The 54,099-nt window shown below is 59.2% G+C and carries 63 protein-coding genes (2 of these 63 only partly in view); 23 read left to right on the top strand and 40 right to left on the bottom strand.

The genetic code is table 11. From position 1 onward, the window contains the following. On the bottom strand, positions 1-421 hold the 5' portion of the coding sequence (locus ACR0AI_RS19045; protein WP_480676376.1) for an RNA pyrophosphohydrolase. It extends 65 nt beyond the left edge of the window; only the first 421 of its 486 coding nucleotides appear in the window; the start codon lies at positions 419-421; its stop codon lies beyond the left edge, outside the window. A gap of 137 nt (positions 422-558) precedes the next feature. On the opposite strand from ACR0AI_RS19045, the gene ACR0AI_RS19040 reads away from it, so the two are divergent. After that, complete coding sequence (locus tag ACR0AI_RS19040; protein WP_480676374.1) at positions 559-2,586, top strand: 2,4-dienoyl-CoA reductase FMN-binding domain-containing protein; 2,028 nt, start codon at positions 559-561, stop codon at positions 2,584-2,586. 12 nt (positions 2,587-2,598) lie between these two features. On the opposite strand, the gene ACR0AI_RS19035 is transcribed toward ACR0AI_RS19040, so the two are convergent. Beyond that, positions 2,599-3,594, bottom strand: coding sequence for a glycosyltransferase family 8 protein (locus tag ACR0AI_RS19035; protein WP_480701437.1), 996 nt, complete (start codon positions 3,592-3,594; stop codon positions 2,599-2,601). A 50-nt stretch (positions 3,595-3,644) separates the two neighbouring features. Next, the gene (locus ACR0AI_RS19030; RefSeq protein ID WP_480676370.1) at positions 3,645-4,085 is read right to left on the bottom strand and encodes a DUF4399 domain-containing protein; all 441 of its coding nucleotides are present in this window, start codon (positions 4,083-4,085) and stop codon (positions 3,645-3,647) included. 227 nt (positions 4,086-4,312) lie between these two features. Here ACR0AI_RS19030 and ACR0AI_RS19025 point away from each other — a divergent pair, with 227 nt between their 5' ends. After that, a complete protein-coding gene (locus ACR0AI_RS19025; protein ID WP_480676368.1) occupies positions 4,313-5,218 on the top strand; it encodes a LysR family transcriptional regulator in 906 nt (301 codons plus the stop codon). 63 nt (positions 5,219-5,281) lie between these two features. Here the strand turns inward: ACR0AI_RS19025 and ACR0AI_RS19020 are convergent, their stop codons facing one another. Genes ACR0AI_RS19020 through ACR0AI_RS19005 form a run of 4 tightly spaced genes read right to left on the bottom strand, consistent with a single transcriptional unit; the run spans position 5,282 to position 8,199 of the window. Next, positions 5,282-6,184 (bottom strand): OmpA family protein, encoded by a 903-nt coding sequence (locus tag ACR0AI_RS19020; RefSeq protein WP_480676366.1) that lies wholly within the window; start codon positions 6,182-6,184, stop codon positions 5,282-5,284. Next, entirely contained in the window at positions 6,181-6,753 is a 573-nt protein-coding gene (locus ACR0AI_RS19015; protein ID WP_480676364.1) for a peroxidase-related enzyme, read from the bottom strand. Before ACR0AI_RS19015 ends, ACR0AI_RS19020 begins: the two co-directional genes overlap by 4 nt. Positions 6,754-6,769: 16 nt before the next feature. Beyond that, positions 6,770-7,480, bottom strand: coding sequence for a GNAT family N-acetyltransferase (locus tag ACR0AI_RS19010; protein ID WP_480676362.1), 711 nt, complete (start codon positions 7,478-7,480; stop codon positions 6,770-6,772). Then, entirely contained in the window at positions 7,477-8,199 is a 723-nt protein-coding gene (locus ACR0AI_RS19005; RefSeq protein WP_480676360.1) for a competence/damage-inducible protein A, read from the bottom strand. The genes ACR0AI_RS19010 and ACR0AI_RS19005 overlap by 4 nt, the downstream gene beginning before the upstream one ends. Positions 8,200-8,250: 51 nt before the next feature. On the opposite strand from ACR0AI_RS19005, the gene sfsA reads away from it, so the two are divergent. Then, complete coding sequence (gene sfsA / locus ACR0AI_RS19000) at positions 8,251-8,958, top strand: DNA/RNA nuclease SfsA (RefSeq protein ID WP_480676358.1); 708 nt, start codon at positions 8,251-8,253, stop codon at positions 8,956-8,958. On the opposite strand, the gene ACR0AI_RS18995 is transcribed toward sfsA, so the two are convergent. Both ACR0AI_RS18995 and ACR0AI_RS18990 read right to left on the bottom strand, forming a co-directional pair. After that, the gene (locus ACR0AI_RS18995; RefSeq protein ID WP_480676356.1) at positions 8,955-9,320 is read right to left on the bottom strand and encodes a hypothetical protein; all 366 of its coding nucleotides are present in this window, start codon (positions 9,318-9,320) and stop codon (positions 8,955-8,957) included. The genes sfsA and ACR0AI_RS18995 overlap by 4 nt on opposite strands. 111 nt (positions 9,321-9,431) lie before the next feature. Beyond that, positions 9,432-11,096 (bottom strand): tetratricopeptide repeat-containing sulfotransferase family protein, encoded by a 1,665-nt coding sequence (locus ACR0AI_RS18990; RefSeq protein WP_480676354.1) that lies wholly within the window; start codon positions 11,094-11,096, stop codon positions 9,432-9,434. Positions 11,097-11,286: 190 nt separating this feature from the next. On the opposite strand from ACR0AI_RS18990, the gene map reads away from it, so the two are divergent. Then, positions 11,287-12,099: a type I methionyl aminopeptidase gene (gene map / locus ACR0AI_RS18985; RefSeq protein WP_480676352.1), complete on the top strand. Its 813-nt coding sequence runs from the start codon at positions 11,287-11,289 to the stop codon at positions 12,097-12,099. On the opposite strand, the gene ACR0AI_RS18980 is transcribed toward map, so the two are convergent. The 4 genes from ACR0AI_RS18980 to ACR0AI_RS18965 all read right to left on the bottom strand — a co-directional run bounded on the left by ACR0AI_RS18980 (position 12,087) and on the right by ACR0AI_RS18965 (position 14,561). Continuing rightward, positions 12,087-12,266: a hypothetical protein gene (locus tag ACR0AI_RS18980; protein WP_170379405.1), complete on the bottom strand. Its 180-nt coding sequence runs from the start codon at positions 12,264-12,266 to the stop codon at positions 12,087-12,089. The genes map and ACR0AI_RS18980 overlap by 13 nt on opposite strands. Positions 12,267-12,308: 42 nt before the next feature. Further along, entirely contained in the window at positions 12,309-12,656 is a 348-nt protein-coding gene (locus ACR0AI_RS18975) for a hypothetical protein (RefSeq protein ID WP_480676350.1), read from the bottom strand. Between the two features lie 130 nt (positions 12,657-12,786). After that, the gene (gene rsmD / locus ACR0AI_RS18970; RefSeq protein ID WP_480676348.1) at positions 12,787-13,353 is read right to left on the bottom strand and encodes a 16S rRNA (guanine(966)-N(2))-methyltransferase RsmD; all 567 of its coding nucleotides are present in this window, start codon (positions 13,351-13,353) and stop codon (positions 12,787-12,789) included. Further along, positions 13,350-14,561: an NAD(P)/FAD-dependent oxidoreductase gene (locus tag ACR0AI_RS18965; protein ID WP_480676464.1), complete on the bottom strand. Its 1,212-nt coding sequence runs from the start codon at positions 14,559-14,561 to the stop codon at positions 13,350-13,352. The genes rsmD and ACR0AI_RS18965 overlap by 4 nt, the downstream gene beginning before the upstream one ends. Before the next feature lie 99 nt (positions 14,562-14,660). Here ACR0AI_RS18965 and ACR0AI_RS18960 point away from each other — a divergent pair, with 99 nt between their 5' ends. From ACR0AI_RS18960 to ACR0AI_RS18945, 4 genes are all read left to right on the top strand, one after another. Next, the gene (locus ACR0AI_RS18960; protein WP_480676346.1) at positions 14,661-15,146 is read left to right on the top strand and encodes a redoxin family protein; all 486 of its coding nucleotides are present in this window, start codon (positions 14,661-14,663) and stop codon (positions 15,144-15,146) included. A gap of 103 nt (positions 15,147-15,249) precedes the next feature. After that, a complete protein-coding gene (locus tag ACR0AI_RS18955; RefSeq protein ID WP_170379414.1) occupies positions 15,250-15,495 on the top strand; it encodes a hypothetical protein in 246 nt (81 codons plus the stop codon). Positions 15,496-15,506: 11 nt separating this feature from the next. After that, complete coding sequence (locus ACR0AI_RS18950) at positions 15,507-15,851, top strand: EF-hand domain-containing protein (protein ID WP_480676344.1); 345 nt, start codon at positions 15,507-15,509, stop codon at positions 15,849-15,851. A 14-nt stretch (positions 15,852-15,865) separates the two neighbouring features. Continuing rightward, positions 15,866-16,177 (top strand): hypothetical protein, encoded by a 312-nt coding sequence (locus tag ACR0AI_RS18945; protein ID WP_170379420.1) that lies wholly within the window; start codon positions 15,866-15,868, stop codon positions 16,175-16,177. Here the strand turns inward: ACR0AI_RS18945 and ACR0AI_RS18940 are convergent. From ACR0AI_RS18940 to ACR0AI_RS18925, 4 genes are read right to left on the bottom strand one after another with little or no spacing between them, the layout of a single operon-like run. Next, on the bottom strand, positions 16,174-16,467 hold the full coding sequence (locus ACR0AI_RS18940) for a 4a-hydroxytetrahydrobiopterin dehydratase (protein WP_170379422.1): 294 nt from the start codon (positions 16,465-16,467) through the stop codon (positions 16,174-16,176). The genes ACR0AI_RS18945 and ACR0AI_RS18940 overlap by 4 nt on opposite strands. Then, a complete protein-coding gene (locus ACR0AI_RS18935) occupies positions 16,464-17,651 on the bottom strand; it encodes a GNAT family N-acetyltransferase (RefSeq protein ID WP_480676342.1) in 1,188 nt (395 codons plus the stop codon). The genes ACR0AI_RS18940 and ACR0AI_RS18935 overlap by 4 nt, the downstream gene beginning before the upstream one ends. Positions 17,652-17,696: 45 nt before the next feature. Further along, positions 17,697-18,464, bottom strand: coding sequence for a glycerophosphodiester phosphodiesterase family protein (locus ACR0AI_RS18930; protein WP_480676340.1), 768 nt, complete (start codon positions 18,462-18,464; stop codon positions 17,697-17,699). Then, on the bottom strand, positions 18,461-18,916 hold the full coding sequence (locus ACR0AI_RS18925; RefSeq protein ID WP_170555394.1) for a RidA family protein: 456 nt from the start codon (positions 18,914-18,916) through the stop codon (positions 18,461-18,463). The genes ACR0AI_RS18930 and ACR0AI_RS18925 overlap by 4 nt, the downstream gene beginning before the upstream one ends. Positions 18,917-19,249: 333 nt before the next feature. On the opposite strand from ACR0AI_RS18925, the gene ACR0AI_RS18920 reads away from it, so the two are divergent. Beyond that, entirely contained in the window at positions 19,250-20,020 is a 771-nt protein-coding gene (locus ACR0AI_RS18920) for an MlaA family lipoprotein (protein ID WP_170473255.1), read from the top strand. After that, positions 20,010-20,618 (top strand): MlaC/ttg2D family ABC transporter substrate-binding protein, encoded by a 609-nt coding sequence (locus ACR0AI_RS18915; RefSeq protein ID WP_480676338.1) that lies wholly within the window; start codon positions 20,010-20,012, stop codon positions 20,616-20,618. Before ACR0AI_RS18920 ends, ACR0AI_RS18915 begins: the two co-directional genes overlap by 11 nt. Positions 20,619-20,801: 183 nt before the next feature. Here ACR0AI_RS18915 and fliP read toward each other — a convergent pair whose 3' ends face one another. Genes fliP through fliF form a run of 4 tightly spaced genes read right to left on the bottom strand, consistent with a single transcriptional unit; the run spans position 20,802 to position 23,992 of the window. Beyond that, positions 20,802-21,533, bottom strand: a complete 732-nt coding sequence (fliP, locus tag ACR0AI_RS18910; RefSeq protein WP_480676336.1) for a flagellar type III secretion system pore protein FliP — start codon at positions 21,531-21,533, stop codon at positions 20,802-20,804. Next, complete coding sequence (locus ACR0AI_RS18905) at positions 21,533-21,811, bottom strand: FliM/FliN family flagellar motor switch protein (protein WP_480676334.1); 279 nt, start codon at positions 21,809-21,811, stop codon at positions 21,533-21,535. The genes fliP and ACR0AI_RS18905 overlap by 1 nt, the downstream gene beginning before the upstream one ends. Further along, complete coding sequence (locus ACR0AI_RS18900) at positions 21,804-22,400, bottom strand: FliH/SctL family protein (protein WP_480676332.1); 597 nt, start codon at positions 22,398-22,400, stop codon at positions 21,804-21,806. Before ACR0AI_RS18900 ends, ACR0AI_RS18905 begins: the two co-directional genes overlap by 8 nt. Continuing rightward, on the bottom strand, positions 22,400-23,992 hold the full coding sequence (gene fliF / locus ACR0AI_RS18895) for a flagellar basal-body MS-ring/collar protein FliF (RefSeq protein ID WP_480676330.1): 1,593 nt from the start codon (positions 23,990-23,992) through the stop codon (positions 22,400-22,402). The genes ACR0AI_RS18900 and fliF overlap by 1 nt, the downstream gene beginning before the upstream one ends. Positions 23,993-24,111: 119 nt before the next feature. On the opposite strand from fliF, the gene ACR0AI_RS18890 reads away from it, so the two are divergent. From ACR0AI_RS18890 to ACR0AI_RS18870, 5 genes are read left to right on the top strand one after another with little or no spacing between them, the layout of a single operon-like run. Then, entirely contained in the window at positions 24,112-24,609 is a 498-nt protein-coding gene (locus tag ACR0AI_RS18890; protein ID WP_480676328.1) for a flagellar basal body-associated FliL family protein, read from the top strand. 9 nt (positions 24,610-24,618) lie between these two features. Beyond that, a complete protein-coding gene (locus ACR0AI_RS18885) occupies positions 24,619-25,122 on the top strand; it encodes a hypothetical protein (RefSeq protein ID WP_480676326.1) in 504 nt (167 codons plus the stop codon). Beyond that, entirely contained in the window at positions 25,119-25,703 is a 585-nt protein-coding gene (locus tag ACR0AI_RS18880; protein ID WP_480676324.1) for a MotE family protein, read from the top strand. Before ACR0AI_RS18885 ends, ACR0AI_RS18880 begins: the two co-directional genes overlap by 4 nt. Positions 25,704-25,748: 45 nt before the next feature. After that, a complete protein-coding gene (gene motA, locus ACR0AI_RS18875) occupies positions 25,749-26,618 on the top strand; it encodes a flagellar motor stator protein MotA (protein ID WP_480676322.1) in 870 nt (289 codons plus the stop codon). Then, complete coding sequence (locus tag ACR0AI_RS18870) at positions 26,615-28,765, top strand: hypothetical protein (RefSeq protein ID WP_480676320.1); 2,151 nt, start codon at positions 26,615-26,617, stop codon at positions 28,763-28,765. Before motA ends, ACR0AI_RS18870 begins: the two co-directional genes overlap by 4 nt. A 565-nt stretch (positions 28,766-29,330) precedes the next feature. Here the strand turns inward: ACR0AI_RS18870 and betB are convergent. Further along, on the bottom strand, positions 29,331-30,785 hold the full coding sequence (gene betB, locus ACR0AI_RS18865; protein WP_480676318.1) for a betaine-aldehyde dehydrogenase: 1,455 nt from the start codon (positions 30,783-30,785) through the stop codon (positions 29,331-29,333). A gap of 164 nt (positions 30,786-30,949) precedes the next feature. On the opposite strand from betB, the gene ACR0AI_RS18860 reads away from it, so the two are divergent. After that, positions 30,950-31,279: a hypothetical protein gene (locus tag ACR0AI_RS18860; RefSeq protein ID WP_170555375.1), complete on the top strand. Its 330-nt coding sequence runs from the start codon at positions 30,950-30,952 to the stop codon at positions 31,277-31,279. Between the two features lie 3 nt (positions 31,280-31,282). On the opposite strand, the gene ACR0AI_RS18855 is transcribed toward ACR0AI_RS18860, so the two are convergent. Both ACR0AI_RS18855 and trhO read right to left on the bottom strand, forming a co-directional pair. Beyond that, positions 31,283-31,783 (bottom strand): potassium channel family protein, encoded by a 501-nt coding sequence (locus tag ACR0AI_RS18855; protein ID WP_170379453.1) that lies wholly within the window; start codon positions 31,781-31,783, stop codon positions 31,283-31,285. A 64-nt stretch (positions 31,784-31,847) separates the two neighbouring features. Next, positions 31,848-32,753, bottom strand: a complete 906-nt coding sequence (gene trhO, locus ACR0AI_RS18850) for an oxygen-dependent tRNA uridine(34) hydroxylase TrhO (RefSeq protein WP_480676316.1) — start codon at positions 32,751-32,753, stop codon at positions 31,848-31,850. A gap of 94 nt (positions 32,754-32,847) precedes the next feature. Between trhO and pncA the strand changes: the two genes are divergently transcribed. Beyond that, positions 32,848-33,444, top strand: coding sequence for a bifunctional nicotinamidase/pyrazinamidase (gene pncA, locus ACR0AI_RS18845; protein WP_480676314.1), 597 nt, complete (start codon positions 32,848-32,850; stop codon positions 33,442-33,444). Here the strand turns inward: pncA and ACR0AI_RS18840 are convergent. Then, positions 33,441-33,938, bottom strand: a complete 498-nt coding sequence (locus ACR0AI_RS18840) for a hypothetical protein (RefSeq protein ID WP_480676312.1) — start codon at positions 33,936-33,938, stop codon at positions 33,441-33,443. The two genes, pncA and ACR0AI_RS18840, sit on opposite strands and share 4 nt — an antisense overlap. A gap of 165 nt (positions 33,939-34,103) precedes the next feature. Between ACR0AI_RS18840 and pncB the strand changes: the two genes are divergently transcribed. Next, positions 34,104-35,396 carry a nicotinate phosphoribosyltransferase gene (gene pncB, locus ACR0AI_RS18835; protein WP_480676310.1) on the top strand — a complete coding sequence of 431 codons (1,293 nt, stop codon included), beginning with the start codon at positions 34,104-34,106 and terminating at the stop codon, positions 35,394-35,396. Here the strand turns inward: pncB and ACR0AI_RS18830 are convergent. The 4 genes from ACR0AI_RS18830 to ACR0AI_RS18815 are packed head-to-tail and all read right to left on the bottom strand — an operon-like array spanning position 35,393 to position 40,236. Further along, complete coding sequence (locus ACR0AI_RS18830) at positions 35,393-36,844, bottom strand: aldehyde dehydrogenase family protein (RefSeq protein WP_480676308.1); 1,452 nt, start codon at positions 36,842-36,844, stop codon at positions 35,393-35,395. The genes pncB and ACR0AI_RS18830 overlap by 4 nt on opposite strands. Positions 36,845-36,881: 37 nt before the next feature. Beyond that, positions 36,882-38,480 (bottom strand): ABC transporter ATP-binding protein, encoded by a 1,599-nt coding sequence (locus ACR0AI_RS18825; RefSeq protein ID WP_480676306.1) that lies wholly within the window; start codon positions 38,478-38,480, stop codon positions 36,882-36,884. Next, the gene (locus ACR0AI_RS18820) at positions 38,477-39,292 is read right to left on the bottom strand and encodes an ABC transporter permease (RefSeq protein WP_170643699.1); all 816 of its coding nucleotides are present in this window, start codon (positions 39,290-39,292) and stop codon (positions 38,477-38,479) included. Before ACR0AI_RS18820 ends, ACR0AI_RS18825 begins: the two co-directional genes overlap by 4 nt. Then, positions 39,289-40,236: an ABC transporter permease gene (locus ACR0AI_RS18815; protein ID WP_170679490.1), complete on the bottom strand. Its 948-nt coding sequence runs from the start codon at positions 40,234-40,236 to the stop codon at positions 39,289-39,291. The genes ACR0AI_RS18820 and ACR0AI_RS18815 overlap by 4 nt, the downstream gene beginning before the upstream one ends. Before the next feature lie 105 nt (positions 40,237-40,341). On the opposite strand from ACR0AI_RS18815, the gene ACR0AI_RS18810 reads away from it, so the two are divergent. Then, positions 40,342-40,668 (top strand): SH3 domain-containing protein, encoded by a 327-nt coding sequence (locus ACR0AI_RS18810; RefSeq protein ID WP_170767906.1) that lies wholly within the window; start codon positions 40,342-40,344, stop codon positions 40,666-40,668. Positions 40,669-40,677: 9 nt separating this feature from the next. On the opposite strand, the gene ACR0AI_RS18805 is transcribed toward ACR0AI_RS18810, so the two are convergent. Next, positions 40,678-42,165, bottom strand: a complete 1,488-nt coding sequence (locus ACR0AI_RS18805; protein WP_480676303.1) for an ABC transporter substrate-binding protein — start codon at positions 42,163-42,165, stop codon at positions 40,678-40,680. Positions 42,166-42,336: 171 nt separating this feature from the next. On the opposite strand from ACR0AI_RS18805, the gene panB reads away from it, so the two are divergent. From panB to glpK, 3 genes are all read left to right on the top strand, one after another. Next, positions 42,337-43,173 carry a 3-methyl-2-oxobutanoate hydroxymethyltransferase gene (gene panB, locus ACR0AI_RS18800; RefSeq protein ID WP_480676301.1) on the top strand — a complete coding sequence of 279 codons (837 nt, stop codon included), beginning with the start codon at positions 42,337-42,339 and terminating at the stop codon, positions 43,171-43,173. Continuing rightward, entirely contained in the window at positions 43,170-44,021 is an 852-nt protein-coding gene (panC, locus tag ACR0AI_RS18795) for a pantoate--beta-alanine ligase (protein ID WP_480676299.1), read from the top strand. The genes panB and panC overlap by 4 nt, the downstream gene beginning before the upstream one ends. Positions 44,022-44,093: 72 nt before the next feature. Next, complete coding sequence (gene glpK, locus ACR0AI_RS18790) at positions 44,094-45,572, top strand: glycerol kinase GlpK (RefSeq protein WP_480676297.1); 1,479 nt, start codon at positions 44,094-44,096, stop codon at positions 45,570-45,572. Between the two features lie 63 nt (positions 45,573-45,635). Here the strand turns inward: glpK and smpB are convergent, their stop codons facing one another. The 10 genes from smpB to ACR0AI_RS18740 all read right to left on the bottom strand — a co-directional run bounded on the left by smpB (position 45,636) and on the right by ACR0AI_RS18740 (position 53,838). Next, entirely contained in the window at positions 45,636-46,112 is a 477-nt protein-coding gene (smpB, locus tag ACR0AI_RS18785; RefSeq protein ID WP_170481925.1) for an SsrA-binding protein SmpB, read from the bottom strand. A 47-nt stretch (positions 46,113-46,159) separates the two neighbouring features. Further along, complete coding sequence (idi, locus tag ACR0AI_RS18780) at positions 46,160-46,702, bottom strand: isopentenyl-diphosphate Delta-isomerase (RefSeq protein ID WP_170459547.1); 543 nt, start codon at positions 46,700-46,702, stop codon at positions 46,160-46,162. Between the two features lie 204 nt (positions 46,703-46,906). Beyond that, positions 46,907-47,320 (bottom strand): c-type cytochrome, encoded by a 414-nt coding sequence (locus ACR0AI_RS18775; RefSeq protein ID WP_480566426.1) that lies wholly within the window; start codon positions 47,318-47,320, stop codon positions 46,907-46,909. Positions 47,321-47,429: 109 nt separating this feature from the next. After that, entirely contained in the window at positions 47,430-48,443 is a 1,014-nt protein-coding gene (locus ACR0AI_RS18770; protein WP_480676294.1) for a P1 family peptidase, read from the bottom strand. An 81-nt stretch (positions 48,444-48,524) separates the two neighbouring features. Then, positions 48,525-49,271, bottom strand: a complete 747-nt coding sequence (locus ACR0AI_RS18765) for an SDR family oxidoreductase (protein WP_480676292.1) — start codon at positions 49,269-49,271, stop codon at positions 48,525-48,527. A gap of 60 nt (positions 49,272-49,331) precedes the next feature. Beyond that, complete coding sequence (arfB, locus tag ACR0AI_RS18760) at positions 49,332-49,751, bottom strand: alternative ribosome rescue aminoacyl-tRNA hydrolase ArfB (protein ID WP_480676290.1); 420 nt, start codon at positions 49,749-49,751, stop codon at positions 49,332-49,334. Between the two features lie 263 nt (positions 49,752-50,014). Continuing rightward, complete coding sequence (locus ACR0AI_RS18755; RefSeq protein WP_170555338.1) at positions 50,015-50,662, bottom strand: queuosine precursor transporter; 648 nt, start codon at positions 50,660-50,662, stop codon at positions 50,015-50,017. A gap of 91 nt (positions 50,663-50,753) precedes the next feature. Then, entirely contained in the window at positions 50,754-51,638 is an 885-nt protein-coding gene (locus ACR0AI_RS18750; protein WP_480676288.1) for an esterase-like activity of phytase family protein, read from the bottom strand. Then, the gene (mepA, locus tag ACR0AI_RS18745; protein ID WP_480676286.1) at positions 51,611-52,474 is read right to left on the bottom strand and encodes a penicillin-insensitive murein endopeptidase; all 864 of its coding nucleotides are present in this window, start codon (positions 52,472-52,474) and stop codon (positions 51,611-51,613) included. The genes ACR0AI_RS18750 and mepA overlap by 28 nt, the downstream gene beginning before the upstream one ends. Beyond that, positions 52,471-53,838: an MFS transporter gene (locus ACR0AI_RS18740; protein WP_480676284.1), complete on the bottom strand. Its 1,368-nt coding sequence runs from the start codon at positions 53,836-53,838 to the stop codon at positions 52,471-52,473. The genes mepA and ACR0AI_RS18740 overlap by 4 nt, the downstream gene beginning before the upstream one ends. A gap of 129 nt (positions 53,839-53,967) precedes the next feature. Between ACR0AI_RS18740 and ACR0AI_RS18735 the strand changes: the two genes are divergently transcribed. Beyond that, on the top strand, positions 53,968-54,099 hold the start of the coding sequence (locus ACR0AI_RS18735) for a YggT family protein (protein ID WP_170472916.1). Its footprint extends 156 nt past the window's final position; only the first 132 of its 288 coding nucleotides appear in the window; the start codon lies at positions 53,968-53,970; its stop codon lies off the right edge, out of view.

The raw sequence follows: 54,099 nt of genomic DNA, 5'->3' as shown, positions 1-54,099 counted from the left end.
TTTCTTCAACCAGTTGATCCGGGGCCTGCCATTTCCAGCTGGTGAATTCGGGATGGTCCGTTGCAATATTGATCTGGTCGTCATGGCCGGTGAAGCGCAGCAGAAACCACTTCTGCTCTTGCCCGCGATAACGGCCTTTCCAGATTTTTGGAACGATGTCGTGGGGCAGATCATAGGGCAGCCAGCCGTCAGTCTCGGCCACAACCTCGACCAGATCAGCCGTCACACCAGTTTCTTCCCACAGCTCGCGCAGCGCTGCGTCGCGGGGGTCCTCGCCCTTGTCCACCCCGCCCTGAGGCATCTGCCACGCGTCCTTGTGGCGGTCATTGCGCTGGCCGACAAAGATCTTGCCCTCGGCATTCATCAGCATCAGCCCGACACAGGGGCGATAGGGCAGTTTGGCGATCTCTTCCGGGGTCATGCGAGGCCTCTTGGATAGGGTTCGCGACCTCTCTATCAAGCCGCGCGACAGGCGCAAAGGGGATGACGTTAGGTTTCGCGTGACAATGTTTACGCGAACGTCAATCTATTCCTCAACTTCGGAAGGGAGAGTTCGCCATGACTGCGTACCCAAACATGTTGGCCCCGCTGGACCTGGGCTTTACCACGTTGAAGAACCGCGTGCTGATGGGCTCGATGCATACCGGGTTGGAAGAGACCGGCGACTGGAACCGCGTGGCCGAGTTCTATGCGGATCGTGCCCGCGGGGGCGTGGCGCTGATGGTGACGGGTGGGATTGGCCCGAACCTCGAAGGGTCTGTCCTGCCGGGCGCGGCGATGATGACCACCGACAAGGACGTGGCGAACCACTCGGTCGTGACCGACCGCGTGCATGAGGCGGGTGGCAAGATCGCGATGCAGATTCTGCATGCGGGACGCTATGCCTATGGCCCCAAATGCGTGGCGCCTAGCCCGGTGAAATCCCCGATTTCTCCGTTCCCGCCCAGTGAGCTGGACGAAGACGGAATCGAGAAGCAGATCAGCGACATCGTGAATGCGGCGGTCCACGCCCAGAAGGCGGGCTATGACGGGGTAGAGATCATGGGTTCCGAGGGGTATTTCCTGAACCAGTTCCTCGTGACCCACACCAACAAACGTGAGGATCGCTGGGGCGGTTCCTATGAAAACCGTATGCGCCTGCCGATCGAGGTCGTGCGGCGCACGCGTGAGGCCGTGGGTACTGATTTCATCATCATCTACCGCCTGTCGATGATCGATCTGGTCCCAAATGGCTCGACCCATGAAGAGGTGGTCGAACTTGCACAGCGGATCGAACAAGCCGGCGCCACGATCATCAACACCGGCATCGGCTGGCACGAGGCTCGGATTCCCACCATCGCAACCAGCGTTCCGCGTGCCGCCTTTGCCTGGGTGACCAAAAAGCTGATGGGTAAGGTTGGCATCCCGGTGATCACCTCGAACCGGATCAATACGCCCGAGGTCGCCGAAGAGGTTCTGTCGACCGGCTGCGCCGACATGGTTTCGCTGGCGCGTCCGATGCTGGCGGACGCGGATTTCGTCAACAAGGCGATTGCCGGTCAGTCCGCGCAGATCGCGCCGTGTATCGCCTGTAACCAGGCCTGCCTGGACCATACGTTCGGCGGAAAGCTAACTTCTTGCCTGGTCAACCCACGTGCCTGCCATGAGACCGAACTGGTCATTGGCAAGGCCGAGACGCGCAAGACCGTTGCCATTGTGGGCGCTGGGCCGGCCGGCCTGTCTACCGCCATGACCGCCGCCCAGCGCGGCCATGACGTCACGCTGTTCGATCGCGCCTCGGAGATCGGCGGACAGTTGAACATGGCGAAACAGGTGCCGGGGAAAGAGGAATTCTGGGGGCTGGTCGATTGGTACCGGACCATGATGGATGATCTGGGCGTGAAGGTGGAACTGAACCGCGAGGTCAGCGCCGACGACCTGACCGGCTTTGACGAGGTTGTCATTGCCACCGGCGTTATCCCACGTGATCCGGAAATCCCCGGTCAGGACCGCGACAACGTCATCAGCTATATCGACGTGCTGCGCGAGAAAGCAGAGGTCGGCAAATCCGTCGCCGTGATCGGTGCTGGCGGAATCGGCTTTGACGTGTCCGAGTTCCTGCTGGAGGACGGCCACAGCGCCACCACCGACCTGCCAGCCTGGATGAAGGAATGGGGCGTAACTGATCCGGAGCAGCACCGCTCGGGTCTGGCACCGGAAGGCCCTCAGCCTGCAGCCCCGGCACGTCAGGTGACTCTGCTGCAGCGCAAGAAACAGGCGCATGGCAAAGGCTTGGGCAAGACCACCGGCTGGATTCACCGCGCGACGTTGAAGATGAAAAACGTCAATTTCGTGGGCGGCGTGAACTACGAGCATATCGACGAAGACGGCCTGCATATCAGCTTTGGTGAAGAGCGCGCCGACCCGACGGTGATTGCTGCGGACACCATCGTCCTGTGTTCCGGTCAACTGTCCGAACGCAGCCTTGCGGACGCCCTGATCGAACGCGGGATGACGCCGCATGTGATCGGTGGTGCGGATGTCGCTGCTGAGTTGGACGCGAAACGGGCCATCAATCAGGGCACCCGTCTAGCCGCAGCCATGTAGAGGCACTGAGGCCTACATGGTGAAGGTTAGGCCTGTCTCTTTCTCGAACCGGGCCATGTAGGTTTCGTAGTCGCGATAGGCGCGATGGAACAGCAACCGCGCCATTCGCGTCGCCCGCCACGGCTTTTTGCCACCGACATAGTGCCAGATTTTCGGAGTCCTGCTTGCATCACTCAGATGCTGGCGGAACGCCTTGGACATATTGCGGTATTTCGGGCTGTGCGCGTCAAACCAGATCTGAGGCCGCGTGTTCCACTGAATAGGCAGGCGAAACCAGCGACCGTGAAACAGTTGGTTCATTCTGTCCTGCTCGGGCAGGTAGGGAATGTGCGGCACCAGCTTCTCGAAATCGCTAATCTCGCGCAATTCGCGATCGCCGTGAATGGCTGAACAGTCCATGACCATGATGCCGGCGTTGAAATACCCTTCGCCGGGTATGAACCCCAACCGAATGCTCTTGCTCACACGACTGAGCGATTTTTTATGCTCGCGCCCCGGTCTGAAAATCTGCTGCAGGGAAGGGCGCAGAAAATCCCCTCCGCCAAGCGTCACCAACCCCATATCCACACAAGCGGCAAAGGGCTGCCCTCCAAGGTCCATGTCCAGCAATTCCCAAACATCCGAAACAACCAGAGTGTCCGCATCAACAAAAACGCAGCGCTTTTCGCAAAGCTGGGGCAGAAACAAAGGCAGCATCGTGATCGCAGGGAACTTTGATTTGTACTCGGAAAAGCCTGGCAGGTGATCGAGGTCGAATTTCCGGTACGAAATCGTCCCCCCCGCAAGGGATTGGTTGGCCTGTTCAATGATCGCGATGTCTTCGTCTGTGAAATCCTGCCCGAAGATCGTCACATCCAAAGGCTTGCTGGCATTTTTGACAGCGGAATATGCGGAAAGCAGAGCGGGGAACAGAAAAGACCTGTTCACGCCATAAACCACCTGCATCGCGCCCCCCTCGATCACGTCAATGTGATGAGAAGGAATAGCAGCGAAGAGCAGGAACTTCAAACCCTTAGCCGAACTCAAAATCCTTGGGATGCAGTGTTACGCGGTGCCCCTTATTCAACCGAAATCGTAATCACCTCGGATACAATGGGCGGGTTGTGCGGCACGTGTCCAGCATCGCCCAGAACCAGTTGCAGCGTGTGCTGACCAGCGGGCAGATCCAGAGTGACCTCGGTCTGACCTCCGCCAAAATGCATGTGGTTGTCATCTGCGGGCAACCCATAGAGCAGCTCATCCGCGCCGTCTTCACCCTGACCAAGTGGTGGGCGGTTGATCAGCAGGTGGTGGTGGCCGGTATTGTCCGCTTCGGTCCCTGCAGGCGCAACGCCCATGCCGCTGAGGCCAAAGATCACCGTGACAGGCGATTGCACCGTGTCGCCATCGGCAAGGTTCGCGAAATAGACCTGCGCACCCGGCGCGGATGGCGTTTGTTCCTGCGCTCCCGCGGCTGTGGCAAACAGAGCAACTGAAATGGCTGTAAAAAAGGCTTTCATGATCTCCTCCCTCGTCACAAAAATGCCATTCTCAACGTAGCACATCTGAAAGATTTTCCAGAAAACGCGCTTTTGTGGGGTGATCACCACCTCGCGAAACAACTGTTTCCGCGTTTCTGATACGCAAACGATCCGATTCAAAACCCTGATATTATCCCATGTCTGCCCCGATTCCGCCCAGATTGAGGGTCAAAGTCGCTGCAAGTACCAATACCTGGGGAACGAGAATGGATCGACTGACGGAAATGGAAGCCTTTGCCAATGTGGTGGACCAAGGTGGCTTCACCGATGCGGCCAAGAAGATGGGTATCTCCAAATCAGCCGTTTCCAAGCACGTGTCCAGCCTCGAGTCGCGGCTGGGGGCACGATTGCTCAACCGGACCACACGCCGCGTTTCTCCGACCGAGATTGGGTTGGCCTATTACGACCGCGCCCGCCGGGTGTTGAACGACGCGGGTGAGGCGGATTCGCTGGTCACTGCGATGCAATCGGCCCCTTCTGGCCTGCTGCGGATCAGCGTGGCGACGGATTTCGGGGTCAATCACCTGTCGCCTGTGCTGTCCGATTTTCTGGCCACCTACCCCGACATCACCGTGAACATGGTGCTAAACAACCGCTACGTGGAACTGATTTCCGAGGGCTTTGACGTCGCTGTTCGCATCGGAGAGCTGGAAGACAGCACTCTGCGCGCCCGTAAGCTGACCGAGACCGTCAAGCGCATGGTCGCGGCCCCCAGCTATATTGAGAAATACGGACGGCCGCAGAAGATCGACGATCTCAACGAACACAAGCTGCTGCACTATTCCAGCCAATCCTCAGGCAATGTCTGGCGCCTGACGGCCCCGTCGGGCGAGAAACGTCAGGTGCGTACGGCCGGTTGGCTCAGCGTAAATGACGGCCAATCGCTGCTGAATGCTGCGGTCTCCGGCCTCGGGATCGCCTATCTGCCCAGCTACCTCTACGCCGATGCTCTAAAAACCGGTGAGGTTGTGGATGCAATGCCATCTCTGCCGGATGAGGTGCAAGGCGTCTACGCGGTCTATCCTCCAGGCCGCTTCACTCAGCCCAAAGTGCGGGCCTTCATTGACTTCCTCGTTGACGCTTTTGCCGAAAAAGGCGCGATGGACTGGTAATTCTCCCGGTGAACTGGATCGGCCCGTATGTTCTTCGTGCGGGTCTTTTTTTGTTTAGACGCGTCAGTTGACCAGCAAGACAGCCTCAACCCTGCGATTCAGGTCGCGCCCTTCCGGTGTCGCGTTCGAGGTCAGCGGCGCAAGATATCCCACACCCTGTGACTCGATCCGATCCGCCGCGACGCCATGCGTGTCGATCAAACGGGCACGCACGGCCTGCGCCCGTTCGGTGCTGACCTTTGTATTGGCCTGCAACGTGCCGGTATCATCAGTATGACCAACCAACGCAAGCCGGGTTGACGGATTGTCGGCCAGGAACTGCGCCAGCAACGACAATGAAGCGAACGGGCCGTCGCCCAGGGCCACCTCGCCGGTGCGGAAATGCAAATCGTCCAGAATCACATGGCCCGACTGCTGCAACGCGTCCAAAAGGTCCTCCGTTCCGCTGGCGGATTGCTCAACGTCAACAGGCGTTGGAGCCGGAGCATCAATGGGCGCAACGCGGATCAGTTGCACATAGCCGTCCGGCGGGTTGCGGCTGACCAGCAGGCTGAGCGCCTCGTCACCTTTGGTGGCAGATAGAAAACGATAGTCGCGAATAGCGACATACATATCCGGTGTTGGCACCACCTCGGTCCCGAAGCGGAAATCGAACCCGCCACAGGTCCGGGCCTCACATTCAAATAGGATATCAAAGCCCTGCGCCACGAGCTGATCCCGTAGCGGAGCCAGCAATTGCAGCGTTGTGCTAGAGCCCGCCTGCAAGCGCCATGTCAGCCGCTCGACCCGACCCTCGACGGTGCGGGACGGGACTTTGCCATTTGCAACCGGCCCTGTGGGCAGCTCATAGCTGTCAAGCGGCGAGGTCCTCTCGCTGATCTGACGGGCGCTGGCAGGCAGGGTCAGATCTTGAGCCAGAACCGGCCCGGCCATCAGACAAAAGACAAGGGCGAGACGTCGGATCATCGGGCTTGCGCGTGATATTCGGGGTTGGGCGCCATTGTGGTGGCACTGGCCACCCGGTTGGACATGTTGAAGAACCCGGTGACATTGGCGATGTCCCAGATATCCCGGTCGCTGAAACCCTGATCGCGCAGGTGCTGGCGGTCGGCCTCTTCAATCTCGGCGCTTGCGGTGGTCATCTTCGCCGCAAAATCCAACATCGCACGCTGCCGCGCATCCAGAGGGGCGGTGCGGTAGTTCATCACCAGCATCTCGCCCAATTGTGGATCACCGGACACCTGCCGCACTGCTGCTCCATGAGCAACAAGGCAGTAGAAGCACTTGTTGATCGAGGACACGACCACCGCGATCATCTCACGTTCGAGCTTGGACAGCCCGCTATCTGCCAGCATCAGGTCGTTATACATAGCCGTGAAGGCGTTCAGCTTGTCGATATCGAAAGCGTAGGCTTTCAGCACATTCGGCACCATGCCCAGCTTTTCGAGGCAGACATCAAAGTATTTCTGCGTCTCGGGCGGCAAAGGGTCAGCCATGGGCAGGTTCAGCGCGGTGGGTAGATCAGTCTGGGTCACGGGCTTTCTTAACTCCTTAGACACGTTGACGATAATGGTATTCCCCGACAATCTCCATCCCGAGCGCGCGGTAGAGGCCATTGGCCCCGTCGTTGGCCTTTGTACAGATCACGCTGAGCGTTTTCGCCCCGTTGTCCCGCGCCCAAAAGGCTGCTGCCCGCATGGCCCATTGGCCCAGACCCTGGCGGCGGTGATCGGGCAAGATTTCAAGCGCATGTACCATGGCCACATCGCCTTTCATGGCCATGAACACAGTTCCCGCCGGGCGATCGGAATGCCGTAACAGGAACGCGGTCTTGGGGGTCGCAGCACGCGCCATCACGGCCAGACGTTCAGGGCCGATACCGCCCTTGGCCCAGATCTCCTCCATGACTGCAAGCGGTGGCCAGATGCCGAACGCGGTCACGCGGGGCAGAGGCTGATCGGTCAGCTGTTCCGGCGGGCAGGCGTAGATGTTGACCGGGTCCAGAACTTCATAGTCACGTGCATCCAGTTGAGCGTCGAGCTTGTGGTCATCGGGCCACAGACAAAAGATGCGTTTCTGGCCCATGACCCGCATGGCAACCTCGGCCGCGAGAATATCGGCCTCGGTCGCGTCACCCAGCGCATTGGCGGCAGACACGCGCGAACCACCCCCCTGCCCTTCGCGCAGGCGGAAGGGGCCAAGGGCCTCATAGCGCGCAGCGGGCCATGTTCCGTCAACGATGTCGGGCCAGTTGATGCTCACAACTCGAGCTCTTTTGCCAATTGGGTCATGGCCGCGTCGATGCGCGCACCCTCGGTGCCTCGGATCACCACGTTGGCTCCGAAGACCCCGTTGATCTGAAACGGATAGCAGCCGATGGACAGGTCCGAGAACGTCTCGGCCAGTGCAGACAGCGTCGCAGCGATGTCGCCTTCGCCCCGATCCACCCGCAAGGTCTGAGACAACAGCGGGCTACCGCCCGTCAGACCCGGCAAAACACTGGCCACCATGGCTTGGAAGACCGAGGGCACCCCGGCCATCACATGCACGTTTTCGATGGTAAATCCGGGCGCGGTTGAGACTGGATTGTCGATCAATGAAGCGCCGTCAGGAATGCGGGCCATACGCAGGCGGGCCTCATTCAACTCCAGCCCTGACTTGTCGTAATGCGCCTGCAACAGCGCGCGCGCATCGTCGCGCACGTCAATTGGGGTGTCAAAAGCGCGGGCGATGCAATCGGCGGTGATATCGTCATGTGTCGGCCCGATGCCGCCGCTGGTGAAGACATGGTCGTGGGACCCCGACAGCGCCTTGACCGCCGCCTCGATCGCCGGGGCGTCATCGCTGACAATACGCACTTCTTTCAGGTCGATGCCATGCTTGGTCAGTTCCCCCGCAAGGTAATGCATATTCGCATCGCGCGTCCGGCCCGAGAGGATCTCATCCCCGATGACAAGCATTGCAGCGGTTGGATTGGCCATGGCGCGCGCCCCCTCTTGATCGGCTGTTGGGGCAGGTATAGGCCGTGGGGCATGAGATTTGAAACCCCCCTTGTCCCCGCCCGCTTGATCCGCCGCTATAAACGCTTTCTGGCCGATTGCACGCTGGAGGATGGGCGTAAGGTGACAGCCCATTGCGCCAACCCGGGCTCGATGATGGGGTTGGCTGAACCGGGCGAGAAAATCTGGTTGGAGCCCAATGACGATCCGAAGAAAAAGTTGAAACATGGGTGGCGGCTGGTCGATCACGAGAATGGCCATTTCACCGGCGTTGATACTTCGGTCCCTAACCGGGCACTGCGCGCGGCATTGGAGCGTGGCGAGATCCCCGAACTGGCCGTCTATGAAACCCTCCGGGCCGAGGTGAAATACGGCCAGAACAGCCGCATTGATTTCCTGCTGACCCAACCCGGCCTGCCGGATGCCTATGTCGAGGTCAAAAGCGTCACCCTCTCCCGCCAGCCCGGTCTTGCCGAGTTCCCCGACAGCGTCACCGCTCGCGGCACCAAACATCTGCATGAACTGGCCGCCATGGCCGAGCAGGGCCACCGCGCGATCATGCTGTATCTGGTGCAACGCACCGATTGCGACCGCTTCACGCTGGCGGCCGATATCGACCCCGCCTATGCGGCGGCCTTTGAGGCAGCGCAAACGCATGGGGTTGAGCGGTTGGTCGTCGGTACCACCGTCTCGCCACAGGGGATCGAGGTCGATGCGGCAAAGCGGTGGACTATCGGCTAAGGCAGGATCGTGAACTCTCCCAGATAAGCGCCCGACCCGGGTGTATAGCCGCGATAGGTGCCATCCTCTACCTGCCCCACCACAGCGCAGAGGTCCTGATCTTTGCGGAACGTCTCCCAGCGGCTGCAGATCCTGTCACTTTCCAACCACCAGACGCCAGTGTCCCGGCCAAGCCGAGGGATCTCGACTTCAAAACTCTGGTCGGCGTTCACGCGTGCCGTGCCGGTGACGCCCGCGCGGTTCAGTGCAATCTTGCGATCCAGTACCAAAAGCGCCGCAAGCTGATCCTGCGTCAGCATCGTTACCTCTTCGCGGCAACCGCAGGTCAGAACGACCAGAAGAGCAGCAATCGCTCTGACCATCTCAGCCCCAGTTTCCACCGAAAAAATTTCAGGGGCACAGTGGCGCAAACCGGCGCGTATGACCACGTGCACGCGGGATGATCAACGGAATTTGAACCCTACGCGTTTCGTTTAGGCCTGATCATTGAAGACTTCAGGCCAAAGATCGGCGTCCAACCCTTTCACAAACGGTGCGAAGTGATCGGCCACAGCCTGCCACCCCCCGACCGAAGCGGTGTTGACGGGTTTACGAGCCTGAAGGTTGCTGGCCGTTCTGATCGCATCCGAGGATTTGTCGGGCGATAGCATCGCCTTTTCAAAAGGCACGTCGCAAAGCTGGGCCAGCTCCTTGGCGCCGTCCTCCAGATTATTCACCAGATGTTCGTAGCTTATGTCATGGACCCGCCCCGGAAGCACGGCATGCCAGTGCTGAATATAACGGCGATAGCGGTTTGCCTCGGCTGCCATCCAGCTCAGATCATGCGTGTAGTACAGGCCACCCGCTCCGAAATGCGTGCGCCACATCGACAGCGCCACATCGCGCGGATCGCGCATGACATTCAGGATCACAGCGTTCGGAAAGGCCTGCGCAATCGGCCCCAGAAACGCGTAGTTACCCGGAGCCTTGTCGACAAAGGCGCGCGTTCCTTCCGCCGTCTGGGGCAAATTATCCGCGTAGTAATCGGCCAGCTCCTGTGCGTCACTTCCAGCACCCGACTGGCTTTCGGCCTTGCGGGCCCAGTGATGCACGCCTGCCAGCTCTCCCAGCCCCTGAACGGCGGAGTGTGAGGCCAGAATCCTCTCGATCAGAGTTGTGCCGGAGCGTGGTAAGCCGACCACAAACACTGGCCGCGGGATATCGGTGCGCGGCGCTGATGCAGGGGCGGGCAGAGGCGTGCTCAGACGCTGGCGGCAGGCTTTCTCGGCCCGGGTTTCCCAGCTTTTGAACCCATGCTGCAACTGATCATGCGCCTTGCGCAGCTGAAGCATCTCGGTCGCGGTATCGCCATCCTGTTTCGCAAGGCTCGCGGCGGCGAAATGCACAGTGGCTGCGGCTTCCCGATTGGCGTTGCCCGCCTCAAGCAGTTTAGAGGTCAGAGCCTGCAATTCCGCCCTATCCTCAGCCGACAGGTTCGGCAGAGTTGCAGCGAACTCCAGCGTTTCGGGATCCTCGGGCGCCAGCGCAAAGGCGGCGCGGCCATGGGTTAGAGCCTCAGACATACGCCCCAAACCGACGAGACCCTTGGCCAGTCGCAGCTGACCGTAGTGGAATTTCGGGTGCTTCTCGGCCACGGCCAACAGGACGTCGATGGCCTGATCCCACTGGTGCATCTCATCCAGAATATCGGCCTTCAGGCAATGGGCCTGCAGATTGCCGTTTTGATGGCGCAGAACCTCATCAACATCTACCAACGCCTCGCTCAGTTGACGCTCCTGCAACAGGGCCATGGCGCGCACATAACGTTGCGGTGGGGTCAGAGGGGCCTTGGCCCCAACTTTATTCATCAGGGTTAGCGCCTTGCCGGCATCGCCGCCCTGAACAAGGCTCAGCCCGAAATTCTGGATCAGGTCGGGGTTCTCCGGCTCCATCTTCCAAGCGCGCTCCAGATGGGTCTGTGCCTGTTTGAATTCCCCCTGGTGAATGCATGCAAGACCAGCCATCTGCGGAAACGCGGGCATTTTGGGCCATTTCTTCCCGGCCTTGACTGCACGCTTCAGCGCCCTGTCCGCGCGCCCGGTCTTGAGCATTTCACTAATGGTGGCAATCTCGGCCCTCAGCTGGTCGGCTTTCTGCATCTGACTGCCCTTCTTCTATTTTAACGCCCGAGAACTATCTTACCCGTGCTAGTTTATATCGCTGTACGCGTCCACCTGTGATCGGATCGTCAACCATCCTAGATACAGGCTGCGACGCTGCACCCTCTGGAACTTTCTGCACAAGCAGCGTAAATAGAGCACTGCGCGAAACATTTGGAGCCTCGCATCCATGAAAGAACACCGTGGCCGCCTGACCAAGGACGGTATCCGCATTTACGAACAAGCTGACTTTGCCGGCATGCATGCGGCAGGGGCTTTGGCTGCGCGGATACTGGATGACATCGCGCAACATGTCTTCCCCGGCCAAACCACCGGTGCGATCGACGGGATCATCACCCAGATAGTCGAGGACGCAGGAGCGACTTCGGCGACGATTGGCTACAAAGGCTACCAGCACGCCAGCTGTATCAGCGTGAACCACGTGGTTTGCCACGGCATTCCCGGTGAGAAAAAGCTAAAGGACGGGGATATCCTGAACATCGACGTCACCGTCATCGTGGACGGCTGGTTCGGCGACACCTCGCGGATGTATGTCGCAGGCAAACTGCCACGTAAGGCGGAGCGTCTGATTCAGGTCACCCATGATGCCCTGTTCAAAGGCATCGAGATGGTCAAACCGGGCAACACGTTCGGCGATATCGGCCATGCGATCCAATCCTATGTCGAAGCGCACCGCATGAGCGTTGTCCGCGATTTCTGTGGCCACGGGCTTGGCCGGGTGTTCCACGCGCCGCCAAACGTGCTGCACTATGGCCGCCCCGGCACCGGTTCCGTTCTGGAAGAGGGAATGTTCTTCACCATCGAACCGATGGTCAACCTGGGCCGCCCTGAGACCAAGACTCTCGCCGATGACTGGACAGCTGTGACCCGCGACAAGTCGCTCTCGGCACAGTTCGAACATTCGGTCGGTGTAACCGCAGATGGGGTCGAAATCTTTACCCTGTCACCCGGCGGCACCTTCCATCCGACCTATTCTTCGTGATCGGCAGCCTGATCCCGTAGCACTTTCAGCAGCATCGTCTCAGCCCCCCACGGCGTGATCGCGTCGTGGATGAACACCGGCGCGCGTGCAGGTTTGCGCGGCGGGCCGGTTTCTGTGTCAGTGTCCTGAGCTAAACCCCAGAACAAGGGCGGTAGGGCGCGGTCCATGCCAGAAGCCTAGCACAAACCGGCCCGCGCCTCAAAACCGGATCACGATGGCGTACAGCTGCCTCTGTCAAAACGCTGCGAAGTGCCTTTGATCATCATGTCATATTCGAGACTTACAAGATCAACGGCAAAGTTGACGACCTGACCATCCTGAATCAGCAAAAACGTCAGGTTGTCCAAACCCGGCAGGATGTCCGCCTCACCCTGCAGATCTCCGACAGTGATGTGCCCTTTGTTGGACCCGCCCGAACGGGCCAACGTCACGCTTGATTGATCCACAGACGAGGTGCAATTGGCCGTAAATTCATTCGCATCGAGTTTTGTTTGCCCTGCAACAACAGGGGAGGAGCCCAGCACGATGGCCGAGGTCAGGGCAGCTCTGAGAAGCATAGAGAGTCCTTTAAGGGTTGTTCCGCGTTTCCACGGCGCGTAGATGCGAAATTGGCCGCAATTTTGGCGGAGATGCGTCAAATTGCTGGCCGCCCGCATTCAATTTTAAAACGAATTAGGACGGTCAGGATCAACCCACATGATCAATTGATTGAAGCATCAGTGAGATATGCGTGTCGCCGTATTTTCGACTGTCCAACAACTGGAATCCATCCGGTGTCTGCATCGGGGCGTTTTCTTCCCACACGATAAACGCCCCCTCAGCGATCCATCCTGCCTCGGACGCCTTGGCCAGCGCTTTTTGGCCCAGAGACTTGCCGTAAGGCGGGTCCAGAAAGATCAGGTCGTACGGCGCATTGGGGTTTTCACCCAAACGCGTCGCATCCCGGCGGATCAGATCGGCCCGATCTGTGCTGCGGGTCAGGTCGATATTCTTGCGGATCAGGCCCTGCGCGACACGCCCGTCATCCACAAAGGTGACGTAGTCAGCCCCGCGCGACAGCGCCTCAAGCCCCAGCGCGCCAGTGCCTGCGAACAGGTCCAATACACGCAGACCGTCAAAATCGATCTGATGGCTCAGGACGTTGAACAGGCTTTCACGCACTCGGTCGGTGGTGGGACGCAAATGGGCACCCGCATCCCCTTTGCCGACCGAGGCCAAGGCACGACCCCGGAACTCTCCGGCGATGATCCTCACGCTTTGAGCAACGGTTTCAGATCCGCAGCCGGATCGGCCACCACGGCAGGATCAGCGGTTTTGCCCGCGTCGATCAGGCGCTTGCCAACCATATAGGCGCGCGGGTCGTTCATCGCGTCGACTGCAATCAGCTGGTCACCCTTGTAGTACCAGAACGACACGGTCTGACCTTCGCCCTGACGGGTGACAACCCGATCATAACCCGTATTCAGACCTGCGATCTGCAGTTTCACGTCATACTGATCCGACCAGAACCAGGGCGTTGCTGTATAGTCCTTGGCCGCCCCCAGCATGTTCTGAGCCACGATCTCAGCCTGATCGATTGCGTTGGGCACGCTTTCCAGACGAATGCGCCCCTCGCCATGTGGGAAAGAGGCGCAATCCCCCGCCGCCCAGATCGACGGATCAGAGGTGCGGCCATGGGTGTCGGTTTTGATGCCGTTGTCCAGTTCAAGACCAGCCATCTCGGCCAGTTGGCTGGACGGCGCGATGCCAACGCCGACGACCACAAAATCAACCTCGATTTCGGTTCCATCCGTCAGAACTGCGCCGACGACCTTGCCGTTTTCACCGATCAGACGATCAAGGCCCACGCCCTCGCGGATGTCCGCGCCGTGACCCGTATGTAGCGCGCGGAAATAGTCGCTGGTTTCCTTGGCGGCGACGCGTTGCAGGATACGCTCGGCCATTTCTACCAGTGTCACCTTGACCCCGCGCTTGGCACACACGGCTGCGGCCTCAAGCCCGATATAGCCACCGCCTACGATCAGTGCCCGCGCGCCCTCGGTGACCCGAGGCTCCATCTCGTCGATATGAGCCAGATCACGTACCACATGAACGCCCTGAAGATCACCGCCGATAGAGGCAGGCAGATAGCGCGGGTCCGACCCGGTGGTCAGCGCCAATTCATCATATGAGATGACTGCATCCCCCAGGGTCACAGTCTTGGCCTTGGGGTCAATTGCACTAACGCGCTGCCCCAAACGCAGGGTGATGTTGTTGTCGGCATAGAAGCTCTCGGGGCGCAGAAACAGGCGCTCCAGCTCCATCTCGCCCAACAGATAAGCCTTGGACAAAGGCGGGCGCTGGTAGGGCAGGTGCGGCTCGGCCCCGATCAGGGTGATATCCCCTTCAAACCCATCCTTGCGCAGTTTCGCAACAAGCGACGATCCGGCTTGCCCAGCGCCGATCACGACAATATGGCTCATGTTCATCACACCCTGTCGAATTCTCATGGTTACTTTTGTCCGACCACCTATATTGCGGCATAGCCCGACTCTGCAAATCCAAACGACAGGAGCTGATAAATGATTACAACAGGTGAGATGCTGCCCGACGCCACACTGACCCAAATGGGTGCGGAAGGCCCCGAAGAGGTTCGGATTTCCGACAAAACCGCGGGCCGCAAAGTGGTGATCTTTGCTGTTCCCGGCGCGTTCACACCGACCTGTCATTCGGCACATGTGCCCAGCTTTATGCGCACCAAGGATCAGTTCGCAGCCAAGGGCGTGGATGAGATCATCTGCATCTCCGTCAACGACCCCTTCGTGATGAAAGCCTGGGGCGAAGCGACCGGCGCAACCGAGGCCGGCCTGACCCTGCTGGGCGACGCCGCGTCTGAGTTCACAAAGGCCATCGGTATGGATTTCGACGCCCCACCAGCCGGGCTGCTGGCGCGTTCGCAGCGTTACGCGATGCTGGTCGAAGATGGCAAGGTCACTGCGCTAAACCTGGAAGAAAGCCCCGGCGCTTGCGAGATTTCAGCCGGTGAAGGCTTGCTCGAAGTAATCTGACCTTGTTTGGCCCCGGCTAAACCGGGGCCGTCCTAACCCTATTTAACTTGATACAACGCCCCAGTGTGCGATTATCAAAGGCACATAGCTGGGGAGTATGTTTATGTATCTCAAAGCCATTTCACTCATTCTGGGCGGCGCAGGCCTTCTTGCAGCTTGCGGCCCGGCCCCAACACCACAGCAACAAGCGGCACGGCAACATGAAATCGCCTGCCTGAGCGGTACCTTGGGTGGCGCGCTGATCGGAGGCGCAATCGGCAATCAGTTCGGAGGCGGTTCAGGCAAGTCCATTCTGACGGGTGCAGGTGCGGCTACCGGAAGTATCAGTGGCGCAAGATTCGCATGTTGAGGGGGACAGCTATGAAAAGAATAATCTGTATCGCCGCGCTTGTGATAGCCAGTGCCGCAGCTGCGGACGACGTGGCAGAGTTGAATGAAAAAGAGCTGACAGCCATCGACTCGAACAACGATGGCTTTCTGTCCAAGGACGAGTTCAATGCCTTTTCAGACTACGCCTTTCAGGCGATGGACGAAGACAAGAACGGCACACTCGGCCTGTCCGAGGCCAAACCCTTCCTGGACATAAAGCAATTTCAGGACGTTGACCGGAACGGCGACAGCCTTATCTCAAGAGCGGAATACGATGCGCAGATGAGCGACGATTTCGACTCTGCGGACAAGGATGGAAACGGCCGGTTGGACTAACCCCGGAGGGTGAGATGAACAGATGGATCTGGATCGGCGCGCTGGCCGTATTGGCGGCTTGTGACGTACCGCAGGCCCCGGTTGTGACCGGTCCCGACGGGCAGGCCCGGATTCAGATCAACACCAGCGGGCTGACCTGCTATGAGAGGCGGTGTCTGGACATCAACCCAGCGGCGCGCAGTGTCCGGTCTATCGGAAACAAAACGACCCGCATTCCTGGCAATATCGACGTCAGTAGTGGCACGGTCACGCCGGATGAATTCCGCCAGATGGCGATCACGGCATCCTTGGCTGGCGGCATCGGGTCCGGACAGGATCGCGACTAGACCAGTCCGTCCATCTTGCGCGCCAGTTTCGCATCCAGCGAAGACAACCCGCCGACGTCATGGGTGGACAGCACGACCTCGACCGTGCGGTAAACGTTGGACCATTCTGGGTGGTGGTTCCATTTTTCGGCCCAGATCGCCACTTGAGTCATCCATCCAAAGGCGGCGACGAAATTGTCAAAGATGAACGTTTTGGTGATCGCATCCCGGCCCTCAACCATCGTCCAGCCATTGTTGAACAGCGGATCAAGAAGGGGGCCACGGGTCTCGGTCGACAAAAGCTCGGTCATTGCTGTTCCTCCGGGTTCGATTTTCTGAACGGACCGTAATCCGTCAGAATCTCAATCTCTTCTCCCACCGCGCGGCCTTCAGCGTCCAGATATTTTTTGACGGCATCGGCGAATCCCGGATCGGCAATCCAATGAAGGCTATGCGTGCGTGTTGGCAGGTAGCCACGTGCGAGCTTGTGTTCGCCTTGCGCTCCGGCTTCGACCCTTTGCATGCCATGCGCGATGGCAAAGTCGATGGCCCTATAATAGCACAGCTCGAAATGCAGGCAGGCATGATGTTCCACGCAACCCCAGTAGCGACCATAGAGCGTCTCACGCCCGATGAAATTCAGCGCCCCCGCGATGGGATACCCATCGCGTTCTGCCAGCACCAAAGCCATATCAGCGGTCATCGTCTCCTGCGCGATATCGAAGAACTGGCGCGTCAGGTAAGGTGATCCCCACTTGCGCGCGCCGGTGTCCTGATAGAACCGCCAGAAGGCATCCCAATGCTCGGGCCGGAGGTCATCGCCGGTCAGGGTGCGGATCTCACCACCGAATGCGTTGGCCTGAGCACGCTCCTTGCGGATGTTCTTGCGCTTGCGTGAGGACAGCGCGGCTAGAAAGCCGTCGAAATCCGCGTAGTCGTCATTCAGCCAATGAAACTGCTGAGAACTGCGCAGCATAAGGCCCATCTGCTCACCCGCCAGCGCCTCGTCTTCGGTACAGAAGGTCGCGTGAAGCGACGAGACCTGATTGTCTGCCGCCAGTTGCACAGCGCCTTGCACCAGCGCGGACATCCCAATCCCTTCATATCCTGGACGCACCAGAAAGCGCCGCCCGGTGGCGGGCGTGAAAGGGGCCGCAATCTGTAGTTTGGGATAGTACCGCCCGCCCGCGTTTTCGTACGCATGGGCCCAGCTGTGGTCGAAGATATACTCACCCTGACTGTGCGATTTGGCATACATCGGCGCCGACGCGATCAACATCCCATCCAGATAGGCCGTCAGATATTGAGGCTGCCACCCGGTGCCCCGCCCAACCGAGCCGCTATTTTCCAGGGCCAGCAAAAACCGGTGCGTGGTAAAGGGATCCAGCGGACGCCCGCCATCCGCCGCCTCAGGGCAGGCGCAGGCATCCCACTCGGCCGCAGAGATTTGCGAGAGTGATCCAAGTACCTGAATTTCGATCTGCGCCTGATCCATGTGCCCTCCGCGTCTGGTCTTTATCTGTGACGAGGTGCGACAGGTTCAACCCGGATGCTTGGCCAGATACCCCTCAAAGGTCACATTGTCGGCAACGGCGCGGGCCTCTGCCTCTTGTTCAGGCGACTTTACCGTCCAACACAGGATCGGCACACCACGCGCTTTCAACTCGGCCACGCGCGGACGGTCCAGATCATGAACCTCATGGCTGATGAAACTGGCCCCAACCCGGTCGAAATCGGGAATGTCGCGCAGGTGATCACACACCGATTGCGGCAGCAGCTCGACACTTGGCTTATAGGAACAAGTCACGATCCCGCGCGGCAGATGCGGGGCCAGGCGGGCAACCTCGGCCACGCTGTTGGGGTTGAATGACATCAACGCCACTGAACCGTCGTAGCCTTCTAGCGCCCGCACAGCGTCCGCCTCAAGCGGGCCGACATTGGTGCCCATGGCTCCATCCTGATCCTTGAGCTCAATCAGGAGCGGGACTTTGCCCGCGACCATCTCAAGCACATCGTCGAGGGTGGGAATGCCATCCTCGGCATGCAGCAGCTGCGTGGCCTGCGCGCGCGCGGCCGAGATCTGCTGGATCGGGCCGGACTGCCCGGTCAGACGCGCCATGTCGTAGTCATGAAACACCATCGCACGGTTGTCCGAGGTCCGCTGCAGGTCAATCTCGATCCCGTAGCCGGCTTCGATCGCGGCGCGAATGGCCGCCCGGCTGTTTTCCGGGCGGTTATTTGTTTTGTCATGCAGCGCCCGGTGCGAGATCGGGGCCTCAAGGAACGCGGGCGGCAGAGCAGGTGTCATTGGACTTCGAAAATACCTTCGATTTCGACAGCAACACCCAGCGGCAGTGATGCAGCACTAACCGCCGAGCGGGAATGACGACCCGCCTCGCCCAGCGCCTCAACCAGGAAATCAGAAGCACCGTTGATCACCTGCGGCTGCGCGGTGAAATCAGCAGTCGAGTTCACAAAACCGGTCAGCTTGATCACCCGCACCAGTTTCTCGATATCCCCGTCACAGGCTGCTTTGACCTGAGCCAGCAAGTTGATCGCACAGACCTTTGCTGCCGCCGCACCCGCGTCGACGTCCATGTCATCGCCCAATTTGCCGGTGATCAGGTCGTCCGCTTTGGATATCTGACCCGAGACATAGATAATGTTGCCCACGCGCACGAAAGGCACATAGTTTGCGGCCGGGGCCGGTGCGTCTGGCAGCGATACGCCCAGGCTTTGCAGTTTTTCCGAGATGCTCATGTGATTGTCCTCACCCAAAATCGACTCGGGCGGACGCTAACCGGGATGATGCGGCTGGGAAAGCCGGAATCCGATTTTTCTGGCCGTCCCGCTCAGTGGGCATATCCTGTCCTATTTCGAACTGTTGAAGTCGTGTCACTTTACCTTCGTTGAATTACCGGGTTTAACGCTATGTGTTTCATTCAAGCTCTGAAACCTCTATGTGACAACAACTTGTGTCGGTTGGACACTCAGGTATTGATTGATCGCCCAAGCGTCGTGCCGGGCCGTATTGGAGTAGCTAAGACCGTGTTGAGCAAATTTGGCTTCAAACATCTTGTTGTTCTGTCACTTATGGCTGTGTTGTCGGCCTGTGCGACGCAACCCCCGGAACAGGCTGCTCGGGGAGAGATTTTCGACCCCTATGAAAACGCCAACAGGGGCATTCACAAGTTCAACCTTGGCGTCGACAGGTTTCTGTTTCGCCCGGCCTCGAAAGGCTATGTGAAGATCGTCCCTGATCCGATGGTGACGAGCTTCAGTACCTTTGCGGAAAACATCTCTCTGCCCGGTCAGGCGGTGGATTACCTACTGCAGGGTAACCCCAAACAGATGGGCAACGCGCTGCTGCGGTTTGTGATCAACATGACTGTGGGTGGCTTTGGCCTGTCGGCTCCGGCAGATGAGCTGAACCTGCCCCCCGTAGATACTGATTTCGGCGAAACCCTCCACGTCTGGGGTGTCGGGGAAGGCGCCTATGTCGAGCTGCCGTTCTATGGCCCATCGACTACCCGTGACGCTGTAGGTGTCGTTATCAATCTATTCTCGAACCCGATCAACTTCACACCGGTACGCCCTGCGGACAATCTGGGGGTTTATGCCGAAGTCGTACGTCGGATGGGGGATAGGGGTCGTTTTTCTGATACAGTGGACTCGATTCTCTACGAAAGTGCCGACAGCTATGCGCAGGCCCGACTGATCTACCTGCAAAACCGCCGCTTCGAATTGGCACGCGACGACGAGGACGCCTTCCTGGATCTCTATAACGATCCATATGCCGACGCCGGAACCGACCCTGTTAGTGATCCCCTTCTCGACCCCTACGAGGACCCTTATGCTGAGTAACGCTTTGAACCGAAGACATTTCCTAAAAACCTCTGTGGTCGGAGCAGCTATTGTTGCCCTGCCTTTGCCCGCTCTGGCCCTGACCGAGGCGGGTGCCAAACAACTGGTCAACAGTGTTGTCGCGGATATAAACCGCGTGATCGCCTCGGGTAAATCCGAAAAGGCAATGCTGCGCGATTTCGAGAAGATTTTTGTGCAATACGCTGATGTTCCGATCATGGCGCGCTATGCGCTTGGGGCGGACGCCCGTTCTGCCTCTCCGGCGCAGTTGAGACAATTCACCAAGGCGTTCCAAGGCTATATCTCGCGCAAATACGGACGCCGGTTCCGCGAATTCATTGGCGGCCAGGTGGATGTGCGAAATGCGCGTAGAATCAAAGCCGGTTATGAAGTGCGCACCTCGGTCAAGCTGCGGGGATCGTCGCCCTTTGACGTAACCTTCCTGGTTTCTGACAAATCCGGTCGCGACAAGTTCTACAACATGTTCATTGAGGGCGTGAACTTGCTGCTGACCGAGCGTACCGAAATCGGGGCGATGCTGGATGCGCGTAAAGGCAACCTGAACCAGCTTATCAAAGACCTCAACAGAACCGGGTAGCACCGCCTTTTTGTGTGCCTAAACGCCTCCGCGCTCTGTGCGTCGGAGGCGTCTTCGTTTCTATACCCACAAGAAAGTCATTTTACGTTGTGACCTAACACGCGCCGAAGTTGATGCGCCGCTTTCCAAAGCTCTCACTAAAACTAAGCTTGTACCCCGCTCCACGCCCAGCCCGCGGACCCTCTAGGGCATGTAACTTCGGACCAAAGCGCTGGCGATCAAAGCCCATCCATCTGCGATCACGAAAAACGCCAGCTTGAACGGCAGCGAGACGATTGCAGGCGGCACCATCATCATGCCCATCGACATCAAGACGGCGGCCACAACCAGGTCAATGATCAGAAAAGGCAGGAAAATCAGGAACCCGATCTGAAACGCCCGAGCGATTTCAGACAACATGAAGGATGGCATCAGAATTGAAAGTGGAGCATCTGGAGACAGGACCATCCCCTCGCCTCCGGGGCGCAGAGCGGCCATGGATTGAAACGTCTCAACATCCAGTCGCGCGGCCATGAACTCTCGGAACGGGTTCAGGGCGTGTTCCAGAGCCGTTTCAACCTCAAGCGTTTCATGGATCAAAGGCTCAATACCAATAGTCCAGGCTTCGGTAAAAACCGGCTCCATGATGAAATAGGTCAGGAACAGCGCAAGGCTGACGATCAGCATATTCGGCGGAGATTGCTGCAACCCGATACCCTGTCGAAGGATCGCGAGAACCGTGATCAGGAAGGGAAAACAGGTGATCATGATCGCCAGCCCGGGCGCAAGGCTGAGAACGGTAATCAGCAAAATCAACTGGATCGTCCGGGCCGAGATGGACCCGCCCTCCCCAAGCGACAGGGTCACGTCTTGAGCCGCAGCCAGCGAGGGCAGCATTGCCACCACCGCAACAATCAGCCAAAGCCACAGGCGCATCAGCCGATCCCGTTCTGTAAATCCGCGATTTCCGTCAGACGTACGGCCAGTTGACCAGCCTGATCGCCCTCCATCTCCTCCAGAAGGCCACGGGCAACCAGTTGGTCACCGACATAGAGGTCCACGGGGTCTTCGATCCGTTTGTCCAGCGTCAGCACCGCATTTTCGCCCATATTCAGCAGGTCCCGGATCAACGGGCGGGCGCGGCCGACAGAAACTGTGACTTCGATCGGGACCGCACCAAAGGGGTTGGTTTTCTGGGGTTGGGTATCAGTCATGGGTCAAAGCCTCTTTCGCCTCAAACATGTAGGAGTCAAATGCCTGCTGCACCGAGTTCAGCAGATCCACGCAATCCACCTCGCGCCGCGAGATACCGACCTGCAGCCGCGCTTGTCCGGATTGCAGCGAGGAATCCTCGATTACGCGCGGAGGCTGAGGCATATCCGATGACAGCAAGCTTTCGACCTCGGCTGCGCGCCCTTCGGGCACAAGTACCTGGATGGGTTGGTCGATCTGGGTTCGTGCCATGTCTTGCAACTGTTCCGACAGGCGGTGAGCAAAGCTGCGGTCGATACAATCCGGCAGCACCAGATTCACTAGGCTTTGGAACATCGGCTCCAGCGACAGGATCATGCGGGTCAGCGCTTCGTGATAGGTAAAGGACATATCTTCCAACGCCTTGGCCAGTTCCGCCGAGACCTGTCCCCGGTTCTGCTCCTGCGCTTGAACGGCGTCTTCCCATCCGGCCCCGTAACCTTGTTCGAAGGCAGCCAGGCGCTGTTCCTCTAGCGCGTCTTCGTCCAGAAGATGCAGCTTGCCGCCTTCGACCTGCCCTGTGAAATCCTCAAGAAGGTGCGCAATCGACATCAGACCCGCTCCTCGCCTTCTTCAAGCCAACTGCGCAGGATCTCGACCGTTTCTTCCTGCTTGTCACCGATCATCGCCCGCAACCGATCCACAGGGTCTGCGTTGCTGTCCGACCCAAGCGCCGGCACGCCGGCCGACTGCGCTTGTCCTGGCAGAGCCGTGAACTCGGCCGACTCATCTGGCGCGATCTCACCGACCAGAACCTGCGCATCCTGTGCGTCACCACCACCCGCAGGCAACAACGCGGGGGCTGTCGCTGGTTTCATCAGGATGGGGCGAATGACGAACAAGGCCAGAACCAGCGAAACAAGTGCAAGCACCGCCATCTGGATCAGAGACATCGCGTCCAGATGAATATTCTGCCACAGGGAGGACGAAACCAGCGTTCCCTGCGGCTCTACCACCGGCAGATCAAGCGATTTCAACGTGATCACATCGCCCCGAGCTGCATCGAAGCCAACGGCTGAGGCCACCAGCTCCTCAAGCGCGTCAAGCTCGGTCTGAGGGAGGGGTTCAAAGCTCTCAGCCCCGTTTTCATCTACCGACCGGAGGCCATTGACCAACACCGCGACTGTCAGGCGCTTGATGGCTCCGGGTGCGTTGTGAACCTCAAGCTCCGTTTCTGAGACCTCATAGTTCACGCGCTCGCGGGTCTGCGTCGCGTTTGAGTTCGATTCGTCCCCGCCCGCGCCGTCACCATCCGGCAGGTTGGAGGCAACCGTCACATCGCCGGACTGATTGCGCGCACTGTCTGAGCGTTCCTCGACATCTGTACTGATCGCGACTCGCCCTTTGGGATCAAAGCGGCGTTCGCGGATGGATTCGGTTTTGGTTACCGTGTCTACACTGACCTCAACCACTGCGTTTCCGGTGCCCACACGCGCCTCGACAAGACGCAGCACGCGTTCGCGCAACTGACGGGATTTGTCATCTGCCGTGTCAGCCGCAACCGCCGTGTCATGACCGCCAATCACGGCGCCGCTTGAATCCACAACCGTCACGTTTTCCGGCGCAAGCCCGCTGACCGCAGAGGCGACCAGAAAGCGAATCGCCTTGGCCTGATCGCCCGTTATCTGCGCGCCCGATGGAACCAGATACACCGAGGCCGTGGGCGCAACGCTACGCTGAAACGGGTTGGCCGAGCCATTTGCGATATGCACCCGCGCCTGACTGACATGAGGACCACCGACGATGGTGCGCGCCAGCTCACCTTCTTTTGCGCGCCAATAGGCGGCATCGAACATCTGCGAGGTGGTGCCAAACCCGCTTAGCGAATCGAGCAGCTCATAGCCACGATTGCCATTGGCAGGCAGGCCTTCGCTGGCTAGGGTCATGCGCAGCTCATCCCGCTGCGAGCCGGGCACGTAGATTGAGCCGCCCCTGATCTCATATGTGACGCCGCGCTGATCGAGTGCACGCACGATATCGCCCGCGGCTCCGCTTTCCAGCCCTGCATAAAGAAGGGTCATGGACGGCGCCGTCACAAGACGGGACATCCCGAGAACCCCCAGAAACACCAGCGCAACCGCGCCGACGACTATGATTTGCTTTCGCCTGTCCAAACTTGCCCAGACAGTTCCGATCTGCTGCACGCTCACCTCCGACTCGCCGACATTCTGCCCGGCGCATCCCTTGTTTGAACGATTGCCCTTAACAATCGGTTAGTCCCTGCCGGGTTATGACAGCTTCAGATCGAATGAATGAGGACGTCATGACTGACGCTACAGCAGAAAAGGCAGAAGCCCCTAAGAAATCAGGAAAAATGGGTCTGATCGTCGGGGTGATTCTGGCCCTCGTCGGGGCGGGCGGCGGCTATTCCGCGACCACATCCGGGCTGTTGCCCTTTGGGGCTAAACCCGAAAAGGCGGAATCGATGGATGCTGAAAAAGACAAACCGGCCAAGGCCCTGCCGGATGTGGGATTCGTCGATCTTCCGCCCGTGATTCTGTCGGTGAATGCGGGTGAGTCACGGCATCTGAAATTCCACGCGCAGCTCGAAGTTAACTCGGCCTACATCAGTGATGTGGAAAGAATGCAACCGCGAATCATGGATGTGCTGAACGGGTACCTTCGCGCGCTGGAGGTTTCGGATCTCGAGGACTCTCTGGCGCTGGTGCGTATCCGGGGACATCTGCTGCGGCGCATTGAAATCGTCATCGGAGAGGGTCGTGTGCGCGACGTTCTGGTGATGGAATTTGTTCTGAATTAGGAGGCGAAATTGGAGCTTATTGCAGATATTTTGCTGGTCGCAGGCGCGCTGGGTGCCGGTCTGTATTGCTGTGTCCTGTCACGCCGCCTGAAACGGTTCACGGATCTGGAACAAGGCGTGGGTGGGGCCGTCGCGGTTCTGTCCACCCAGGCGGAAGAGTTGAAAAAGTCGCTGGACAGCGCGCGGGCGGCCTCGGACCAATCCGGGGATGAGCTGAGAGAGTTGACGGAGCGCGCGCAATCGGTTGCGCAGCGGCTCGAACTGATGATGGCTTCAATGCACGACGTCATCCCAGAAGAAAAGGCCGCGCCTGAACCGCCCGCGCCGGAGATATCGTCGGAGCCGGACGAAGAGGTTGAGGGCAAGGCCGAGCCTGAGGAGGCACCTGACACTCAGGAATCGGATATGGTCGACACACCCGCCGACGAGAGCAAGTCTGACCAACCAAACAAGGCACCTGAAGGTTTGATGTTCTTCCGGCACAAACGGCAGGGTGTGGAGGCCGCGGAATGAAACGCTCTGCCAAGCAGAAAGGCAGAGCGCGACCCCGCGGCGGCGTGTTGGCGGTGATTGCGCTGTTGATGATCGGGTCCGCCGCGATTCGCCTTGGGCTGGAAGCCGGGCCCGCATTGGCCAAGACAGTTGAGCCAACAAAGTCCGAAGAGCCGCCTATGTCAAAACCCGCTCCGGATTTGCAGGTGCTTTTGAACGAACTTCTGCGCCGCGAAAAACGCCTGAAACAGCGGGAAGAAGCCTTGGAAGAAAAGGAAAAGGCTCTTGAGATTGCGCATGAGGCCATCGACACGCGCTTGGCTGCACTACAACAAGCCGAGGAAAACCTGCGGGAAACACTGGCATTGGCGAACAAGGCCGCTGAAACGGACCTGACCCGGCTGACGGACGTCTACCAAAACATGAAACCCAAAGATGCCGCCGCCCTGTTCGAGACGATGGATCCCAGCTTTGCGGCCGGTTTCTTGTCTCGCATGCCCGCCGATGCCGCAGCGGGTGTGCTGGCCGGTCTAAGTCCTGAAGCCGCCTATACGATCAGTGTCGTCATGGCGGGTCGAAATGCCAATGCCCCACAGGAATAATTGCATGCTTTTCAAAGCTATTTGGACACTTGTCGGAGATCGCAAATGATTGGAATTGTTGGAATTGTCGTCATCTTTGTGATGGTGTTCGGCGGCTATCTGGCTGCTGGCGGCAAGATGACGATTATCATGAAATCCCTGCCGTTTGAGATGATGATGATCGGCGGTGCCGCTGTCGGCGCCTTTCTGATCAGCAACGATATGGGCGGGATCAAACACACGATCAAAGACATGGGTAAGGTCTTCAAAGGGGCGAAATGGAAACCCGAAGACTACCGTGACCTTCTGTGCCTTCTATTCTCTTTGATCCGCATCGCACGCGCGAACCCGGTCGAGGTTGAACAGCACATTGAAGACCCCGAAAACTCGAGGCTGTTTTCCGCCTACCCGAAAATCCAGTCCGACAAAGAAGCCGTGGACCTGATCTGTGACACGATGCGCTCGGCTGCGCTGAACTATGACGACCCCCATCAGGTCGAAGAAGTTCTGGAAAAGCGGATGGAGGCAAATTTTCATCACGCCATGCATTCCAGCCACGCACTGCAAACCGTTGCCGACGGCTTGCCTGCCCTCGGGATTGTCGCTGCCGTTCTGGGCGTGATCAAAACGATGGGATCAATTGACCAGCCACCCGAGGTTCTGGGCAAGCTGATCGGGGGAGCTCTGGTCGGGACATTTCTAGGGGTGTTTCTGGCCTATGGTCTGGTGGGGCCCTTTGCGGGCAAGCTGAAAACCGTCGTGGAAGAAGACAATCACTTCTACCAGCTGATCAAAGAGGTTTTGGTCGCAAACCTACACAACCACAATGCCGCAATGTGTATCGAGGTCGGCCGCCAGAACACACCAACCCACAACCGGCCCGGCTTCTCGGAACTTGAGGACGCCCTCAAAGAACTCAAACAGGCGGCGGCATGAAAGGCCTAGCCCTCTTCACGTCGATCCTTATCGCTGTGGCAACCTCGGCGACTGCTGAAACGCTGGTTGTCCGGTCCGGGGAACATGACAGCCATACCCGCCTCGTCGTAAAGGTTCCGCCGGGCACCGGGTGGGTTCTTGCGCGCCGAAAGAACGGGGCGCGGCTGACCGTTTCAATCGACGACGTCCTGTTTCAAACAGAAGGCGTGTTTGGAAGGCTGACATCCAACCGCCTCTCCGCCCTGTCTCAATCGGAACCAGGTGCCGCGCTTGACTTGGAATTTGGCTGCGACTGCGTGGCCACGGCCTTTCTGTTTCAACAGTCAATGATCGTTGTGGACATTTCGCAGGGCACTTTGCCTCCACCTTTGACAGCCAACATCCCTCTGCCACCGTCTCTGCCGCCGTTGGAAGTAGAAGATCCGCCTGAACCCTTGGCTTTGCCACTTTTGACGCTGAGCCAACAGGGTTTCAAAGATCAACTCTCAGCCAGGCTGCTGCAAGGTGCGGACCGAGAGGTCCTCGACCTGGACCTGGCCGCCATTGGACCTCGCACATCAACACCCCCGAACAACACGGACGTGCTGCCGAATTTTGCAGCGAATATGAATGTCTCAACGATTGTGGACGAATTGGAAGGTCTACTGGGCCCCGATATCCCTCAAATTGAAAAACGTCCCGCCTGCATAAGCAGCGCTCGGCTGGGGTTCGACACATGGTCCGACGCACGCCCGTTTGACGAACAGATCGCCGATCTGCGCTCTGGCTTGTATCAGGAGTTTGACCGCGTGGACACCGACCAGGCCTTCAAGCTGGCGAAACTCTACGCTTATTTCGGGTTCGGAGCGGAAGCTGTCTCCACGCTTGAGCTGGTTGAAGACCAATCCGAAGAGAAAAACTGGGTGCAAGCCATAGCCGGGCTTGTGGATCACCGTGAGCCCGCAGAAGATAGTCCGTTTCGGGGTCTTCAGCGCTGCAGTAGCGATGCGACTTTCTGGTCAGTACTCGGTGAGCAAACGCTGAGCCCGGATGCCGATCTGGACGCAATTGAGCAGTCTTTTTATAGCCTCCCCCAACACTTGCGTCGCAGTTTGGGCCCAAGATTGTCATCGATTCTGGTCGAAGCCGATAAGTTGGAGGCGGCGCGTCGAGTGATGCGTTCCGTTGACCGCGTTGAAACGGAGGAACAGCCCAGCGTGGCCAAGGCTCAGATCGCTCAGGCCGAAGGCGACTCTGAGGTGGCCGATGCCATCTTGGAAGAGGTGATTTCTACGCCGGAAACCGCAACAGATGCCCCTCTGGCCTTGGCGCGCTTGATCGAGAAACGCTGGGCAGAGCGGGGGGCGGTATCCCCGCAGGACGTTGCCCTTGCCGCAGCCTACGCGTTGGAGTTTCGTGGATCTGAAACCGGACCAATGATGCAGCACGCACATATCGTTGCGCTGAGTTTGAACAATGAGTTCGATACGGCCTACGACCTGATCCAAGCTCTTCCCGAGGGTGATGATCGCGCGGATGTTCTAAACCGCCACACACATCTGCTGGAAGAAAGGTCAAACGATGTAACCTTTCTGAAACAGGTGCTGTCCATGTCTGATAGCGACTCGATGGCTTTGACCACGCAAGCCGCTATTGCAGTGTCAGATCGGTTGGGCGCTTTAGGATTTGCGGCTCAAAGTTCTGCCTTTGCAAATCGGACACATGACACGACGGACCGATCCCAACGGGCCCGATTGCGCGCGCGCGCGGCACTGTTGGACGAAAAACCGCACAAAGCGATGCTGGAACTGTCCGATGATGCCTCAGCGGCCGCCGATACCCTGCGCGCTCAGGCATTGGCGGCGATCGGTGATCTGGACGCGACGGCAGAGCTGAACCGAGACCTCGGCGAAACCGAGGTTGCGAACCGGTATTTCTGGTTGGCTGGATTGCCCGAAAATATTGAACCTGAAGGACGATTTGCGAATCTGGCCGAAATCTCGGGCAAGCTTGCCTTAGCGCCTCGTCGTCTTCTTGAGGCGCCTCTGGCCGATGCCAACAGCCTACTGGCTGACAGTGAAGAGACCCGAGCGCATATCGCCAACCTTTTCGGTTTACTCTCCGATCCAGAACGCGCGCCCGATGAGGGGGCGGATCCCAACCAATGACACCAAAGGTCTAGCGCAGATTCCGATAAATTTGTTTTCACTCTAATAGCTTAGTTCCCCTTAGTGCCACGCTGGATAAATACCTTGATGAAAATTCTGACAGGACTTCGCGCGTTCCTTCGACCGTTTGCCACAAAGAAACATGACCAACTATACGCCGCCGACCAAGGAAGTTGGCGACTTGCTGAGAGGTTCCGATAACAAAGCTTTCCCAAAAGCGCCTCGGCACAAGACAATTTGCTTTCCGAGCCTGTGCATGGTTCACGGCTTGGAAAACGATGTAAAGGTCCATGTCCAAGCGTGTTTGTCTCTAATCCGTCGCTCTCGCCGTGACCAACATTACTGGGTTTGAATCCTGAGCCTCAATCCTGTGCGATTTGGGAAATGGGTCTCAGGCGCGCTTAGTAGTTCTGCAAAAGAATGAACATCGGTGGTCTGCGAAACCCACGAAAAACGCGATTGCACCCCATAGCGATACTCGGAGAAGACAAGACTCCAGATCGCGATAGAACGGCGCTCTGCCACTGGTGTTTTGAGGAGAGCAGAGCGCCAACAACACGGTTAATCAGTAGGGCGCCTCGACGTCGTTCATCGAGACGTAGACCGTTTTCATCTCGCTGAAATGGTTGATGGCGAGCTTCGAGTTTTCGCGACCGACACCCGACATCTTGGACCCACCGAACGGTGCCTCCACCGGGGCAAGGTTGTAGGTGTTGATATAGCAAGTCCCAGCCTCGAACCCGGCGACGATACGATGGGCGCGGGTCAGATCGTTGGTGAAGACCCCGGCCGCAAGACCAAATTCTGTGTCATTGGCGCGGGCCAAGACTTCTTCTTCGGTGTCGAAATCCAGAACGGACATGACCGGGCCAAAGATCTCTTCGCGGGCGATGGTCATTTCGTCGGTGACATCGGCGAACACAGTGGGTTGCATGTAGAACCCCTCGCCCTCGATCCGTTCTCCTCCATAAACCAGACGCGCGCCTTCGGCCGTGCCCTTTTCCACGTAGCCCAGCGCGATGTTCATCTGATTTTCGCTTACCATGGGGCCAAAGTTGACCTCTTCATCCAGCGGATCGCCAATCTTGGCGGTTGCCAGACGTTCGGCCAAGCGGGTCAGAAACGCCTCTTTGATCCCTTTCTGGACGAATACGCGGGTGCCGTTGGAACAAACCTGACCCGAGGAATAGAAATTGCCCAGAATCGCGCCCGAGACCGCGTTCTCGATATCGGCGTCATCAAACACGATCATGGGGGATTTGCCGCCCAGCTCCATTGTCACGTGCTTCATGCCATCGGCGGCCGCGGCATAGACCTTGCGGCCCGTCGGCACCGAGCCGGTCAACGACACTTTGGCAACGCGCGCATCGGTCACCAGCGATGCGCCTACATCGCCATAGCCCTGAATCACGTTGTAGATGCCCTTGGGTGCTCCTGCTTCGATCAGGATCTCAGCGACTTTCAACGCGGAGAGCGGGGTCGTCTCGGACGGCTTGAACACCATCGTATTACCGCAGGCCAACGCCGGCGCACCCTTCCAGCAGGCGATCTGGGTGGGGTAGTTCCATGCGCCGATCCCGACGCACACGCCCAGCGCCTCGCGGATGGTGTAGACGAAGTCTCCGCCGCCCAGAGGGATATGTTCACCGGTCAGGGATGCGGCCAGACCTCCGAAATACTCCAGCGCATCCGCGCCCGAGGTCGCATCGGCCACCAGCGTCTCTTGCAGGGGTTTACCGGTGTCATGCGTTTCCAGCACCGAGAGGTCGTGATTGCGGTCGCGCATGATGTCTGCGGCGCGGCGCAGAACGCGGCCACGCTCGGTCCCGGACATGGCTGCCCATTCCGCTTGCGCCGCTTTTGCACTGTTCAAAGCCTGATCAACGATTTCGGGCGTGGCTGAATGCAGCCGGGCAATGACCTCACCGGTTGCAGGGTAGATCACATCAATCGGCGCGCCGTTGGTGTCTTCTACGTATGCGCCATTGATGAAATGGCTCGCCTTGGGCTGAAATTTCATGCCGGGTTCCTTTTCCGAAGCAATTTTCCAAGCGTGTATCTTTTGTTGATTGGTCAGTCAATAAAACTGAATCACGGCAAACTCCCGCTGATGTGAATCGCCGTGCTCTTGAAAAAAAGAGTTAATGTTCTATTTATGTTCCACATAGTCAGAGGAACATTCCGATGTCTTACCACGCACGAAATCAGGCCCTAAACGGCCCTTCGAACGACTACCACCTGCTGCCGGTCACAGATCGGCAGATGCGCTATGCCCGCGCCATCGCCGAGCAGACCGCACTGGAAATCCCAGTTGAGGCGCAACGTGACCGCAAGTCCATGTCTGCTTGGATCTCGGCTCACAAGCCCGAGGATCCATCGCCCTTTGCCAACTACCCGACCGGCAAACAAGTCGCCTTTGCTGAACGGATATCGCGCAGCAAACGTCGCCCGATCCCGTCCGAGTGCTTTCGCGACAAACAGTTGATGTCGCGTTGGATCGACCAGAATAAATAGAGCCTAATGCGCGTGGTTTCGCGAATAAAGCGACACAGCAGCCGCAACAAACATGCCCAAAAGGATATACCCCGTGACGGCCTCGGACACGGCCAAGCCGCGGCATAGGCCTGTGGGGCTCATGTCGCCATACCCAACCGTGGTGAAGGTGACATATGAGAAATACAGGATATCAGCAGGGCCTTCCGCCCCGAGAACGCAATTGTCGTTGTAGCCAAAGGCCCCGTAGACGGCAGCAAACAGGAACGGCACGACCTGAATGAAAGAAACGCCCATCAGGAACAACAACCTGCGCGGCGACTTCACCTGGGTCATGTAGTACCACGACTGCGACACCAGCCAGATCAGCAACGCGACCGAGGCAATGGTGCCGATCGTGTCCCCTGCGGTGGTTTCGCTCAACCGCGACAGGCCGAACCATGCTAGAAAACTGGCCAGCACCAACCCGGCAGCGGCCAGAAAGGTCGATTTCCACTCCGCCAGAGTTGTCGGTTTGCGGGTCATTGACGCTCCATCACAGCAGTTCGAGGATGATCATCGGGATTCCCCTCCGAGCTGCAAGCGGAATTCAGACGCTGCCCAGATGCTCATCGCCGCGCGCGCGGGCCAGAAGGATCTGTTTCTGCCGCTCGCGGAAACGCATCTTGTCGGCCTCCGACGTCTCATCCACGCAGAGATGGCAGGACACGCCATGTTCATATTCCGGGCGCTTCACATCTTCGGGCAGGATCGGGCGGCGGCATCCGTGGCACAGGTTGTGCGGCCCCTCGACCAGACCGTGGCCAACCGACACACGATTGTCAAATACGAAACACTCGCCCTGCCAGGTGCTGTCCTCGGCGGGCATTTCTTCGAGATAGCGCAGGATGCCACCTTTGAGGTGATAGACATCCTCGACCCCCTGCCCGAGCAGGAAATTGGTGGATTTCTCGCAGCGGATACCACCGGTGCAGAACATCGCAACGCGCTTATTGTGGAATCGGTCCTTGTTCTGTTCCCACCAGTCGGGAAATTCGCGGAAGCTGGCGGTTTCAGGGTCTATAGCGCCCTCAAACGTGCCAATCGCCACTTCATAGTCGTTGCGCGTGTCGATCACGACCACATCGTCCGAGCGGATCAGATCATTCCATTCCTCGGGTTCGACGTAGTTGCCAACGCGGGCACGCGGATCGACATCCAGCTGGCCCATGGTCACGATCTCTTTCTTCAGACGCACCTTCATCTTGCCAAAAGGCGGATGGTCGGAGGTGGCCTCTTTCCACTCCAGATCGGAGCAGCCCGGCAGGGCCTTGATATGCGCCAGAACGGCGTCGATCCCGGAGCGCGGGCCAGCAATCGTGCCGTTGATCCCCTCTTGCGCCAGCAAAAGGGTCCCTTTGACCGAATGCGCGCGGCACAGGTCCAGCAGCGGCTCGCGCAGGGCGGCGTGATCAGCGAAACGGGTGAAGTGGTAGAGGGCAGCGATCGTGTACATGCGCGCGGTCTAAACCTGACAGCGCAGAGTCGCAAGGGATCGGATTGACGCTTCCTGCACTGCGCCGTACCGATAGACCAAAGGAGAGATTGCCATGACCCATGCCCTGCTTGTCATCGACGTCCAGAACGATTTCTGCCCCGGCGGCGCGCTGGCCGTGGCCGGGGGGGATCAGATCATTGCCCCGATCAACGCCATGATGGACAGGTTTGATGCCGTCATCCTGACGCAGGACTGGCATCCGGCGGGGCATTCCTCATTCGCCAGTTCGCATCCGGGCAAAGCCCCCTTCGAGATGACCGAGATGCCCTATGGCCCGCAGGTTCTGTGGCCCGACCATTGCGTGCAAGGCACTGATGGCGCGGGTTTTCACCCGGATCTGCGCACGGATGGAGACCTGATCATCCGCAAAGGGTTCCGCAGCGCCATCGACAGCTATTCGGCGTTTTTCGAGAATGACCAGACCACGCCGACAGGTTTGAAAGGGTATCTGGACACGCGCGGCATTTCGAAACTGACCCTCGTGGGGCTCGCGACCGATTTCTGTGTTCACTATTCGGCCGTTGATGCCGCGAAGCTGGGCTTTGACGTCACCATCGTGCAAAGCGCCTGCCGTGCAATTGACATGGATGGATCATTGGCTGCGGCGCAACAGGCCATGCAGGCCGCCGGGGTTACTCTGGCCGACTAAGGCGTAGCACCCGCTTCTGCGAAATACTTAAGCACCGCGAACAGAATCACCGCCACGCCAAGACCAACACCAATCCGCCCCTTTACAGTCCTGCGTTTGGGTCTGTCAGGCTGTGGCGTCTGGGGGAGTTGAACGGGAATAACCCGGACAAGCCCATCAACCGCCTCGGCCCGGCGAATGTGGCCGAGGAACTGCCGCAGATCGAACTCACCACAATATTCCCCCCGCACACCGCGGGTTTTGATATTGTCGAACAGGGTGCGCAGTATTCGGGTTCGGTCAGGCAGATCTTCAGTTGGAAACTTGTCCGGCACGATGCCGCTGACGTGCGAGTCGAGATCGAACCCCGCATCCTGAAACATCATGCGAATCCCGGGCGATGCCCCCCGCAAAGCGTCAGAGGTCTTCACATCCCTGAACCGCGCACAGACCTGAGCCGGAACATCCCCTTCCGCCGGTCTGACAACGATATCAAAATCGTACAGCAAACTCATTAACAACCATCAGTTCTGTCTTTCCATCCCACCCCATCACTAATTGGTGAAAACACCGGACAATAAGCCCGCATTGTGACGTCAAACGGGCATTGTCACCGAATCAGCGACTCTTGCCATTCGCCGTGCTGATTGATCTAACAACGGAAATTGCAGGAGTTCCCCATGGTCGACATCGCGACCCGTGTCTACAATCATAAATGGAAGATCGACCCGATTGTGCGGTCTTTGATCGACACGGATTTCTACAAACTGCTGATGTGCCAGTCAGTGTTTCGAAACAAGCCCCAAACAGATGTCGCGTTTTCCCTGATCAACCGCTCGAATCACGTGCCGCTGGCTCGTTTGATTGACGAAGGTGAGCTGCGGGAACAGCTGGATCACATCCGTTCGCTCAGCCTCAGCCGGGGGGAAAGCACGTGGTTGCGGGGCAATATGTTCTACGGCAAAAGGCAGATGTTCCGCTCGGATTTCATGGAATGGTTCGAGAATATGCGCCTGCCGCCCTACCATCTGGAGCGTAAAGGTGACCAATACGAACTGACCTTCGAGGGCAAATGGCACGAGGTGATGCTGTGGGAAATCCCGGCGCTCGCGGTGCTGATGGAGCTACGCTCGCGCGCGGTGCTGAACCACATGCGCCGGTTCGAGCTTCAGGTCCTCTATGCCCGTGCGATGACGCGTGTGTGGGAAAAGATCGAACAGCTGGGTTCTATCGACGGGCTTGGGATTGCAGATTTTGGCACGCGGAGGCGGCATTCCTTCCTTTGGCAAGATTGGTGCGTTCAGGCCATGATCGAGGGGCTGGGCGAGTCGTTCACCGGCACCTCGAACTGTCTCATCGCGATGCGGCGCGAGGTTGAGGCCATCGGCACCAATGCGCATGAACTGCCCATGGTCTATTCCGCCCTCGCCGACACGGATGAAGCGCTGGCGCAGGCCCCCTACGACGTCCTCAGCGACTGGCATGACGAACATGAGGGCAATCTGCGCATCATCCTACCTGACACCTATGGCACCAAAGGGTTTCTGGATCACGCCCCGGACTGGCTGGCCGGATGGACGGGCATCCGCATCGACAGCGGCGATCCCGCCGCCGGTGCCGAGATTGCGATCGACTGGTGGACGTCGCGAGGCGAGGACCCTAAGCAGAAGCGGATCATATTCTCGGACGGTTTGGACGTCGACAAGATCAAAGAGCTGCACAGCCAGTTCGCGGGGCGCACCAATATCTCCTTTGGCTGGGGCACCCTGCTGACCAACGACTTCCGCGGCCTTGTTCCAGATGACGCGCTGGCGCCGTTCTCGCTGGTATGCAAGGCGGTTTCGGCCAATGGGCGCCCGACGGTCAAATTGTCGGACAACCCGGAAAAGGCCATGGGACCCGCCGAGGAAATCGAGCGCTACAAGCGGGTGTTCGGCGTTGGCGCGCAGAAACCGATTGAGGTGATCGTTTAGCCGTGCAGGGCAGCCACCGTCTTGATTTGCGAAAAGCCATAGAGCGCCTCGAATCCTTTTTCGCGGCCGTGGCCGGATTTACCGACGCCTCCGAACGGTAGCTCTACGCCTCCGCCTGCGCCGTAGTTGTTGATGAACACCTGCCCCGAACGCAGGCGCTTGGCCAATCGCATCTGCCGCGCCCCGTCACGAGTCCAGATGCTGGCGACCAATCCATAGTCGGTGCTATTGGCTATGGTTAGAGCCTGTTCTTCGGTCTCAAACGGGATCAAGACCTGCACTGGGCCAAAGATCTCTTCCCGGGCCAGAGCGTGATCTGCTGGCACATCGGCGAAGAGGGTCGGGCGCACATAGGCCCCCGCTTCTGGTGCCTCCGGAACGATCTGCCCCTGGCCTGCAATCGCCAAATCCGCGCCTTTGGACAAAAACCCGGAAACAATTGCCTTCTGCCGATCCGAGATCAGCGGCCCTACTCGCAGGTCGTCTAACGCAGGCCCGACGGTCAGTTGCGCGTAGGCCTCGGCCATCTGCTCCTTGACCCGCTCATACAAACCGCGCTGCACTAGAATGCGCGACGAGGCCGAACAGGTTTGTCCCGCGTTCTGAATGCCCGCATTGACCAGGAACGGCAGCGCCGCCTCCAGATCGGCGTCATCGAACACCAATTGCGGAGACTTTCCGCCCAGTTCCAGTGTCACGGGAACGACATTGCGCCCCGCCGCCTGCTGCACCAAAGCGCCCGTCGCGACCGACCCGGTGAACGAGATATGATCGACCCCCGGATGCCCGGACAGCGCCGCCCCAGCCTCGGCCCCCAAACCGGGGACGACATTCAGCGCCCCGGTGGGTAAACCGGCCTCAACCGCCAGATGGGCGAAGGCGAGGGCGGTCAGGCAGGCCTCTTCTGCAGGTTTCAAAACGCATGCATTGCCTATGGCCAACGCCGCCCCGACCGAGCGTCCAATGATCTGCATCGGGTAGTTCCACGGCACGATATGCCCCGTGACCCCATGCGGCTCGCGCAGGGTGTAGACGGTATAGCCGTCGAGATAGGGGATGGTCTCACCCATAACTTTGTCCGCCGCACCCCCGTAGAATTCGCAATACCGCGCTAAAGCGATGGCATCGGCGCGGGCCTGGGTCAGCGGTTTGCCGACATCCATGGCCTCAAGCCGTGCAAGGTCGTCCACCCGGTCCAGAACCAATTGCCCCAGTCTGCTCAGGATGCGCCCCCTCTCAAACGCAGGCATCCGGCCCCAATCTCCGTCCAAGGCAGATCGCGCGGCAGCAACACCGGCGTCGATATCGGCCTGCTGACCGCGTGCAATCTGGCAGAGTACCGACCCGTCCGAAGGATTCACAATCGGCAAGTATTCCCCCGCAGCCGTCGTTTTCCATTCCCCGCCGATCAGGCATTGGCTGGGGTCGAACCAAATCGGGTTGGTCATTGGGAACTCCTGTATTTAGGCTCTAACATTGAGAATATCATGCGATTTTGCGGCCGATGTCGGGCAATTGCGGCGCGGCAGAGATCAGTTTGCGGGTATAGGGATGGCGGGGGTTGGAAAAGACGTCCTCGGTCTCGCCCTGTTCGACGATTTTCCCGGCCTGCATCACCATCACCCGATCCGTGATCGTGCGCACAACGCTTAGATCGTGGCTGATGAACAAGTAGGTCAGATCGTACGCCGCGCACAGTTCTGCCAAAAGATCAAGGATCTGCGCCCTGACCGACACGTCGAGGGCCGAGACCGCCTCATCAAACAAGATCAGTTCTGGGCGGATGATCAATGCGCGGGCAATGGCGATACGTTGCCGCTGCCCACCCGAGAATTCGTGGATGTATTTCCCTGCATCATCCGGGCTGAGGCCGACAGCGCGCAGCATCTCGGCGATCCTGTCTTGACGCTCGGACCCGGTTGGAGGTTTTTCCAGCAGGTGAAACGGTTCCATGATCAACCGCGCGACGCGGTGGCGCGGGTTGAAGCTGCCATAAGGGTCTTGAAACACGACCTGCATCTTGCGGCGGACGTCAAGATTTGGCTTGTGGCCTGAGAAAACGGGCACGCCATCCAGCCGGATTTCGCCGGATTGAACCTCTTCAAGACCCAAAATTGCCCGTGTTAGGGTCGATTTTCCACATCCTGACTCTCCGACCAGACCCAGACGCTCTCCGCGGTTGAGGGTAAAGCTGACCGTGTCCACCGCTCGCATAGGGGCGGGCTTTGTGAACAGCCCCGTGCGCGACAGGCGATAGTCACGGACCACGTCGGTGACCTCAAGCAAGGGCTTTTGCTTCTGCGTTTCGGGCAGAGCAACCTGGTGGTTTGAGGCGTCAAACAGCATCCGTGTATAGGGGTGTTGCATGTTCTTAAGCAGATGGTCGGTTGCGCCACTCTCGACCACTTCGCCCCGACGCATGACCACAATCTGATCCGCCATGTCTGCCACCACGGCCAGATCATGAGTGATCATCAGAAGCCCCATGTCGTATTCGCGCACCAGCCCTTTCAGCAGGTCCAGAATCTGCGCCTGCGTGGTCACGTCCAGGGCTGTCGTGGGCTCATCCGCGATCAGCAGTTTGGGCCTGAGTGCGATCGCCATCGCGATGACCACACGCTGACGCTGGCCGCCCGACAGCTCATGCGGGTAGCGGGACAGAGGGAAACGGTCAGGAGGCAGGCCAACACGGCTGAGAACCTCTTGCGCGCGGACCTCAGCTTGCGCGCGGGACATCGCTTTGTGGATCAGGATGGTCTCCATCACCTGATCGCCGATGGTTTTGACCGGGTTCAGGGCGGTCATCGGCTCCTGAAACACCATTCCGATCGACGCGCCACGAAGGGCGCACATTTCTGTCTCGGGCAGGTTTAGGATCTCTTGCTCGTCCAGATTTATCGATCCGTCGGTGCTCGCGCCGTCTGGCATCAGTTGCATGATGGCCAGCGCAGTCATGGACTTGCCCGAGCCGCTCTCTCCCGTGACCGCCACGATCTGACCGGGCGCAATTGACAGACTGACTTGCTTCAGAATCTCAGCTTCATGAATGGCCAGAGACAGGTTTTCGATCCGCAACAGGTTCATGCCCGCGCCACCCGAATGCGAGGGTCCAGCCAGTCGCGCAGACCGTCACCCAGCAAGTTCAGACCCAGCACCGTCACAATGATTGCCAGACCCGGAATTAGAGCCAAATGCGGGGCAAAACTGACCATTGTCTGCGCATCGGCCAGCATCCGACCCCAGCTTGGCGTGGGTGGTTGCGCGCCGAGACCGACGTAACTCAGCCCCGCCTCGGCCAAGATTCCGAGGCTGAACTGGATGGTGCCCTGCACGATCAGCAGGTTGGCGACATTGGGCAGGATATGTTCCGCCGAGATCCGCGCGGCACCCTTGCCCGAGACACGGGCGGCGAGGATGAACTCACGCTCCCACAGGGACAGGGCGGCGCCGCGTGTGATGCGGGCGAAGACGGGGATGTTGAAGATGCCAATAGCGATGATCGCGTTAATCGCCCCGGCCCCGAACACGGCGGTGATCAGGATGGCGATGACCAGAGACGGGAAGGCAAAGACCAGATCATTGCCGCGCATGATGACCTCATCCAGCCAAGCCCCCTTGCGCGCAGCCGCCGTCAGGCCCAGGGGCACGCCCAACGCCATACCGATCCCCACCGCCACCAACGCAACGGCAATGGACGTCCGCGCGCCGACCATGATCATCGAGAACATATCACGCCCGAAGTGATCGGTGCCGAACCAGTGCTGCGCGTTGGGCGGTTGCAGTTTCGCGGGAATGTCCAGCGCGGCGTGGTCATAGGGCGTCCAGACAAACGAGATCAGCGCCGCCAGCAAAACCAGAGACGACAGTACTGCGCCAAGGATCAGGTTTCGGCTCATGTCCGGCTCCTCAGCCTTGGGTCCACAGCGGCATAGGCCAGATCGACCAGAAAGTTCACGGTGATAACGGCGAAGACGAGTAGCATCACCACGGATTCCACCACGATCAGGTCACGAGCTGAGATTGCCTGAAACACCAACCGCCCGAGGCCGGGCAAGTAGAAGACCTGCTCGATAATGATCGACCCGGCCAGCAGGAACGAAAATTGCAGCCCGATGATCGTCAGCACCGGGATCAGCGCGTTGCGCACCCCGTGCCGCCATAGCGCCTGACGGCGGGAAAGACCCTTAGCACGGGCTGTGCGCATGAAATCCTCACCAAGTATGTCGAGCAGCGACGACCGCATCACCCGCGCCAGAATAGCCGCTTGTGGCAGTGCCAAAGCGATGGCAGGCAGGGTCAGAGAATGCATCCCGGTCCAGAACCCCTTGTCCCAACCGGCGAACCCTCCGGCGTTGAACCAGCGCAGGTTGATGGCGAAGATCAGGACCAGCATCATCGCGAACCAGAAGTTCGGCACGGCAATGCCCAGCTGCGTGGCCCCCATGACGGTCAGATCGCCCGGTTTGCCGCGCCTGGCGGCGGCGTAGATGCCCGCCGGAAAGGCAATCAGGGTGGACAGGGTCAGCGCATAGAGCGCCAGCGGCAATGACACCCATAACCGATCTGCGATCATCTGCGACACCGGCGTGCGATAGGTGTAGGAGGTACCAAAATCGCCGACCAGCATACCACCAATCCAATTAAAGTACCGATCAAGTTTGGACATATCCAAACCCAACTCGGCCCTAAGAGCGGCCAGCGTATCGGGCTGCGCGTTGACGCCCAGCATGAATGAGGCTGGATCGCCCGGTGCGATCTCGATCACGGCGAAGATCACCACCGAGGCAACCGCCAGGCTGATCACAAGCGAAATCAGACGTTTGAGGGCATAGCGAAGCATCAGCGCCACGTTAGGCCGGGCCGCGCTTTGGGTCCAGCACCAGTTCCATTGTCGAGAATCAGTGCGGGTCCTATCCTGAGACCATTGTTTGAAAGGAAATTGATGATGAGAATACCTGTACTTGCGGCTTTGTTTTTAGCCGCAGCGGGCGCGGCGCCCGCTCAGCAACTGGATGTGGATTTCGTGATCACCGAAGACGGGCAAGCCGCAGGATGCGCGGCCAGTATCGTCTCGGGTCTGGATCCAAACGGTGATGGCTTTCTGGCTGTGCGCACGGGACCGGGGTCAAACTATTTCCAGGTCGACCAACTGCGCAACGGCGACGCGGTCCGCACCTGTGCACAACAAGGGGAGTGGATCGGCGTCTACTATGGCCAGCCCCGTCGCAAGGGCTGGGTTCATAGCAATTGGCTAATTGACGGGGCGGGTTAGCCCCGACAGTTACTCAGCCCAGCTGATCGCGGTCAGATCAATGGCGGCTGTTGGCGCATTCTGCCACAGCCCCTGGACGCCTGCTTTAGCCACGCCGAGCTTGGCCAATTGGAACAGGTAACCGTTGACATAGTCGCTGGAAATCAGCCTCTGTGCCTCACCCATCAGGCGGGTGCGCTCATCCGGATCGGTTGTGGTGTTCAGCAGCTCCATCAGCGCCTGGAAATCCGAGCTTTCATACTGGAAATAGTAATCGGGCCGGGCGTAGATGCCGATATCCATTGGTTCGGTGTGGCTGACGATGGTCAAACCGAAATCCTTGCCCTTGAAGACCGATTCCAACCACTGCGCCCATTCGACATTGATGATCTCAGCCGTTATCCCGACCTCGGCCAGTTGAGCAGCAATGATCTCGCCACCCCGGCGCGCATAGGACGGGGGCGGCAGATGCAGGGTGGTTTCGAACCCGTCCGCCAAGCCGGCCTCGGCCAGCAGAGATTTGGCTTTTTCCGGGTCATAGGCGGATTGCCCGGTCAGATCGACATAGGCCGGGTGATGCGGCGCGAAATGGGTGCCAATGGGGGTACCATAGCCGAACATGGCTCCGTCAATGATCGCCTGACGGTCAATCGCGTGGGCCAGTGCCTGCCGAACGAGGATATCGTCAAAGGGCGCCTGCTTGTTGTTCGTGGACAGGATCGTCTCACCCTCGGTCGAGCCGACAAGCACCTGAAAGCGTGGATCGGCTTCGAACTGAGGCAGGTTCTCGGGCGCGGGGAAATTGTCGAACACATCCACATCCTCGGCCATCATCGCGGCAAAAGCGGCGGTCGGATCCGAGATGAACTTGAACGTAGCCGTCTCTAACGCGGGCTGATCGCCCCAATAATCGGGATTGCGGTTCAGCGTGATGCTGTCGCCCTGCACCCATTCGCCAAAGGTGAATGCCCCGGTTCCGACCGGGTTGGTCTTGATTTCGTCGATGCTGTCTGAGGCCACGATCACCGCGTCACCCCAGGCCATGTTGAACAGGAAATTCCCGTTTGGCTCGGACAGGGTCACCTTGACGGTCGTGGGGTCCACCGCCTTAACGCTTTCGATGCCAGCGAACAGCGCCTTTTGCGCATTCGCACTGTCCTCGGCCATAGCGCGATCCAGGCTGAACTTGACGTCCTCGGCATCCATTGTGGTGCCATCGTGGAAGGTCACGCCATCGCGCAGCTTGAAGGTATAGACGGTGCCGTCGTCTGAGATCTCCCAGCTTTCCGCCAGCCCCGGCACGACCGAGCCGTCGCCCATGAAACGGGTCAGACCTTCGAAAATATTGGTGTAAACAACCGAATCAATGGCCTGTGCGGCGGCACTGGTCGGGTCCAGATGCGGTGGCTCCAGCTGCATGGCGATGGTGATGTCGGATTTCGCCAATGCCTGCGACGCCAGCACACTGGCGCTTAGCGCCAATATGCAACCGAAGGTTCGAAACATCTGCTTTGTCATGAAAATCTCTCCCCGTTGATGTCAACGTAGCCGCGTGTTTTCGGGCCTTTCGGAGGCCAGTGTTCCCTTAAACCTAGGGTCATTCAAGGAAATGTTCGCGCAACCGGGGTTTCGCGTGCCCGGTCAGATCTGTTATGCCGCGCTGCAACATGAACCGTGCCGGAGCCGAGCATGAGCGCCACAGCCCGCAAAAAAGCCCCGAACGCCGAGGATATCCGCGCCCGTAAAGGCGGCGATCCTTTGGTCAGTCTGACGGCCTACACCACGCCGATGGCCCGACTGATGGACGCCCATTGCGACTTTGTCCTTGTTGGCGACAGCGTCGGAATGGTGCTGCACGGGCTGGAATCGACCCTTGGCGTGACGATCGAAATGATGATCCTGCACGGTCAGGCCGTCGCTCGCGGCCTGGACCGCGCGATGATGGTGATCGACATGCCCTTCGGCAGTTACGAGGAAAACCCAGCGCAAGCCTTCTGCAATGCCGCCCGCCTGATGGCGGAAACCGGGGCGGGTGCGGTGAAACTGGAAGGTGGGGTCGAGATGGCCGAGACCATCCGCTTTCTGGTCAAGCGCGGCATCCCGGTCATGGCTCATATCGGCCTGACGCCGCAATCCATCAACACATTGGGTGGCTACAAGGTGCAAGGCCGGGACGAACAGGCCGAAGCGGTGCTGGCTGATGCCGCCGCTGTGGCACAAGCAGGTGCGTTTTCCGTCGTGTTAGAGAAGGTTCCGCAAGGTCTGGCCGATCGGATCACGGCTGAGGTGGCAATCCCTACTATCGGCATCGGAGCCTCGGCAGGGTGTGATGGACAGATTCTTGTGGTCGACGACATGGTTGGCTTTTTCACTGCGTTCAAACCAAAATTCGTCAAACGCTACGCCGAACTTGGCCCGTTGGCCGAAGCCGCCATTGCCGAATACGCCGCCGAAGTACGCGCCCGCACCTTCCCGGCAGATGAGCATGTGTTTGCTGACCAGGCCCCCAAGGGCACCCGCAAATGACCGCGCCAATTCTGCGCCGATTGGCGGACCTGCGGGTATTGACCCAGCAATGGCACCGTGACGGAGAGGTAGTCGGCGTCGTCCCCACAATGGGCGCGCTGCATCAGGGGCATTTGTCACTGGTCGAGGCGGCCAAAGCCGGATGCGACCGCGTGATTGTCACGATCTTTGTGAACCCCAAACAGTTCAACAACCCCGAGGATCTCGCCAACTACCCGCGCACCGAGCATGAGGACGCCGAAAAGCTCGCCCCCTATGGTGTTGACGCGATCTATGTGCCGGACCCAGATCAGATTTATCCCGAGGGGTTCTCGACAACAGTAGCAGTTGCGGGCCTGACCGATGTGATGGAGGGGCCCTTCCGCCCCGGTCACTTCGAAGGCGTCGCCACGGTGGTCGCCAAACTGTTCCTGCAAACGCAGGCGGATCGAGCCTATTTCGGGGAAAAAGACTATCAACAGCTGTTGGTCGTGCGGCGCATGGCCCGCGATTTGGATATCCCGATCGAGGTCGTCGGCTGCCCCACCGTGCGTGAGCCGTCGGGCTTGGCGATGTCCTCGCGCAATCTGCGCCTCTCAGCCGAAGGGCTGCAGATCGCGGCGCAGAAGAACCAGATCATGCGCGGGATGGCGGAAAAGCTGTCACAGGGCGCGGATTTCGCGCCGATTGCGCAAGCTGCGCGCGACACCCTGATTAAGGCGGGCTTCACCGAGGTCGAATATATCGACCTGCGCTGTGCCGAAACGCTGCAGGCCCTGCCTCGCGCCGACCGCCCGGCCCGCCTGTTCGTCACCGCCTGGGCGGATGGCGTTCGGCTGATCGACAATATCCCGGTCGCTGCGGCCTGATTTCTGCTCTGGCCCCTGCGCGAGTGTTTGCGCTAAAGTCCCGCAAAACACCACCGGGGGAGGAACGCGGGCATGACATATATTCTGGCTATTGATCAGGGCACGACATCATCGCGCGCAATTTTGTTTGACGCTCAGATGCAGCGCGTGGGCACGGCCCAGCAGGAATTTCCCCAGCATTTCCCGCAGGAAGGCTGGGTTGAACATGATGTCGAGGATATCTGGAACAGCGTTCTGAGCGTTTGTCAGGAGGTGATGGAAACCACGGGCACAACGCCCGCGCAGATCGCCGGGATTGGTATCACCAACCAGCGAGAAACCACCGTTGTTTGGGACAAGTCCACCGGCAAGGCGATCCACAATGCCATTGTCTGGCAGGACCGCCGCACCGCCGATATCTGCGCCCGCTATAAACAAGCCGGGTGCGAGGATGACGTGACCCTGCAAACCGGGCTTCTGCTTGACCCGTATTTCTCGGGCACCAAGGTGAAATGGCTGCTGGACACCGTTCCCGGCGCGCGCGAAAGGGCCGAAGCCAGAGAGTTGCTGTTCGGCACCATCGACAGTTTCCTGATCTGGCGGTTGACCGAAGGGCGCAACCACGTCACCGATGCCACCAACGCCGCCCGGACCCTGTTGTTCGACATCCACAAAGGCGCTTGGAGCGCTGAGATCTGCGATCTGCTGGACGTCCCGATGGCGATGCTGCCAGAGGTGCTGGATTGCGCCGCTGATTTCGGTGCGACAACGCTGCTTGGCGGCAATATCCCTATTCTGGGCGTGGCCGGGGACCAGCAGGCCGCCACTATCGGACAGGCTTGTTTCCAGCCCGGCATGATGAAATCGACCTATGGCACTGGCTGTTTCGCTCTGTTGAACACCGGCACGCAGCCGGTTGCCTCGAAGAATCGTCTGCTCACCACGATCGGGTATCAGCTGGATGGGCAGCGGACTTATGCGTTGGAAGGCTCGATCTTTATCGCCGGGGCCGCCGTTCAGTGGCTGCGCGACGCGCTGCAAATCATCGACTCGGCCCCGCAGAGCGGCGACCTGGCCGCGCAGGCCGATCCGAACCAGCATGTGGTACTGGTGCCCGCCTTCACCGGTCTGGGCGCGCCCTACTGGAAACCGGATTGCCGTGGCGCAATGTTCGGATTGACCCGCAACTCGGGCCGGGCCGAAATCACCCGCGCCACACTGGAAAGCATCGCCTTCCAGACCCGAGACCTGTGGCACGCCATGCAGGGCGACTGGGGGGCTGAGGCAGAGGTGATCCTGCGCGTCGATGGCGGGATGAGCGCATCTGACTGGGCCATGCAGGGCCTCTCCAACATTCTGGGCGCGCCAGTGGATCGGCCCGTGATGCAGGAAACAACCGCCTTGGGGGCGGGTTGGCTGGCGGGCATGAAGGCCGGGATCTATCCCGATCAGGACGGTTTCGCCGAGACATGGCAATTGGATCAGAGATTCGAGCCTAACATGCCGCAAGAGGACCGCGACTTCGCCTATGCCCGTTGGCAACGCGCCGTGCAGGCGGCCATGGCGTTCTGACGGGTCTCCAGACACCAAGAAGGCCGGGCTTCAGCCCGGCACCGACCTCAACAGCGTTTCGGGTTAGCTGTGATCTTTCATCAGCCGCTGCTTCTGCCGCGACCAATCCCGCTTGGCCTGGGTTTCGCGCTTGTCATGCAGCTTTTTACCCTTGGCGATCCCGATCTTCAGCTTCGCCCGGCCCTTGTGGTTGAAATACAGCACCAGCGGCACCAGTGTCATACCCTTGCGCTGGGTTGCATTCCAAAGGTTCGACAGCTCTTTGCGCGACACCAGCAGCTTGCGGCGGCGGCGCTCTTCATGCTTGAACACCTTGGCTTGCTCATAGGGGGCAATGTAGCTGTTGATCAGCCATAGTTCTCCGTCGTCGACCGAGGCATAGCTTTCGGCGATGTTCGACCCACCTGCCCGCAGAGATTTGACCTCGGACCCCTCCAGCATGATGCCGCACTCGAGATCCTCTTCGATTGCGTAATCGAAGCGGGCGCGCCGGTTCTCGGCGATGACTTTGTAATTCGGGTCTGTCTTCTGCTTGGCCATGACGCGATGATGTAGGCGGCTTGGGCGGTCCTTGCAAGGCGCAGCGCTTACCTCTTGGCCGAGATGATCAGATCTGGGCCAAAAATCGTGTCGGCATGGTTGGCTAGGTAGATCTTGAGCCACGGCGTAAAACGGGTGGGATGGCGGCGCACTTCGGCCAGCAGATCATGGTAGTCGATCCAGCGGATATCCATCACTTCGTCCGGGTTAGGCTCGATTTTCAACGGTCCACGGACATGGGCGAGGAAGACGTCAACGACCTCATGTTCCACCATGCTGTTGCCAACATCAGCGTGATATTCCAGCCGGTGGCGGTATTCCGGGTAAAGGCCGGTGATCCCCAATTCCTCACGCAGGCGACGCACAGCGCAGGCTGAGGCGCTTTCGTTCCAGTCGGGATGCGTGCAGCAGGTATTCGCCCAAAGACCCGGCGTGTGATATTTGCCCATGGCGCGACGCTGCAGCAGAATTTCGGTGCCCCGCACGACAAAGACAGACACGGCCTTGTGCTTGAGGCCCTTTTCATGCGCCTCCAGCTTGTCGACGGGGGTCAATTGGCCATCAACCCAGGCCGGAATCATCAATCCCATCTGTCATCTCCTGATGCCGATCCGCCGGAACAGCGGGAATTTGGGGTTATGTAATGGCCAGATCGGCGTGGCGGTTCGGTGTCATAAGGCTGAGCACAGGCACCGCATGGAACGAAAGTGGCAATGATTGGTCAGGTTATCAATCGCACGAAAGGCCGCAGGTGTGCGGCCTTTCGTCATGTCCAACAGGATTTTCGGCCGATTTTACTCGCCAGAGACGCTCACGATGTAGGCATAGACATCCTCGCCGCCTTTTTTCAGACGGAACGACATCTTGGATTTGGCCGAGGTCTCGCCCAGGTAATCCTTCAGGAACGCTTTAGGGTCCTGCGAATAAGCGACGAAACTCTCTTCGTCCCAAACCAGCCCGTTTTCGCCGGCAGCAACGATGCTGTCACCGTATTTGAATCCCTCATAGGTGCCCGCAGTCCGACCCGCGATGCCATAGAGGTTCGGCCCGGTCTTGCCGCCCTTGACGATCACTTCGCCCTCTGGGTCTGCGATCATGTGGCAGGATTTGCACTTGTTAAAGGCTTTCTTGCCTGCTTCGGCGTCGCCTTCCGCATAGGCTGGCAGGGCCAGCAGGCCGATGATTGCTGTAGCTAGGATGCGATTCATATTTTGGCTCCGATACTTGGTGGCTTGCGCAGATGGTGCTTTTGAACGGCCCAGAGTCAACGCGCAGATTGCCGCGCATACGCGCCTATAGGCGCTTGTACAGGCGTTTCTAATCTGTCGCGTTTAGAGTCGACCAGCAAGGTAGCAAATCGTCGTAGACAGGTGTCGCAAGATAAACCGCCCGCGCGATCGCTCGCGCCAGACAGAGAGAGGCCGCATGGCCGATCTGCCCAAGCTCGACCTCCGAGGTCATGGGCTTTGCCCCGGTGCTGACGCCAAACACCAGATCGCCATCGCCCGGCGTATGCGCGGGAACGATTGCGCGCGCGATCCCATCATGGGCGGCGACCGCCAGTCTCTGACATTGAGGTTTGGACAAGGCCGCGTCGGTGGCGACGATTGCTATCGTCGTGTTGGCTTTTTGCGGATCGGCACGCATGGCCTGCGACTTGCGGCTGATTTGCAGTTGGCCCAGTCCAGCGCTGGGATCAGGCCCAAAACCGCCGAATTCATCACCAATCTCGAACGGCGCGGCCCAGAAATGGCGATCACCCGGCGTTGTGACACTTCCCAGCGGGTTCGCCGCCACCAAGGCGCCAACGGTCACTCCGCTGTCCAAAACGAATGAGGCCGAACCCAGCCCGCCTTTGTGCATCGCCGCCAAGGCTCCGGTCCCTGCCCCAGTTGTGCCCAGGGTGAAATCCTTGCTGGCGGTTTCGAAAGCCTTGCGTCCCAAAGCGCGGTAAGGGTTTTCGTCCCATGACTTGTCACCGCCGTTCAACAGGTCGAACAGGATTGCGCCGGGAACGATTGGGACCCTGATATCGCCGACAGGAAATCCCCGGTCTTGTGCCCGTAGCGCGTCCGAGACGCCCGAGCAGGCATCCAGACCAAAGGCCGATCCACCGGACAAAATGATAGCGTCGACATGGGTGACGGATTTGTCGGGGGCGAGCAGGTCGGTTTCGCGCGTGCCGGGGGCTCCGCCCATCACGTGGACCGAGGCAGTGAACGGCGCGTCGGATGTCAGAACGGTTGTGCCGGACTTCAGCGCTGTCTCCTGCGCATTGCCGACCTTAAGGCCGGGGACATCGGTGATCAGGTTTCGGGCTCCGGGGGTCATTTTCGCCTTTTGTATTGGGCCGAAAGCGCGCTAGCGCGCGCTGCCTCCGGCGGAGGTATTTTTGGCCAGATGAAGAGCGGATCAGATACAGCGGCCACCGTCGACCTCGAGCGCTGTGCCGGTGATCATGCTGGCCTCGTCCGAGCAGAGAAACAGGGCCGCGTTGGCCATGTCCTGTGGGGTTGAAAAGCGACCAAGCGGGATGGTTGAGAGGAACTTGGCGCGAATCTCGGGCGTATCTTCGCCCATGAAGGATTTCAGCAGCGGCGTTTCCCCCGCGACCGGGCAGATGGCATTGACCCGCACGCCAGAGGGGGCCAGTTCGACCGCCATTGTTTTCGTCGCGGTGATCATCCAACCCTTGGAGGCGTTGTACCAGTTCAGATTGGGGCGCGGCGACAGCCCGGCGGTTGAGGCGACGTTGAGGATCGCCCCGGTACCGCGCGCCTTCATCGCCGGGACAAAGTCGCGGGCGGTCAGGTAGACAGACTTCATGTTCACGTTAAAGACGCGGTCAAAATCCCCTTCGCTGACGTCTTCCAGCGGTGTGGGCAGATGGGTGACACCAGCGTTGTTGACCAGAATATCGAGCTGTCCAAAGGCGGCCTCGACCGCGTCGGCCATGGCCTGAACCGACGCGCCGTCGCTGACATCCACCTGTTGCGCCACGGCGGCAGGGCCCAGTTGCGCCGCCAGATCCTGCGCCGCGTCGCCATTGATGTCAGCGATCATCACACGCGCACCCTCGGCCAGAAACTTCTTTACGATCCCGGCCCCGAACCCGGACGCGCCGCCAGTGACAATTGCCGTGTTCCCCTCCAGCCTCATGACGTTACCCTCCTGCCGCTTTTGCGGGTCAGAGTATCAACGAGTCGGCAAGATACCAGATCAATCTTCTGATACTTTCCCGCGCAGCGCCTTGACGTCGCCACGAGCTTTTTTCGCGGCCAGACGGCGCTTGACCGAGCCGTAGGTGGGCTTGGTGGCAATCCGCTGCTTGGGTTTGACCAGCGCCCGAGCGATCAGTTCCGCCAATCGGGTACGCGCAATCTCGCGGTTGCGGGCCTGAGAGCGGGTTTCTTCGCATTGAATGATGATCGCGCCATCCTTGGTCCAACGTCGCCCGGCCAGACGTTTCAGGCGGTTCTTCACCGGTTCCGGCAGGGATGGAGAGCGTTCAGCCTCGAACCGAAGCTCGACAGCGGTCGAAACCTTGTTGACGTTCTGCCCACCGGGACCGGAGGAGCGGACGAAGCTCTCAGTCATTTCCCAATCCTGCAGAGTGATATCGTCGGTGATGCGCAACATTGGTCAGACCTTACAAGGCGCGGGTGGAAACAGAAAGGGCCGCCCCGGTGGGACGGCCCTTCGAAAGTTCAGGAGGTCGGGTCGGTTAGATCAATCGACCAGCCGGAGCGAGCGCTCCGCCAAGGGCTGCCCTAGCAGGCTTTCCCCCCGGTTGTTCCGACACCTCTCTCCAATCTCTTTCTTGACACTGGATCACCTCCTTTTCTATCTGTTGCGGTTAGTTTTGAGCCTGACACAAGATGCGCCATTCTCAAAGCACTTTTTTACGCAGGCTGTGCGGCAGTCAGACGGGCGACGATCACCTTGAACGGGATCAGGGCAATCAGGGCCAGCGACAGCTTCACCAACCAGTCCGCAAAGGCCAGCGTGACCCACAGCGGAGCCATCGGGCCGGACAGCATGAACGGCACAGGCTCCCATGCCCAGTTGATTGCTGCGTCAGCGTTTGCGCCGAAGAAGGTGACCGATGCCGAGAAGGCCAGCGTAAAGAAGATCGCGGTGTCCAGCGCCGATCCGACGAGAGTCGAAACCAGCGGCGCGCGCCACCAGCGGCCTCCGCGCAGCGAATTGAACACGGTGACGTCGGTCAGCTGCGCGATCAGGAAGGCGGTGCCCGAGGCAACAGCGATCCGCAGCGGTACGGCGGCATAGGTAAAACCATCGCCCTGCAGCATGATCTGGCTACCGATCAGCGAGCAGATGATACCGGTGACAAACCCGGCGAACACGACCTTTCGGGCCGGACCTACGCCATAGACGCGGTTCATGATGTCTGTGACCAGGAAGGCCAGCGGGTAGGTGAAAGCACCCCAGGTCAGCAATCCGTCAAGGATCAGGAACTGAACCAGAATGTTCGAGGCCACAACAATGGCGGCCATGGCAAGAATGCCGGGAATATAAGAGCGTTGCATTTTCAGATGCCCGTTTTGACAAGGTAGCGGCGACTTGGCCAAGGGCTCATCCCAAGGCAAGCCGTGCGTTTAGACCCTTGGTCGCGGCGTGTCAATCGGGCAGCAGGTATTCCACCAACTCGGTCCGCTGTAGCGCCAGAAAGTTGTCGTCCGAGATCATGGTTGCGCGCAGGCGGTTCTGATCGTCGCGCCAGACCGACAGACCTTCGAGGTTGTCATGTGTGCCGGTTTCGGTTTCCACAAGAACCTCCTCGGCGCGTAGTGTGTCATTTGAGACGTCCCATCGGCGCAGGCGGGTGCGAAATCCGATGAATGCGACCGAGCGCTCAAGCACGTAGAAGCGCCCATCGGGGCCGAAATCAGCGGCAACGGGCAGGAAGCGATCCCGTTGTGGAAGGGTAAAAGGGGTCGACCAGTTGGTCCCGTCCCAGCGAAAAACCGGAATATCGCCGCTCGCCGTGCGGGTTTTCTCCGGCAGGGTATAGAGGTGCCCTTGCCCGTCAATCGCCAGCCCTTCGAACGAGCCGTTGCGATTCAGCGCGCTGAAGGCGTGAGGGCGCGGCAGAACCAACGCGTTGGCTGCCGGAGAGCTATAATAGGCCACGCGATGAACACCTTCGAAGGACACGAAAAAGCCGCCACCTGGCGCAAGGGCGATTCCTTCAGAGTCCCCCGCCCGGCCGCTCAGCTTACGCCCCATGCTGGACAGAAGCGGCCCGCGGTTTTGCACTTCGACACCCGATATCGCATCTCCATCGCGCGTGATCCGTGCCGTGACCAGGGTTGCTCGGTCGCTCAGGAGGGTGACGTAGGATCCGTCGTCGCTCAGGTGTATGGCCGAGAAGCCACCGAACCAATCGGTGGCCTCGATCCATGTGTAGCTGCCCAGAAATGTGGCGCTTTTGACCTCAACCGCTGCGACCTGACCGGCCCACAAAGCGGCGGCAATCAGTTGGACGACAAAACGGCAGCGCATTGCTGGGGCAGATCGGCCAAAACATATTCGCGACGTTTCTTTGGCGCAGGCGCGTTCGGATCTGGTGGCGGAGGGTTGAGGATATTGTTGACCCATTCCTGCGCCTGTGCGCAGCCATCACCCTTTGGTGGCGGGTCCTGATTGACGCAGCCTTTCGACCCGCGCGGACATTTCAGGCGCACATGGAAATGGTAGTGATGCCCCCACCAAGGCCGGATCTTGCGCAGATAAGCCCGGTTGCCCTTCTCTTCCGTACACATCTGAACTTTGGCACCGGGGAAAACGAAAATCCGCGCGACGCGCTTGTCCTTTGCGGCTGCACGCAGAACGGCATGGTGCTGTTTGGTCCAGTTGCCGTTCACGAAGGCTCCGTTCGCGCGACGCAGAGAAATCGACGAGATATTCTCACGCGCGTTACGCGACAGCCTCATGTTGTCTCCGGGCAGCATCCAGATATCGATATCCAGCCCCAACTGGTGCGAGCGATGGCCCGAGGTCATCGGCCCGCCCCGTGGCTGGCTGATATCCCCGACATAGAGACCATTCCAACCCGGCTGCTTGGCCGCAAACCGGCTGAGGTCTTGCACGTAATCTATTGCCTCGGGGTGGCCCCAGTTGCGATTGCGGGACAGGCGCATCGCCTGCCATGTCGGCCCGGTTTCAGGCAGCTGCACCGATCCGGCGGCGCATCCGCGCGAATAACTGCCGAAGGCGGCCGGTTTTTGTTGTGAGCTTTGCTTTTGCGCCCCGAACAACTGCTTGGCCAGAGGCTGCGCCCCCGCCGTGCCTGCCCATGTGATCGTGGCTAATAGTGCCAAAAAACGTAGTAAAATCATCTGCTCTGATCCCCTTCCGGCTTTACCCAGCGCATCAGGAATAGACCCAGAATAAACAACAGAATGATCGGTGACACCCCTAGTCTTGCACTACCGGTCACTGTTGTTGCCACTCCGATCAGCAACGGCGCGGCAAAGGCGGTCGCACGGCCGGACAAGCCATAAAGGCCAAAGCTTTCTACCGGAGCCGCGGGATCGGTATGGCGCACCATCATCGAGCGGCTGGCGGATTGGAGAACCCCGCCCATCCCGCCGATGAGGATGCCGCATCCAAAAAACACCATGTCGGGCAGTCCGGACCCTTCAGGTAGCACTATGCCATAGATCTGCGTCCGGTCCATCGAAACGACAGTGATACAGACAAAGATCAAAACCCAGATTGCAACCAGAATGACTGGTTTAGGGCCATACTTCCGATCCAACTTGCCGCCGATCCAAGCAAAAATGGCCGAGGCTAGAACGCTGACAATCCCGAAGACACCGATCTTGATCAGATCCCACTCCAGAACCAGCCGCGCATAGACTCCACCAAAGCTGTAAAGCCCGTTCAACGCGTCGCGGTAAAACATCGACGACCCGAGATAAGTCGCCAGACTGACCCGATGCCGCAGGTCCGAGATTGAGTGCCCAAGAAGGTGAAGCGCCTTGGCAAAATTGCCGGTTTTCTCGGTTTTTGGATCATCGCGCACCCATAGGAAATAGGGCACCATGAACAAAACGAACCACGCGGCAGTGAAAGGCCCAACAAAGCGCGTACCCTCGCTAGTCGCAGCATCCAGACCCAAAGCAGGTTCTATCCCGATCAACGTCTTGCCGTTGGGCTGTTCGACAAATAACGCCAGCATGATCGCCAGCGATATCAACCCGCCAAAGTATCCGAAGGCAAAACCTGAGCCTGAGATCTCACCCACCTGATTATCATCGCCTAGTTCGGGCAGCTGCGAGTTGATGAAGATCAGCGCATACTCTGCCCCGACAAAGCCCAGCCCAAAGGCCGACAGCATCAGCCACATGTTCGAGCCGTCGGGCATCGTGTACCAAAGTGCGGCGGACCCCACCACATACATCACCGAGAACGCAAATATCCACGGTATGCGACGCCCGGAAACATCTGCCATCGCCCCAAGCAGAGGCGCGCCAAAGGCGATGATCAGCCCGGTGATGGTCAGGCAATTGGCCCAGACCGTCTGCGCCCGCGCGGCAGCGGCTTGCGGGTCCAGCCCGGCTTCGGTGAAATACCCTGCGGCGACTCCGGCGAAATAGGGGCCGAAAACAAAAGTGACCAGCAGTGTATGATAAGGCTGCGATGCCCAATCAAAAAACCACCAGCCCCAGATGCGCTTGCGATTGGAAATCTCTGCCATGACTGCCCCAGTTATTCTTTTGTCCAATAAGACGGGTGTTTGGCCCATTTCGCAAGCTTTCAGTTGGCGCAGGCTTGCTCTTTGCGGCGTGTGTGCTTAGGTCTTTTTCGGTGAAAGAACGGAGTACCCATGCTGTCGCTGATCCAAATCCTGCTGCTGATCCTGGACATTGTCTGGTTCATCATCCTCGCCCACGTGATCATGAGCTGGCTGATCAATTTCCAGGTGCTCAATCTGCACCAACAGCTGGTCGCGCAAATC

The sequence above is a fragment of the Ruegeria sp. BG3 genome, from assembly GCF_056538485.1.
Note: the sequence above shows the minus strand (reverse complement) of the source record. Positions and strands in the feature narration are given on the sequence as shown.

Coding starts and splice junctions, on each gene's coding strand:
- ACR0AI_RS19040 (WP_480676374.1), top strand. CDS start 559: ATGACTGCGTACCCAAACATGTTGGCCCCGCTGGACCTGGGCTTTACC.
- ACR0AI_RS19030 (WP_480676370.1), bottom strand. CDS start 4,085: ATGAAAGCCTTTTTTACAGCCATTTCAGTTGCTCTGTTTGCCACAGCC.
- ACR0AI_RS19025 (WP_480676368.1), top strand. CDS start 4,313: ATGGATCGACTGACGGAAATGGAAGCCTTTGCCAATGTGGTGGACCAA.
- ACR0AI_RS19020 (WP_480676366.1), bottom strand. CDS start 6,184: ATGATCCGACGTCTCGCCCTTGTCTTTTGTCTGATGGCCGGGCCGGTT.
- ACR0AI_RS19005 (WP_480676360.1), bottom strand. CDS start 8,199: ATGGCCAATCCAACCGCTGCAATGCTTGTCATCGGGGATGAGATCCTC.
- sfsA (WP_480676358.1), top strand. CDS start 8,251: ATGAGATTTGAAACCCCCCTTGTCCCCGCCCGCTTGATCCGCCGCTAT.
- ACR0AI_RS18995 (WP_480676356.1), bottom strand. CDS start 9,320: ATGGTCAGAGCGATTGCTGCTCTTCTGGTCGTTCTGACCTGCGGTTGC.
- ACR0AI_RS18990 (WP_480676354.1), bottom strand. CDS start 11,096: ATGCAGAAAGCCGACCAGCTGAGGGCCGAGATTGCCACCATTAGTGAA.
- map (WP_480676352.1), top strand. CDS start 11,287: ATGAAAGAACACCGTGGCCGCCTGACCAAGGACGGTATCCGCATTTAC.
- ACR0AI_RS18980 (WP_170379405.1), bottom strand. CDS start 12,266: ATGGACCGCGCCCTACCGCCCTTGTTCTGGGGTTTAGCTCAGGACACT.
- ACR0AI_RS18975 (WP_480676350.1), bottom strand. CDS start 12,656: ATGCTTCTCAGAGCTGCCCTGACCTCGGCCATCGTGCTGGGCTCCTCC.
- ACR0AI_RS18965 (WP_480676464.1), bottom strand. CDS start 14,561: ATGAGCCATATTGTCGTGATCGGCGCTGGGCAAGCCGGATCGTCGCTT.
- ACR0AI_RS18960 (WP_480676346.1), top strand. CDS start 14,661: ATGATTACAACAGGTGAGATGCTGCCCGACGCCACACTGACCCAAATG.
- ACR0AI_RS18955 (WP_170379414.1), top strand. CDS start 15,250: ATGTATCTCAAAGCCATTTCACTCATTCTGGGCGGCGCAGGCCTTCTT.
- ACR0AI_RS18950 (WP_480676344.1), top strand. CDS start 15,507: ATGAAAAGAATAATCTGTATCGCCGCGCTTGTGATAGCCAGTGCCGCA.
- ACR0AI_RS18945 (WP_170379420.1), top strand. CDS start 15,866: ATGAACAGATGGATCTGGATCGGCGCGCTGGCCGTATTGGCGGCTTGT.
- ACR0AI_RS18940 (WP_170379422.1), bottom strand. CDS start 16,467: ATGACCGAGCTTTTGTCGACCGAGACCCGTGGCCCCCTTCTTGATCCG.
- ACR0AI_RS18935 (WP_480676342.1), bottom strand. CDS start 17,651: ATGGATCAGGCGCAGATCGAAATTCAGGTACTTGGATCACTCTCGCAA.
- ACR0AI_RS18930 (WP_480676340.1), bottom strand. CDS start 18,464: ATGACACCTGCTCTGCCGCCCGCGTTCCTTGAGGCCCCGATCTCGCAC.
- ACR0AI_RS18925 (WP_170555394.1), bottom strand. CDS start 18,916: ATGAGCATCTCGGAAAAACTGCAAAGCCTGGGCGTATCGCTGCCAGAC.
- ACR0AI_RS18920 (WP_170473255.1), top strand. CDS start 19,250: ATGGCTGTGTTGTCGGCCTGTGCGACGCAACCCCCGGAACAGGCTGCT.
- ACR0AI_RS18915 (WP_480676338.1), top strand. CDS start 20,010: ATGCTGAGTAACGCTTTGAACCGAAGACATTTCCTAAAAACCTCTGTG.
- fliP (WP_480676336.1), bottom strand. CDS start 21,533: ATGCGCCTGTGGCTTTGGCTGATTGTTGCGGTGGTGGCAATGCTGCCC.
- ACR0AI_RS18905 (WP_480676334.1), bottom strand. CDS start 21,811: ATGACTGATACCCAACCCCAGAAAACCAACCCCTTTGGTGCGGTCCCG.
- ACR0AI_RS18900 (WP_480676332.1), bottom strand. CDS start 22,400: ATGTCGATTGCGCACCTTCTTGAGGATTTCACAGGGCAGGTCGAAGGC.
- ACR0AI_RS18890 (WP_480676328.1), top strand. CDS start 24,112: ATGACTGACGCTACAGCAGAAAAGGCAGAAGCCCCTAAGAAATCAGGA.
- ACR0AI_RS18880 (WP_480676324.1), top strand. CDS start 25,119: ATGAAACGCTCTGCCAAGCAGAAAGGCAGAGCGCGACCCCGCGGCGGC.
- motA (WP_480676322.1), top strand. CDS start 25,749: ATGATTGGAATTGTTGGAATTGTCGTCATCTTTGTGATGGTGTTCGGC.
- ACR0AI_RS18870 (WP_480676320.1), top strand. CDS start 26,615: ATGAAAGGCCTAGCCCTCTTCACGTCGATCCTTATCGCTGTGGCAACC.
- betB (WP_480676318.1), bottom strand. CDS start 30,785: ATGAAATTTCAGCCCAAGGCGAGCCATTTCATCAATGGCGCATACGTA.
- ACR0AI_RS18860 (WP_170555375.1), top strand. CDS start 30,950: ATGTCTTACCACGCACGAAATCAGGCCCTAAACGGCCCTTCGAACGAC.
- ACR0AI_RS18855 (WP_170379453.1), bottom strand. CDS start 31,783: ATGACCCGCAAACCGACAACTCTGGCGGAGTGGAAATCGACCTTTCTG.
- trhO (WP_480676316.1), bottom strand. CDS start 32,753: ATGTACACGATCGCTGCCCTCTACCACTTCACCCGTTTCGCTGATCAC.
- pncA (WP_480676314.1), top strand. CDS start 32,848: ATGACCCATGCCCTGCTTGTCATCGACGTCCAGAACGATTTCTGCCCC.
- ACR0AI_RS18840 (WP_480676312.1), bottom strand. CDS start 33,938: ATGAGTTTGCTGTACGATTTTGATATCGTTGTCAGACCGGCGGAAGGG.
- pncB (WP_480676310.1), top strand. CDS start 34,104: ATGGTCGACATCGCGACCCGTGTCTACAATCATAAATGGAAGATCGAC.
- ACR0AI_RS18830 (WP_480676308.1), bottom strand. CDS start 36,844: ATGACCAACCCGATTTGGTTCGACCCCAGCCAATGCCTGATCGGCGGG.
- ACR0AI_RS18825 (WP_480676306.1), bottom strand. CDS start 38,480: ATGAACCTGTTGCGGATCGAAAACCTGTCTCTGGCCATTCATGAAGCT.
- ACR0AI_RS18820 (WP_170643699.1), bottom strand. CDS start 39,292: ATGAGCCGAAACCTGATCCTTGGCGCAGTACTGTCGTCTCTGGTTTTG.
- ACR0AI_RS18815 (WP_170679490.1), bottom strand. CDS start 40,236: ATGCTTCGCTATGCCCTCAAACGTCTGATTTCGCTTGTGATCAGCCTG.
- ACR0AI_RS18810 (WP_170767906.1), top strand. CDS start 40,342: ATGAGAATACCTGTACTTGCGGCTTTGTTTTTAGCCGCAGCGGGCGCG.
- ACR0AI_RS18805 (WP_480676303.1), bottom strand. CDS start 42,165: ATGACAAAGCAGATGTTTCGAACCTTCGGTTGCATATTGGCGCTAAGC.
- panB (WP_480676301.1), top strand. CDS start 42,337: ATGAGCGCCACAGCCCGCAAAAAAGCCCCGAACGCCGAGGATATCCGC.
- panC (WP_480676299.1), top strand. CDS start 43,170: ATGACCGCGCCAATTCTGCGCCGATTGGCGGACCTGCGGGTATTGACC.
- glpK (WP_480676297.1), top strand. CDS start 44,094: ATGACATATATTCTGGCTATTGATCAGGGCACGACATCATCGCGCGCA.
- smpB (WP_170481925.1), bottom strand. CDS start 46,112: ATGGCCAAGCAGAAGACAGACCCGAATTACAAAGTCATCGCCGAGAAC.
- idi (WP_170459547.1), bottom strand. CDS start 46,702: ATGGGATTGATGATTCCGGCCTGGGTTGATGGCCAATTGACCCCCGTC.
- ACR0AI_RS18775 (WP_480566426.1), bottom strand. CDS start 47,320: ATGAATCGCATCCTAGCTACAGCAATCATCGGCCTGCTGGCCCTGCCA.
- ACR0AI_RS18770 (WP_480676294.1), bottom strand. CDS start 48,443: ATGACCCCCGGAGCCCGAAACCTGATCACCGATGTCCCCGGCCTTAAG.
- ACR0AI_RS18765 (WP_480676292.1), bottom strand. CDS start 49,271: ATGAGGCTGGAGGGGAACACGGCAATTGTCACTGGCGGCGCGTCCGGG.
- arfB (WP_480676290.1), bottom strand. CDS start 49,751: ATGTTGCGCATCACCGACGATATCACTCTGCAGGATTGGGAAATGACT.
- ACR0AI_RS18755 (WP_170555338.1), bottom strand. CDS start 50,662: ATGCAACGCTCTTATATTCCCGGCATTCTTGCCATGGCCGCCATTGTT.
- ACR0AI_RS18750 (WP_480676288.1), bottom strand. CDS start 51,638: ATGCGCTGCCGTTTTGTCGTCCAACTGATTGCCGCCGCTTTGTGGGCC.
- mepA (WP_480676286.1), bottom strand. CDS start 52,474: ATGATTTTACTACGTTTTTTGGCACTATTAGCCACGATCACATGGGCA.
- ACR0AI_RS18740 (WP_480676284.1), bottom strand. CDS start 53,838: ATGGCAGAGATTTCCAATCGCAAGCGCATCTGGGGCTGGTGGTTTTTT.